Origin of the sequence: Aeromonas sp. 601027 (genome assembly GCF_049174455.1) — a bacterium.
In the GTDB taxonomy this organism is placed as follows: Bacteria; Pseudomonadota; Gammaproteobacteria; order Enterobacterales; family Aeromonadaceae; genus Aeromonas; species Aeromonas veronii_A.
In genome coordinates, this window is record NZ_JAAKTN010000011.1 from 1 (window position 1) to 53,892 (window position 53,892).

A 53,892-nucleotide genomic window follows, 5' to 3' on the forward strand; every position below is an offset into this window, starting at 1 on the left:
GCAGTTGAGGCAGTTGAGGCAGTTGAGGCAGTTGAGGCAGTTGAGGCAGTTGAGGCAGTTGAGGCAGTTGAGGCAGTTGAGGCAGTGTCAGAATGGATTAAAAGAAAAGCCGGGACAAGCCCGGCTTTTTCTTTATCACTCAGCAGCTGCTTCAGCAGCGGCCGGGCGGTCTACCAGCTCAATATAAGCCATAGGGGCGTTGTCGCCAGCACGGAAACCGCATTTCAGAATGCGAGTATAACCGCCGGCGCGCTCCAGGTAGCGCGGGCCCAGTTCATTGAACAGCTTAGCCACGATCGCGTTGTCGCGAGTGCGGGCAAATGCCAGACGACGATTAGCAACGCTATCAGTCTTGGCAAGGGTGATCAGCGGTTCAACTACACGACGCAGCTCTTTTGCCTTAGGCAGAGTCGTCTTGATGATCTCATGACGAACCAGGGAGCTGGCCATGTTGCGGAACATAGCCTGACGATGGCTGCTGTTCCGGTTCAGTTGACGACCACTCAAACGATGGCGCATGACCTTATCCTTCTAACTAAATCTGTGAAACCCGTAATCTGGATTACTCGTCAGCGATGCTGGCGGGCGGCCAGTTCTCAAGGCGCATGCCAAGAGACAGACCACGGGAGGCCAACACGTCCTTGATCTCAGTCAGGGACTTCTTACCGAGGTTAGGAGTCTTAAGCAACTCAACTTCGGTACGCTGTACCAGATCACCAATATAGTGGATAGCTTCTGCCTTCAGACAGTTCGCAGAACGAACTGTCAGCTCCAAATCATCGACAGGACGCAGCAGAATCGGATCAAACTCGGGTTTCTCTTCTTTCTTCTCGGGCACGCTGACATCGCGCAGATCCACGAAGGCTTCCAGTTGCTCAGCCAGAATAGTGGCAGAACGACGGATAGCTTCCTCAGGATCCAGGGTACCATTGGTCTCCATGTCGATGACCAGCTTGTCCAAGTCGGTACGCTGTTCCACACGTGCTGCCTCAACATTGTAGGCAATACGAACGATGGGGCTGAACGCGGAGTCCAGCAGCAGGCGACCGATAGGACGCTCTTCGTCATCGTTGTGAACACGAGCAGAAGCAGGCACATAACCACGACCGCGCTGAACTTTCAGGCGCATGCTGATTTCAGCATTGGCACCAGTCAGGTGGCAGATTACGTGCTCCGGGTTTACGATCTCGACTTCATCACCGTGAGTGATATCACCTGCGGTAACGGGGCCTGTTCCAGACTTGGTCAGGGACAGAGTTACCTCGTCCTTGCCTTCCAGCTTCACAGCGATACCTTTCAGGTTGAGCAGGATTTCAAGAATGTCTTCCTGTACACCTTCTTTGCTGCTGTACTCATGCAGTACCCCGTCAATTTCGACTTCAGTAACTGCACAACCGGGCATAGAAGACAGCAAAATACGACGCAGGGCGTTGCCCAGCGTGTGACCAAAGCCACGCTCAAGTGGCTCAAGAGTCACTTTCGCATGAGTCGGGCTAACTTGCTCGATGTCAACTAGCCGCGGTTTAAGAAAATCTGTTACAGAACCCAGCATTGTGTCCTCTCTTTAGAAGCTAGCTTTACTTGGAGTAAAGCTCGACGATCAGCTGTTCGTTAATGTCGGCAGACAGGTCGGAACGCTCTGGCAGGCGCTTGAAGGCACCTTCCATTTTAGCGGCATCAACCTCTACCCAAGTCGGCTTCTCGCGCTGACCAGCAACCTCAAGGGCAGCTTTGATACGCGCTTGCTTCTTAGCCTTCTCACGAACGCAGATCACGTCCTCAGGGGAAACCTGGAAAGAAGGAATGTTCACAACGCGGCCGTTTACCATGATGGCCTTGTGGCTCACCAGCTGACGAGATTCAGCGCGGGTAGCACCGAAGCCCATGCGGTATACGACGTTGTCCAGACGACCTTCCAGCAGCTGCAACAGGTTTTCACCGGTGTTACCCTTTTGACGGGCAGCGTCGCGGTAGTAGTTGCGGAACTGTTTTTCCAATACGCCGTAGATACGACGAACTTTTTGTTTCTCGCGCAGTTGCACACCGTAATCGGACAGACGGGGCTTGCGAGCGCCGTGCTGACCAGGAGCGGTGTCAATCTTGCACTTAGAATCAATCGCACGAACACCAGACTTCAGGAAGAGGTCTGTGCCCTCACGACGGCTAAGCTTAAGCTTAGGACCGATATATCTTGCCATCTTCTTTCTCCAACAATCCTAGACCAAGTAGCTACAGCGTTACACGCGGCGCTTCTTGGGAGGACGACAACCGTTGTGCGGGATCGGAGTCACATCAGTAATGTTAGTGATGCGGAAACCAGCCGCGTTCAGGGCGCGGATGGAAGACTCACGACCGGGACCCGGACCTTTGACCATGACTTCCAGGTTCTTGACGCCATATTCTTTGGCCATCTCACCAGCGCGCTCGGCAGCTACCTGAGCAGCGAACGGGGTGGACTTACGAGAACCACGGAAACCGGAACCACCAGAAGTAGCCCAAGACAGAGCATTGCCCTGACGGTCAGTAATGGTCACGATTGTGTTGTTGAAAGATGCATGAACGTGCGCAATACCGTCGCTCACTTGCTTTTTAACGCGCTTGCGAGCACGAGTCGGAGTTTTAGCCATTTTCTACCTTCCCGTTACTTCTTGATAGCCTTGCGCGGACCCTTACGGGTACGAGCGTTGGTCTTGGTACGTTGACCACGAACAGGCAGGCTACGACGGTGACGCAAACCACGGTAGCAACCCAGATCCATCAATCGCTTGATGTTCATGGAAATCTGACGACGCAGGTCACCTTCAACGGTGAATTTACCTACTTGTTCACGCAGACTCTCGATCTGAGCTTCGTCCAGGTCTTTAATTTTCACATTCTCAGCGATACCGGCTGCGGCACAAATGGCCTTGGAGCGGGTACGACCGACGCCATAAATCGCAGTCAAAGCAATGACTGCATGCTTATGGTCAGGAATGTTAATGCCAGCGATACGGGCCACTATTCACTCCTACATATAGTAGATTACGACCACCACAAAGCCCGTGAGCGGATACGTGGCGGTCAACCAATACACAACAAAAGTTGGCTGGCTATATTAGCCAGCACAACTATTTGTTGCAAGTACTAACCGTAAAAAATTAGCCTTGGCGCTGTTTATGCTTTGGCTCGCTGCAAATCACACGCACCACACCGTGACGCTTGATGATTTTGCAGTTACGGCAGATTGCCTTAACGGAAGCACGAACTTTCATTGCTTAACTCCGTAACTACGCCGACCTTTAGCGGCCGTAGCCCTTCAGGTTGGCCTTCCTCAGGACGTCACCATATTGATGAGACATCATATGGGTTTGTACCTGAGCCATGAAGTCCATGATAACCACCACAATAATCAGCAGCGAAGTGCCACCGAAGTAGAACTGTACGTTCCAGGCAGTCATCAGGAACTGGGGTACCAGACAGATAAAGGTTATATAGAGCGCACCTGCCAATGTCAGGCGAGTCATAACCTTATCGATATAACGTGCTGTCTGCTCGCCCGGGCGGATCCCCGGGATAAAGGCTCCACTCTTCTTCAGGTTATCTGCTGTCTCGCGGGGGTTGAACACCAGCGCGGTATAGAAGAAACAGAAAAAGATAATGGCTGCTGCATACAGCATCTCGTAAAGCGGCTGACCCGGCTGCAGGACCATAGAGACCTGTTGCAGGATATCAGCGACTTTACCCTCACCCTGACCAAACCAGGAGGTAATGGTACCCGGGAAGAGGATGATACTGGATGCGAAAATCGCAGGAATCACACCAGCCATATTCACTTTCAACGGCAGGTGCGTGCTTTGCGCGGCAAATACCTGGCGGCCTTGTTGACGCTTGGCATAGTTAACGACGATACGACGCTGACCACGCTCCACGAACACCACAAAGTAAGTCACTGCGAAAACAATCAAGCCCAGCAACAACAACAGCAGGATGTGCAATTCCCCTTGACGTGCCTGTTCGGCCGTAGCGCCAATGGCATGCGGCAGACCAGCAACGATACCTGTGAAAATAATCAACGAGATACCATTACCAATCCCACGCTCGGTAATCTGCTCACCCAACCACATCAAGAACATGGTACCGGTGACCAGACTCACAACCGCTGTGAAATAGAAGCCCAAACCCGGATGAGTCACGAGTCCTTGCATCATATTCGGCAGACCGGTTGCAATACCAATGGCCTGGAAAGTTCCCAAAACCAGCGTGCCCCAACGGGTATATTGGCTAATCTTGCGACGGCCGGATTCACCCTCTTTCTTGAGTTCAGCAAGAGCAGGATGAACCACTGTCAGCAGCTGGATAATGATCGACGCCGAAATGTACGGCATGATCCCCAACGCAAGAATAGAAGCACGCGATAGTGCACCACCACTGAACATGTTGAACATCTCAATGATGGTGCCCTTCTGTTGCTGGAACAACTCGGCCAGTACGGCGGCGTCAATACCAGGAATCGGCACATAAGAGCCTGCACGGAAAACGATAATCGCCCCGAGAACGAAGAGCAGACGGCTCTTCAGTTCACTCAGACCACCCTGTGCTTTAACATCCAATCCTGGTTTCTTAGCCATTGTACTGATTATTCCTCGATTTTACCGCCAGCGGCCTCGATGGCTGCACGTGCACCTTTGGTGACGGACAGACCACGAACGGTCACAGCACGGTCAATGTTGCCAGACAGAACAACTTTAGCGAACACGATGTTCTTGGTCAGAACGCCGGCTTGCTTCAGAGTGCTCACGTCGACTACATCACCTTCTACCAGGGCGATTTCGTTCAGGCGCACTTCGGCAGATACCAAAGATTTGCGAGAGAAGAAACCGAACTTCGGCAGACGGATTTTCAAAGGCATCTGGCCGCCTTCGAAACCGTTGCGGACTTTACCGCCACCGGAACGAGAGGTTTGACCTTTAACACCACGACCACCGGTCTTGCCCAGACCAGAACCGATACCACGGCCCGGACGGTGCTTAACGCGCTTGGAACCAGCGGCCGGAGACAGAGTATTCAGACGCATGCTTAGCCCTCCACCTTAACCATGTAATAAACCTGGTTGATCATACCGCGTACGCAAGGAGTATCTTCCAGCTCAACGGTGTGACCAATGCGACGCAGACCCAGACCACGCAGAGTCGCCTTGTGCTTTGGCAGACGGCCGATAGAGCTGCGAGTTTGAGTTACTTTTACAGTGTTAGCCATGTCGCATTACCCCAGAATTTCTTCAACGCGCAGACCACGCTTGGCAGCGATCTGTTCCGGTGACTGACCGTGAACCAGAGCGTCTACAGTTGCGCGAACAACGTTGATTGGGTTGGTGGAACCGTAGGTCTTAGCCAGCACGTTGTGGATACCAGCAACTTCCAGAACGGCACGCATGGCGCCGCCTGCGATGATACCAGTACCTTGAGAGGCCGGCTTCATGAACACGGTGGAACCGGAGTGAACACCTTTCACCGGGTGGTGCAGGGTGCCGTTGTTCAGTTCAACCTTGTTCAGGTTACGCTTGGCCTGTTCCATTGCTTTTTGAATAGCAGCCGGAACTTCACGGGCTTTACCGTAACCGTAACCTACACGGCCGTTACCATCACCCACCACGGTCAACGCGGTGAAGGACATGATACGACCACCTTTAACAGTTTTCGAAACACGGTTTACTGCAATGAGCTTTTCTTGCAGTTCGCCGGCTTGAGATTCGACTTTAGCCATCTTCGACTCCTAGCTTAGAACTGAAGACCAGCGTCACGTGCGGCAGCTGCCAGGGCAGCGATGCGACCGTGATACTTGAAACCGGAACGATCGAAAGATACGTTCTGAACGCCTTTGGCAATAGCACGCTCAGCGATAGCTTTGCCTACAGCGGTAGCCGCATCTGCGTTACCGGTGTATTTCAGAGCTTCACTGATGGCTTTCTCTACTGTGGAAGCAGAGGCCAGAACTTCGGAACCGTTGGCTGCAATAACCTGCGCATAGATATGACGCGGGGTACGGTGAACAACCAGACGGGTAGCTCCCAGTTCCTGCATCTTTTTCCGAGCACGAGTAGCACGACGGAGACGAGCTGCTTTCTTGTCCATAGTGTTACCTTACTTCTTCTTAGCTTCTTTAGTACGCACTTGCTCGTTGGCATAGCGTACACCCTTGCCCTTGTAGGGCTCCGGAGCGCGGTAAGCACGGATATCGGCGGCGACTTGGCCAACCAGCTGCTTGTCGACGCCACGCAGAACGATTTCTGTAGCAGTCGGGCACTCAGCGGTCACACCAGCCGGCAGCGCATGCTCTACCGGGTGAGAGAAGCCCAGAGCCAGCGCAACAGCATTGCCCTTGATGGAGGCTTTATAACCTACACCAACCAGCTGCAGCTTGCGCTCGAAGCCTTGGGTAACACCGATTACCATGTTGTTGACCAATGCACGGGCAGTACCGGCCTGAGCGTCAGCACCAGCGATGCTGCCGCGCGGGGCGAACTTCAGTACATTGTCTTCTTTGGTCACTTCTACACCGGCGTGAATAGAGCGAACCAGAGAACCTTTACCACCTTTGATGGTCAGTTCTTGGCCGTTCAGAGTCACCTCTACGCCAGCAGGAATAGTGACGGGTGCCTTAGCAACACGAGACATTTCCTACCTCCTATTAAGCGACGTAGCAGATGATCTCACCGCCCATGCTTGCTTTGCGAGCAGCACGGTCAGTCATCACACCTTTAGACGTGGACACGATAGCAACACCGAGACCGCCCATAACTTTCGGCAGATCAGTAGTGCGCTTGTAAATACGCAGGCCTGGACGGCTTACGCGTTGGATCAGTTCTACAACTGGCTTGCCCTGGAAATATTTCAGTTCAATTTCCAGTTCCGGCTTCACGTCACCAGCTACGGAGTAGCCAGCGATGTAACCTTCTTCTTTCAGCACTTTGGCGATAGCCACTTTCAGCTTGGAAGAAGGCATGGAAACCGCAACTTTGCTCGCCGCCTGACCGTTACGGATGCGGGTCAGCATATCCGCGATCGGATCTTGCATGCTCATAAGTCTAACTCCCGAGATTCGTTACCAAGAAGCCTTCTTCAGGCCCGGAATTTCGCCCTTCATGGCATGCTCACGCACCTTGATGCGAGACAGGCCAAACTTGCGCAGGAAACCGTGCGGACGACCAGTAATATTGCAACGGTTACGCTGGCGGGACGGACTGGAATCACGGGGCAGCTGTTGCAGTTGCAGTACAGCATCCCAACGCGCTTCTTCAGAAGCGTTCATGTCAACGATGATAGCTTTCAGCTCGGCACGCTTGGTCGCGTACTTGGCTACCAGCTTGGCACGCTTTGCTTCGCGCGCTTTCATGGATGTTTTAGCCATAACCCTAACCTTACTTGCGGAATGGGAAGTTAAAGGCAGCCAGCAGAGCACGGCCTTCTTCATCGGTATTCGCGGAAGTGGTGATGGTGATATCCAGACCACGGACGCGATCGACTTTGTCATAGTCGATTTCCGGGAAGATGATCTGCTCACGCACGCCCATGGAGTAGTTACCACGACCGTCGAACGCTTTAGCGTTCAGGCCACGGAAGTCACGGATACGCGGTACGGAGATGCAGATCAGCCGTTCCAGGAACTCCCACATACGCTCGCCACGCAGGGTTACTTTACAACCTATCGGGTAGCCTTCACGAATCTTGAAGCCCGCAACAGATTTGCGAGCTTTGGTGATCAGCGGCTTCTGACCGGAAATGGCAGCCATATCGGCAGCAGCATTTTCCAGCAATTTCTTGTCAGAGATCGCTTCACCAACACCCATGTTCAGGGTGATTTTCTCGATCCGAGGGACTTGCATGATAGTCTTGTAACCGAACTGCTTGGACAGTTCATTTACTACATCGGATTTGTAGTAATCATGCAGTTTCGCCATCGTTAAACTCCAATTACTTCACAAGTTCGCCGGTGGATTTGAAGAAACGGACTTTTTTGCCGTCTTCAATCCGGAAACCAACGCGGTCAGCTTTGCCAGTGGCAGAGTTGAACAGCGCTACGTTTGATACATCGATGGGGGCTTCTTTGGTGACGATACCGCCAGCCTGACCCAGTGCGGGTACCGGCTTCTGGTGTTTCTTCACCTGGTTGATGCCTTCCACGATTACCTTACCTTTTGCAATCAGGACTTGAGTGACTTTGCCACGCTTGCCCTTGTCTTTGCCGGTAAGAACAATCACTTCGTCTTCGCGACGGATTTTAGCTGCCATCGTTCGACTCCTTACAGTACTTCGGGTGCCAGGGACACAATCTTCATGAACTTCTCATTACGCAGTTCACGGGTCACCGGGCCAAAAATACGAGTACCGATTGGCTGTTGGTTGTTGTTAAGCAACACAGCCGCATTGTTGTCGAAACGGATGACAGAGCCGTCCGGACGACGAACGCCTTTACGGGTGCGTACGACCACCGCGTTATACACATCACCTTTCTTCACTTTACCGCGAGGAATGGCTTCCTTGATGGAAACCTTGATGATGTCGCCGATGCCGGCGTAACGGCGGTGCGAGCCACCCAGAACCTTAATACACATTACACTGCGAGCGCCGGAGTTGTCGGCAACACCCAGCATACTTTGCATCTGGATCATCTTAGTGCTCCGCTTTGTTTACTTCTTATCCCTAATGGGATCTGGCTGCCTTCAAAAGGCGCGAAACTATAACACAGGATTTTCAGAAAAGGTAGCCTAAAAAACAAACGGCCCCTGAAAGGGGCCGCTTGGACTACAAAGTACCGATTAGGCCTTTTCTACAACGGCAACCAGGGTCCAAGACTTGGTCTTGGACAGCGGGCGGCATTCGCGGATTTCCACGAGGTCGCCAGCTTTGCACTCGTTGTTTTCGTCATGCACGTGCAGCTTGGTAGTGCGCTTGATGATCTTACCGTAGATCGGGTGCTTTACCTTGCGCTCGATAGCAACAGTGATGGACTTGTCCATCTTGTCGCTGATTACACGACCTTGCAGAGTACGGATCTTGTCAGTCATTACGCACCTGCCTTCTCAGTCAGTACAGTCTTGATACGTGCGACGTCACGACGCACTTGTTTCAGAGTGTGAGTCTGAGCCAGCTGGCCGGTGGACGCTTGCATGCGCATGTTGAATTGCTCACGCAGCAGGCCCAGCAGCTCCTGGTTCAGTTCTTCGACGCTCTTTTGACGCAGATCTTGGGCTTTCATCACATCACCGTCTTAATTACGAAAGTGGTCTGAACAGACAGCTTAGCTGCGGCCAGGGCAAACGCTTCACGCGCCAGAGCCTCAGGTACACCGTCCATCTCGTACAGAACCTTGCCAGGCTGGATCGGGCAAACCCAGTATTCCACGTTACCCTTACCTTTACCCATACGAACTTCGAGGGGCTTTTCGGTGATGGGCTTGTCCGGGAACACACGGATCCAGATCTTACCTTGACGCTTAACGTGACGGGTCATGGCACGACGGGCTGCTTCGATTTGACGAGCAGTCAGTTGACCACGGGATGTCGCCTTCAGGCCAAAGGTACCGAAGGATACTTCGTTACCAGAGGTGGCCAGACCGCGGTTACGACCCTTGTGGGTCTTGCGGAATTTAGTACGCTTAGGTTGCAACATTTACCGAATCTCCTTACTTAGCAGCGCGGCGCTTGTTGTCACGCTTGGGCTTTGCAGGAGCTTGCTCTTGAGCAGCGGCAGCGTTAACAGCAGCCAGACCGCCCAGAACTTCGCCCTTGAAGATCCAAACTTTAACGCCGATCACACCGTAAGTGGTGTGGGCTTCAGAAGTTGCGTAGTCGATGTCGGCACGCAGGGTGTGCAACGGCACACGACCTTCACGGTACCATTCGGTACGCGCGATTTCAGCGCCGCCCAGACGACCGGAAACTTCCACTTTGATGCCCTTGGCACCCAGGCGCATTGCGTTCTGTACGGCGCGCTTCATAGCACGACGGAACATTACACGACGCTCCAGCTGGGAAGTGATGCTGTCGGCAACGAGTTTGCCATCCAGCTCCGGCTTGCGGACTTCGGAAATGTTGATCTGAGCAGGCACGCCAGCAATAGTGGCTACAGCTTTGCGCAGCTTCTCAACGTCTTCGCCTTTCTTACCGATGACAACACCCGGACGAGCGGTGTGAATGGTCACACGGATGCTCTTGGCCGGACGCTCAATGGTGATCTTGGACAAGGACGCGTTTTTCAGTTCCTTGGTCAGGAACTGGCGTACTTGAAAATCGCTGTACAGGTTGTCAGCGAAGTCTTTGGTGTTCGCGAACCAGGTAGAATTCCAAGGCTTGGTAATACCCAGGCGAATGCCATTAGGATGTACTTTCTGACCCATTGCTTATCTCCCAGCCTTAGCGTCGGATACCACTACAGTGATGTGAGCGGTACGCTTGAGGATACGATCCGCACGACCTTTGGCACGCGGACGGATGCGCTTCATGGAGGGACCTTCGTCGACCATGATAGTAGCAACACGCAGCGCGTCGATATCGGCGCCTTCGTTGTGCTCAGCGTTTGCAATGGCAGATTCCAGCACTTTCTTAACCAGCACTGCAGCCTTTTTCGGGCTGAAGGTCAGGATATTCAGAGCCTTGTCTACGGACAGACCACGTACTTGATCGGCTACCAGACGAGCTTTCTGGGCAGAAGTACGGGCATAACGGTGTTTAGCGATAGCTTCCATCATTTATCCCTTAGCGCTTCTTAGCCTTCTTATCAGCAGCATGGCCGCGATAAGTACGAGTCGGTGCGAATTCACCCAGTTTGTGACCGATCATTTCTTCGGTAACGAAAACCGGAACGTGCTGACGACCATTATGGACAGCGATGGTCAAACCGATCATGTTCGGGATGATCATTGAACGACGGGACCAGGTTTTAACCGGCTTTTTATCCCCGCTTTCCACCGCTTTCTCTACCTTCTTCAGCAAGTGCAGGTCAATAAATGGACCCTTCTTGAGAGAACGTGGCATGGTGATTCCTCTATGTTAACAATTACTTGTTACGACGACGTACGATGTACTTGTCGGTACGCTTGTTCTTACGGGTCTTGAAGCCTTTAGCCTTCTGGCCCCATGGGGACACAGGCTGCATGCCCTTGTTACGACCCTCACCACCACCGTGCGGGTGGTCAACCGGGTTCATCGCCATACCGCGAACGGTCGGACGAATACCACGCCAGCGGTTTGCACCGGCTTTACCCAGTTGACGCAACATGTGCTCGGAGTTACCGACTTCACCGATGGTAGCGCGGCACTCGGCCAGAACTTTACGTACTTCGCCGGAACGCAGACGCAGAGTTACATAGTTACCTTCACGAGCCAGGATCTGGATGAAAGTACCAGCGGAACGAGCCAGCTGGGCACCTTTACCAGGCTTCATCTCTACAGCGTGAACGGTAGAACCAACCGGGATGTTGCGCATCGGCAGGGCGTTACCTACCTTGATGGCTGCATCAGCACCAGAAGCGATCGCGTCACCAGCTTTGAGGCCTTTCGGAGCCAGGATGTAACGACGCTCACCGTCTGCATACAACACCAGAGCGATGTTAGCGGTACGGTTCGGATCGTATTCCAGGCGCTCTACTTTAGCCGGGATACCGTCTTTGTCGCGCTTGAAGTCGACGATACGGTAGTGCTGCTTGTGACCACCACCGATATGACGGGTAGTGATACGGCCGTTGTTGTTACGACCACCGGACTTGCTTTTGCTGTCCAGCAGAGCGGCGAAGGGCTTGCCCTTGTACAGCTCTTGATTGACGATCTTGACGACGTGGCGGCGGCCCGGAGAAGTAGGCTTGCACTTAACGATTGCCATTTTTGAGAACTCCTCTTACTCGGCTGCGCCCATGAAGTCGATGTCCTGACCAGCTTTCAGGGTCACATAAGCCTTTTTCCAATCGGAACGACGGCCTACGCGTGCACCTGCGCGCTTGGTCTTACCCTTCATGTTCAGGGTACGGACGGTCTCAACTTCGACCTCGAACAGTTTCGCAACTGCAGCTTTGACTTCCGCCTTGGTAGCATCAACAGCAACTTTGAACACGATAGTGTTCTGCTTTTCTGCAACCATGGTGCTCTTTTCAGAGATGTGCGGAGCCTTCAGAACTTTCAGCAGACGCTCTTCACGGATCATGCCAGCATCTCCTCGATTTGCTTAACTGCGTCAGCAGTCATCAGAACCTTGTCGAAAGCGATCAGGCTGACCGGGTCGATACCGGCAACGTCACGCACGTCAACTTTGTACAGGTTGCGAGCAGCCAGGAACAGGTTCTCATCGACTTCAGCAGTCACGATCAGAACGTCAGTCAGTTCCATTTCTTTCAGCTTGGCGATCAGTTCTTTGGTCTTCGGAGCTTCGATGCCGAACTTCTCAACAACGATCAGGCGCTCTTGACGTACCAGCTCGGACAGAATGCTACGGATAGCGCCGCGGTACATCTTCTTGTTTACTTTCTGGCTGTGATCTTGCGGCTTAGCAGCAAAAGTCACACCACCGGAACGCCAGATGGGCGAACGGATGGAGCCAGCACGGGCACGACCAGTACCCTTCTGACGCCACGGCTTTTTGCCGCCACCAGACACTTCAGAGCGAGTCAGCTGCGCACGAGTACCCTGACGGGCACCAGCGGCATATGCAACGACGACCTGGTGAACCAGAGCTTCGTTGAATTCGCGCCCGAAGGTAGTCTCGGAAACTTCAAGAGCGCTCTTGGCGTCTTTCATTACCAATTCCATTACTATCTCCTCAGACGTTACGCTTTGACGGCAGGTTTGACGATCACGTTGCCGTTGGTTGCACCCGGTACTGCACCTTTGATGAGCAGCAGGTTGCGTTCAGCGTCAACACGAACCAGTTCCAGGTTCTGAGTCGTTACACGCTCAGCACCCATGTGACCAGCCATCTTTTTGCCCTTGAATACACGACCCGGAGTCTGGTTCTGACCGATAGAACCCGGAACGCGGTGAGACAAGGAGTTACCGTGGGTCATATCCTGGGTGCGGAAGTTGTGGCGCTTAACAGTACCAGCAAAGCCCTTACCTTTGGATGTGCCGGTAACGTCTACCAGCTTAACGTCAGCGAGAAGATCTACTTTCAGCTCGCTACCAACAGTGAAAGTTTCACCGTTGTTCAGGCGGAATTCCCACAGACCGCGACCGGCTTCTACACCAGCTTTGGCGAAGTGGCCAGCTTCCGGCTTGGTCACACGGCTGGCTTTCTTGGCGCCAGTGGTAACCTGAATAGCGTTGTAGCCGTCGGTTTCTACAGATTTGACCTGAGTTACACGGTTAGCTTCAACTTCGATAACAGTCACCGGGATAGAAACGCCATCTTCAGTGAAGATGCGAGTCATACCCACTTTGCGACCTACAAGACCGATTGTCATTGTTATCAACCTCTTTCCGTAATTAACCCAGGCTGATCTGGACGTCTACACCAGCTGCCAGATCCAGACGCATCAGGGCGTCTACGGTCTTGTCAGTCGGCTCAACGATGTCTACCAGACGCTTGTGAGTGCGGATCTCGTACTGATCACGCGCATCTTTGTTGACGTGCGGGGAGATCAGGACGGTGAAGCGCTCTTTGCGAGTCGGCAGCGGAATAGGACCGCGAACCTGCGCGCCAGTGCGCTTAGCAGTTTCAACGATTTCCGCAGTGGATTGATCAATCAGGCGATGATCAAAAGCCTTCAGGCGGATACGGATTCTTTGGTTCTGCATTGACAGAGCTCCAATAGATAAAAGAACATAAACCAACACCGCCCGACCGAGATTTCTCCCGCCAGAGGTGTGATTTTTCACGTTTCCCCCCATATCGGGAGGACTGTATGGCTGGCTCCTGTAAACAGGAAACTCAGCAGCAGACATATCGTCTGGCTTACCTCATGGGTAAGCGGAGGGGATTATACGGATTTTTCAAATTTGCGCAAGGGAGAGCGAACAGATTATGCGCAGTTTTATGTGACAGATGGATCTCTCCTGCGGCAACACACTCTGCTGCCAACACCAAGGTAACGACAATGTTACAAGCAGACTGGTAGACTGTGCGCTTGCCTCTGTCAGTGGAACGACATCCCATGCTCAAAGATCAAAAGAAAGCCTATCAGTATGGCCTTTGCGCCGTTGCCCTCTGGTCGACGGTCGCCACAGCCTTCAAGATCTCCCTCGCCTATTTCGAACCTGTGCAACTGTTGCTTGTGGCCGCCTTCACCTCGACTCTCACGCTGACAGCCGTCGTCGCCAAACAGGGCAAACTGCCGCTGCTGGGGAGCTACATCAAGGCCCGCCCTATCTACTACCTGACTCTGGGCGTGCTGAATCCCTTTCTCTATTACCTGTTGCTGTTCAAAGCCTATGATCTGCTGCCTGCCCAGCAGGCACAGACCCTCAACTACACCTGGGCCATTACCCTCAGTCTGCTGGCCGTCCCCTTCCTCGGCCAGAAGCTGCGTCGGCGTGATTGCGTCGCTATCGTGCTGGGGTATTTTGGCGCGCTGGTGATCGCCACCAGAGGGGATGTATTCGGCCTCCAGTTCGACAGCCCCCTCGGCGTGACGCTGGCGCTGGTCTCGACCCTCATCTGGGCCAGCTACTGGATCCTCAACACCCGCAATCAGGGCGATCCCATTGTCAGCCTGTTGCTCGGCTTTATGATCAGCCTGCCTTTTATCGTCGTGGCGACCTGGTTGCTCTCCGATTTTGCCATGACCGCCTGGCAGGGATGGGCTGGTGCCATCTATGTGGGACTGTTCGAAATGGGCTTCGGTTTCGTGCTCTGGCTGATGGCGCTGCGCCATGCCACCAACACGGCCCCCATCAGCAACCTCATCTTCATCTCGCCGTTTGCCTCACTGGTGCTGCTCAACCTGTTGATCGGCGAAGCCATCCATCCGGCCACCCCCATCGGGTTGGCGCTCATCGTTGCCGCCCTGCTGATCCAGCAGCTCAAGTACGGCAAACGCTATCGTGCATCAGTCGAAACAAAGAGCTGACCATGCAGAAGGGCGTATCCACGGATACGCCCTTCTCTCAATCCATCCACTCCTGTGGCTGATGTTTCGGCAGCCGCATCTCGACCAGCAAGCCGCCGAGATCCGAGCTTCCCAGCCGGATAGTGCCGTGGTGCTGGGCGACTATCTTGGCCACGATAGCCAACCCCAGCCCACTACCGCCGACGGTCCGCGCCACATTCCCCTGAGTAAACGGCTTGAGCACCCGGGAATAGTCCTGCTCCGGAATGCCGGGGCCATCATCGGAGAGGCGCAAGCGCACCCAGTGCCCATCGTCCTTGAGCTCGGCATGCAAGCGGCTCGCCCCATAACGCTGCGAGTTGCTTGAGAGGTTGTTCAACACCCGCCGGATACTGACCGGATTGCAGGCCACCCGCACCGCCTCTTGCGGCAGCGCCAGATCGACCTCCAGCCCCTGCTCCGAGTAGATCAGCAAGGTATCGTGCACCAGCTGGGTCAGATCGATCGGCTCCAGATCCTGACCCTCATCCGGGCGGATGTAATCGATGAACTGATCGATGATGGCATTCGACTCATCGATGTCGGCGTTGATGCTCTCCTTGAGGTACTCGTCACCGGAGGACATCATCTCGGTCGCCAGCCGGATGCGGGTCAGCGGGGTGCGTAGATCGTGGGAAACCCCCGCCATCATCAGGTTACGCTCTTCGATCAGGCTCTTGATGGAGTGCGACATGTGGTTGAAGGTGCGGGTCAGTCGCCGCACTTCCCGTGATCCCAGCTCCCCCAGCGCCTCCGGGAAATGGCCTCTGGCCACCGCAACTGCACCAGCCTCGAGATCCTCGAGCGGGCGTACCAACTGCCGGGCAAAACGCCAGGCCGCAAACAGGGTGATCACCAACAACACGCTCAGATAGATGATGAGGGGTTCGATATCGTCATCTTCAATCTCGGTCAGCGGGATCCGCACCCAGATTTTGCTGGCCTGCGGCGGCTGGATCCAGATGATGTAGTGATCCTGGATCTCGACCCGCACCTTGGCCGGGCCGCCCAGTTCGCGGCTGATGTTCTCCTCCAGATAGGGGTACGGCTTGGCATCGTTGAAGCCATGCTGCACCGCCTCGCTCTGGGTATAGATGTCGGTACCGGTCGTCACATAGACCAGCGCCTCGGCATCTTCGCTCAGCGCCAGTTGTTCAGTGTTGACCGGAAAGATCAGCTTGACCTGATTGGCCAGCAAGTGACTGATCTGCTTGACGGTGGGTGCCAGCAGATAGTTGTAGAAGGTGACGTAGGAGACTGCTTGATAGACCACCAGAACGGCGGCCAGAAACCAGAGCATGCGCGAGAACATGCTGCCGACCTTTTTCATGCACCGTCACCATCTGGCACGAACACATACCCCAGACCCCAGACGGTCTGCAGGTAGCGGGGCTGGGCCGGATCCTGCTCGAGCAGGCGGCGCAGGCGAGAGACCTGCACGTCGATGCTGCGCTCGGTGGCGGTGTATTCGCGGCCACGGGCCAGATTCATCAGCTTGTCGCGGGAGAGCGGCTCGCGCGGATGGCTGACCAGCACTTTGAGCACCGCAAATTCACCGCTGGTGAGCGCCATCGGCTCGCCATCCCGGCTCAGCTCGCGGGTCGCCAGATTGAGCTGGAAGGCACCGAAGTTGACCACCTTCTCTGCAGCCGAGGGAGCCCCCGGCAGCTCGACGGTATGGCGGCGCAGCACGGCACGGATCCGCGCCAGCAGTTCGCGGGGGTTGAACGGTTTGGGCAGATAGTCATCAGCCCCCATCTCGAGCCCGACGATGCGATCCACTTCATCCCCCTTGGCGGTGAGCATCAGCACCGGGATCTGGTTGCCAGCCTCGCGCAGACGGCGGCAGATGGAGAGTCCATCCTCCCCCGGCAGCATCAGGTCGAGCACCATCAGGCTGAAGTTTTCACGAGTCAGCAGGCGATCGGCCTGTTCGCCATTAGCCACGCCGCGCACCACGAATCCCTGCTCGGTGAGATAGCGTTCCAACAGGGAACGTAATTTCAGGTCATCGTCCACGACCAGGACCTTGTATTGCTGCTGACTCATTGCTTTGCCTCTTCATTCTTTCGCTGCCCACCATACTAGGGGGGGATATCGCGGGAGAAAAGCATAAATATGTTACCGGTTATTACCCATGATCAGAGCGTGACGGCCGTCAAGCCCTCCTCCAGACCAGTACCGCTGAATGGCTCCCGCCAAGCTGGCGCAATTTCTCTCGACAGAAGGAGGACAAAAGCTAATATTCCCGAGCAGTTAGCGATGATTACCCCTCTTTGACCAGGTCCGCATCACCATGAAGACAAAGCTGATCACCCGCGAAGGCTACAACAAGCTGAAAGAAGAGCTCGATTTCCTCTGGCGTCAGGAGCGCCCCGAGGTCACCAGAAAGGTGGCATGGGCCGCCAGCCTAGGGGATCGCAGCGAAAATGCCGACTACCAGTACAACAAGAAGCGACTGCGGGAGATCGATCGGCGGGTGCGTTACCTGCGCAAATGTCTCGAAGAGCTGGGGATCGTCGACTATGCCCCCGCGCAGGAGGGCAAAGTCTTCTTCGGTGCCTGGGTCGAGGTGGAAAACGAAGAGGGCGAGACCAAGCGCTTTCGCATCGTCGGCTATGACGAGATCTTCGAGCGCAAGGATTACATCTCCATCGACTCCCCCATGGCCCGCGCCCTGCTCAAGAAAGAGGTCGGTGATGAAGCCATCGTCCGTACGCCAGTTGGTGACGTCTGCTGGTATATCAACGAGATCAGCTACCCCAAATAGCCGGACTACTGGTGAGCTGCTTGCCACAGGCACATCCTGAGTCACAGGTGCAATGGCAAGATATGCGCTCTCCCCTGCGACTTATCAGTCTGACGGGTGCAGACCCCGGCGCAGGGTGGCATCCCGCAACACGACCCCATATAGTGCTCACACTTGGCGCCTGATGGCGCGGACTCGACCACAGAGGCCCTCAACAACATCATGATGCAAACCATAGAGAGACAGATTGCCGGTGAGCTCAATGCTCGCCCGGAGCAGGTGCAGGCCGCAGTGCGCCTGCTGGATGAAGGCTCGACCGTGCCCTTTATCGCCCGTTACCGTAAAGAGGTGACCGGCGGTCTGGACGATAGCCAGTTGCGCACCCTAGAGAGCCGCCTCGGCTATCTGCGTGAACTGGAAGATCGCCGTCAGGTGATCATTCGCTCCATCGAAGAGCAGGGCAAGCTGACCCCCGAGCTGATGCGCGAATTGAATGGTGCCGACAGCAAGACCCGGCTGGAAGATCTCTACCTCCCCTACAAGCCCAAACGCCGCACCAAGGGGCAGATGGCGATCGAAGCCGGGTTGGAGCCGCTGGCCAACCTGCTGCTCAGCGACCCGATGCAGGATCCCGAGCAAGCTGCAGCCACCTTCCTCAATCCCGAACAGGGCATTGCCGACAGCAAGGCTGCCCTCGACGGCGCCCGCTATATTCTGATGGAGCGCTTCGCCGAGCAGGCCGACCTGCTGGAGAAGCTGCGCGACTACCTGTGGCAAAATGCCACCCTGCGCGCCCGCGTGGTGGCAGGCAAGGAGCAGGAAGGGGCCAAGTTCAAGGACTATTTCGAACACGACGAACCCCTGCACAAGGCCCCCTCCCACCGGGTGCTGGCCATGCTGCGCGGCCGCAATGAGGGGATCCTCAATCTGGCGCTGGTCACCGGTGACGACGAGAGTACCAGCCCCTGCGAAGGGATCATTGCCCACCACCTCAAGCTCAATCTGCAGAACCGCCCGGCCGACAAATGGCTGCAGGGGGTAGTGAGCTGGACCTGGAAGATCAAGTTGTCGCTTCAAATGGAGACCGAGCTGATCGGTCGCATCCGCGAGTCGGCAGAGGAGGAGGCGATCAAGGTGTTCGCCATGAACCTCAAGGATCTGCTGATGGCGGCCCCAGCGGGCATGCGCTGCACCATGGGGCTGGATCCGGGCATCCGCACCGGGGTCAAGGTTGCCGTGGTGGATGCCACCGGCAAACTGGTCGATCACGCCACCATCTATCCGTTCGAACCAAAACGCCAGATTGATCAGAGCCTCAAGACCCTGAGCGAGCTGTGCCAGAAACACAAGGTCGAGCTCATCAGCATCGGCAACGGTACCGCTTCGCGGGAGACCGACCGGCTGGTCAGCGACCTGTTCGAGCGCTACCCCGCCGCCAAGGCGCAGAAGATAGTGGTGAGCGAAGCGGGGGCCTCGGTCTACTCCGCCTCCGAGCTCGCCTCTCTGGAGTTCCCGGATCTCGACGTCTCGATCCGTGGCGCCGTCTCCATCGCCCGCCGCCTGCAAGACCCGCTGGCCGAGCTGGTCAAGATCGATCCCAAGAGTATCGGGGTGGGCCAGTATCAGCACGACGTCGGCCAGAGCCAGCTGGCCCGCCGGCTGGATGCCGTGGTCGAGGATTGCGTGAACGCGGTCGGGGTCGATGTGAACACCGCCTCGGTCGCCCTGCTCAACCGGGTTTCCGGCCTCTCCCAAACGCTGGCCCAGAACATCGTCGCCTATCGGGATGAGCACGGCGCTTTCAAGAGCCGTCAGCAGTTGCTGAAAGTGAGCCGACTCGGCCCCAAAGCCTTCGAACAGTGCGCCGGCTTCCTGCGCATTCGAGGCGGCAGCAATCCCCTCGACAGCTCGGCTGTACACCCGGAGTCCTATCCGGTCGTGGAGCGGATCCTCGCCAAGCTGGAGCAGACCGTGGAGAGCCTGCTCGGCAACAGCAGCCTGCTGCGCAGCCTGAAACCGGCCGATTACACCGATGAGCAATTCGGCGTGCCCACCATCACCGACATCATCGGCGAGCTGGACAAGCCGGGCCGCGACCCGCGCCCCGAGTTCAAAACAGCGACCTTCAAGGAAGGGGTGGAGCAGATCAGCGACCTGGTGCCCGAGATGGTGCTGGAAGGGGTGGTCACCAACGTCACCAACTTCGGCGCCTTCGTCGATATCGGTGTTCATCAGGACGGGCTGGTGCACATCTCCTCCCTGACCGACCGTTTCGTCAAGGATCCCCGTGAGGTGGTCAAGGCCGGCGACATTGTGCGGGTCAAGGTGCTGGAGGTGGACGCCCCGCGCAAGCGGATCAGCCTGACCATGCGCCTCGACGAAAAGGCAGGGCAGCCCGCCCGCAAGCCGGCTGAAGCGCGCAACAGCTGTGCTGGCAACACCAAACCAAGAAATGAGCCGCGCCAAAGCCCCCCTATGGGTGGTGCCATGGGCAACGCCTTCGCGGCAGCGCTCTCCAAAGCGAAAAAGTAACGAAACCGTCCGGAACGCCTCTGAATGCAAAAAGCCCCTCAAGGGGCTTTTTTACACGCGAAGCTCAGGATCACTGCGTCAGGGCAGCAAGAATGCTCTCGGGCTCTCCATGCTGGGCCAGCACCTCCCGCAGTCGGTTGAATGCCTTGCAGGCCTCTTGCGGATACTTGCCGTAAGAGACGACGCCGGTGTGGCTCCAGCCTGCCGCCAACATAACTTTCTTCTTGAAACTGGTTCCTTCAGTTCCCCCTCCTCCGAGCTGCATCAGAAACTGCTCCATCTGCAGGTGGGGGGGCGGTACACGGGAGAAGGTGGTGAAATCTTCCGCTTTGACTTCATCGAAATGCATGACAGCTCCTGTGAAATTGGAATGGGCCTGATCTTCAGGTTAGTTGCAAAACAGGCAAAGCAGCTGAAAGTTTGGCGAGGGTGATTCAGATATGCAGACTGAGGGACTGGGTAGAGGCCGGGCTGACAGCCTGTTGATAGTGGCTCGCGATGACGCTGTTGCGCTTGTCCATATAGGCGCTCAGCACACCGCCCGATTTCGCGCTCTGCTCGGCCATCAGCTCTTTGCGCGCCTTGGCCTCACTCGCGGCGGCGCTGCGCGCAACGGCCAAATCCTGCGCAGAAGGCTCGGCAGGCGCCAGCGCTGCAGTGCGGATCTGCTGCATCTTGGCGATGGTAGCGGCAGGGTCACCGGGTACGACACTGGTATCGATCTGGACTTCGCCACCCGTTGCATAACGCTTGCCATCCGGCCCTTGCGTAAACTGATAGGTGGGCGAGCTGGCGTACTCACCACCCGCTGACTGGTGCGCCTGCTCGTGGGTTCGAACCTCCTTGTCACGCTCGACAAGATCCTGAACCTGCTGCTCTTGCCGCTGTTGCTGCTCCTGCTGTTTGGGATCTTGCTGCTTGCGCTGCCCATCCTCGCCGGTGGCCTCAACAAAGCGATTGTCTGGCAGTGTCGTCGGCGCTGGTTGCCCGGTTTCACGGCTGTTCTGGGAGGTCTGATTGCTGGAGGCCTGAGCGGCTTTGGATTTCTCTTTCTGGGAGCCGACTTCAGATTCGGCAACGGAGGCTTGGCCCGCTCGGGCCTGCGGGATCAGTTCTGCCCGGCGATTATCCGTCCTCGCCGCTTCCACTTGGGGTTGCAGCTGTGTCGGGATAAGAGGAGGCAGACTGACATTGATGTTCATCTCACACCCGGATGTCGATCAGGGTTCCCATCATATCGCTGGCAGTCTGCACTACCTTGGCGGAAGCGCCAGCCTGCTGCTCGGCCACCTTGAGATTGACGAGCTCATCGGTCACTTGCACCTGATCCCCGCTGGGGGTGTTGAGGCGGGCGATCTGATTGGATGCCTTGTCGGCAATCTGCTCGGCTCGCTGAAATCCCTGTACCCCGCTGTTGAAAGCAGAATCAATACGCATGATGTTACTCCTCTGGTCACAGCTTAATTATCCGCCAGACCAGAGGATTAATGAAGCTTGCAGGCTGTTTTTTAGCCAACAAAATCTCGAACGATTTCAATGAATTCGTCAGGATGGGAGATAAAAGGTGCGTGTGAGGCCTTATTAAGGGTCACGCTGCGGCTGGCAGGGTAGAGATCATCCAGCAGGGGAATGGCCGCCTTGGGTACCAATGAATCCAGTCGGCCATAGATCCGCAACCAGGGCAGATCCAGCTCCTGAAGCGGTTCGCGCAGATCAATCTCGGCCAACAGCGTCAGTCCAGCCTCGAGTGCGGCAAACGCGGGCGCCGGCCGCTCGGCCAGCCAGTGGCGCAACTGACGGATATCGTCCCGGGCGTGTTCACTGCCCATGGCCTGGATCGCCAGAAAACGCTCTATGGTCTGGCGAAAATCCCCTGCCAGCATCTGGTTGAAGCCGGTCAGTACCTTGGGGGCGATCCCCGGCCACTCATCGCGGGCCATGAAACAGGGAGAGCTGGCTACCGTGATCAGGGAGTGCAGCCGATCGGGATGCGTCAGCGCCAACTGGCTTGCCACCAGACCGCCGAGCGACCAGCCAAGCAGATGACACTTCTGCGGCAAGATGGCAGCCACCTGCTCGGCAAGCCAGGGCAGGCTGTAATCCACCTCGTCTGCCAGCAGGCTGTTGCCAAAACCGGGCAAATCTACCAGATGAACCCGATAGTGGGGCGCCAACTGTTGGGCAATGCCATGCCAGACCGCACCGTTCATCCCCCAACCGTGCAACAGCACCAGATCGGGCCCCTGGCCAAACTGCTCTACCGATATGCTCATCTAGACTCAAGATCCCTGTTCATGCTCTTGGGGTCAGCATGTTAAAGCGACTGCTCGCTAAAGCAAGCCCGCTGCTCGGCAGCCACGGTGACTGGCAAGGGAGTTGCCTGCTCTGCCATCAGCCTTGCGACAACGAGCCCCTGCTCTGCAGCTGGTGTCGGCAGGCGTTGCATCAATCAGAGCCAAGATGCCGCCTCTGCGCCGCACCGCTGGCTGCCTGTATAGAAGAGAGCATACCGGTCTGTGGTCGCTGCCAGCGCAGACCTCCCCCCTGGGAGCGGTTGCAGGTGATTGGCGACTACCGGGCCCCCTACCCCATGCTGATCCCCCGGCTCAAATATTCCGGTCAGATCCTGCTGGCACCGCTACTGGCACGCCTCTTGGCCGATCATCTGGATGGCTGCGAGCCGCCGGAGGCGATCATTCCGGTTCCCCTGCACTGGTGGCGGCAATGGCGGCGTGGGTTCAATCAGGCGGAGGAGATCGCACAAGCCCTTGGCGAGTTCACCGACATTCCCTGCGACAACACCCTACTGCAGCGCATCAAGTCGACCCCGCAACAAACAACCCTGAGCGCCGGGCAGCGGCGGCGCAATCTGCGCGGGGCATTCCGGATCCGCCCCCACCACTATCGCCATGTCGCCCTGCTCGATGACGTCGTGACCACAGGCGCCACCGCCGGTCAGCTCAGCCGTTTGCTCCATGAGAGCGGCATCACAAAGGTGGAAGTGTGGGCAATCTGTCGTACCCTGCGGCACAGCAAGTAGCCATAGGCATGCTACCCAAGCATTAATAACCGCGTTATCATGAATACCCTAGTCGTACACTCAGGTTTATGAGGATAGTGATGATCAGCATTTCCGACGCCGCCCAGGCCCATTTCCGTAAACTGCTGGAAAAACAGCCTGATGGCACCAATATCCGGGTGTTTGTGGTCAATCCGGGAACCCAGAATGCCGAGTGTGGCGTATCGTATTGCCCGCCCGATGCCGTGGACCCGGAAGATCAACACCTGCCCTTCAGCGGCTTCGACTGCATGGTCGATCCCCTGAGCGCCCCCTTCCTGGTGGATGCCACCATCGACTTCGTGACCGATCAGATGGGCTCCCAGCTCACCCTGAAAGCACCGAACGCCAAGATGCGTAAAGTGGCCGACGACGCGCCGCTGATCGAGCGCATCGAGTACGTGTTGATGTCCGAAGTGAACCCTATGCTGGCCGGTCACGGTGGCAAGGTCACCCTAGTCGAGCTGACTGAAGACAAACTGGCCATCCTGCAGTTTGGTGGTGGTTGCAACGGTTGCTCCATGGTCGATTACACCCTTAAAGAGGGGATCGAGAAGCAGCTGCTGGAGAAGTTCCCGGGTGAGCTCAACGGCGTGAAAGACGCCACCGAGCACCAACGCGGCGACCACTCCTACTACTGATTTGCAGCCCTTGCAGCAAAGAAAAGGCCCCGCCATCCGGCGGGGCCTTTTGCATGGGCAATCGGCAGATTACTCGTCCTTCTTGTCTCGCGACAGCAGGGCGATGGCCGCCTCTTTCGGGTTCTTACCCTCGTAGAGCACCTTGAAGATCTGCTCGCAGATGGGCATCTCGACGCCGCAGCGGGCCGCCAGCAGATGCACCTCTTTGGTGTTGCGATACCCCTCCACCACCTGACCGATCTCGGTCATGGCGGTGTTCACATCCTTGCCAGCCCCGAGGGCCAGCCCGAAGCGACGGTTGCGCGACTGGTTGTCGGTACAGGTGAGCACCAGATCCCCGAGCCCCGCCATCCCCATAAAGGTTTTGGCATCGGCACCCAGCGCCGCACCCAGACGCTGCATCTCCACCAGACCCCGGGTGATGAGCGCGGTTCTGGCATTGGCGCCAAACCCGAGCCCGTCGGAGAGACCGGCACCGATGGCGATGACGTTCTTCACCGCCCCACCCAGCTGCAGACCGACGAAGTCCGGATTGGTATAGACCCGGAAGGAGCGGCCACAGTGCAGTAGATGGGAGAGATCGTCGGCAAACTCATCGTGAGTCGAGGCGACAGAGATGGCGGTCGGCAGACCGGCAGCCAGCTCCTTGGCGAAGGTGGGGCCGGAGATCACCGCCAGCGGTATCTCGTCACCCAGCACTTCACGAGCCACATCCTGCAGCAGACGGCCACTGTCCGGCTCCAGACCCTTGGTGGCCCATGCGATACGGGTATCAGGGCGCAGGAAGGGCTTGATCCGGGTCAGCACATCGCCAAATACATGGCTTGGCACGACCAGCAGCAGCACGGGGGCAGCCTGTACCGCACGTTGCAGATCCGCAGTCAGCTGCAGATCGGCGGGAAAAGGGACATCAGGCAAAAATGCCTTGTTGCAGCGGTCTTGTTCCAGCTCGGCGACATGGGTGGGGTCGTGACCCCACAGCAGGGTCGGATGACCGTTGCGCGCCAGAGAAATGGCAAGGGCGGAGCCATAAGACCCCGCCCCCAAGACCGAGATAGCGATCTGGTCAGCCATTATCAGGCTTCCGCAGTCGCCTGCTGGGCCTGAGCTTGCGCCATGTGCTGGGCAAACAGGGCATCGAAGTTGACCGGTGCCAGGTTCAGCTGCGGGAAGGAACCCTTGCTCACCATGTTGGCCACGGCTTCGCGGGCATACGGGAACAGGATGTTCGGGCAGAAGGCAGCCAGGCAGTGAGCCAGTTGCGGCTCCGGCAGGTTACCGATAGTGAAGATACCGGCTTGCTGTACTTCGCACAGGAAGGCAGTTTCGGTTTCCAGTTTGCAAGTCACGGTCAGGGTCAGAACAACCTCGTACACGCTCTCAGCCAGGATGTTGGTCTTGGTATCCATATCCAGCTTGACGTCCGGCTGCCACTCTTTCTGGAAGATGTGCGGGGTGTTCGGCGCTTCGAAAGAGACATCCTTGGTGTAAACACGCTGGATGTGGAATTCCGGTTGTACTTCCTGGTTGTTGATCTCGTCAGCCATTTCGTTTGATTCCTTGTTATATGGATAAGTGGGCTCAGGCCCTGCTTAAATCAGCGTTTCTTGGTTACCGGCAGATTTTCTGCACGCCATTGGGCCATGCCACCGCCGAGCACATAAACCTGCTTGAAGCCAGCTTTGCTCAGCTGACGGCCCGCGCCGCCCGCAGTCATTCCCGACTCGCACACCACTATGATGGGGGCATCTTTATGCTTTTCAACCGGGCCCAGATTATTGCTCTGGATCTGGGTCAGCGGCAGGTGCTGGGCACCGGCCAGATGGCCCTTGGCATACTCTTCCTGACTGCGAATATCCACCACGGTGGCATTCTCGCGGTTGATCAGCAGGGTCGCGGTGTGGTTGTTGACGGTTTTTACCGGGGACAAACGGGCACGCACAGTGGTGTAAACCAGGGTGCCAGCCAGACCCAACCAGGCTGCGGTCAGCAGCGGGTTACGGGCCGCAAAATCCAAATACTCTTGCATCTTCTACTATCCAGGGACCAAGACAAGGGCCCGAGTATACATGGGGGTATTGATAAGATCAGCCATCTTGGCGGCAAAGCGCGAGCAGGCTCCCATCCTCATTGGGCATCGATCATGGCAGGAAGGGCGTGGCTTGCGGGGCAGCAGGAGCGCCCCTTGGCTATCAGGTGACTATTTCGGCAGATGTAGTAATATTACGCTAGTTTCATTTCCCGCATTTTTTCCAATCCGAGAGGACATAGTCTTATGTCAACAGCTAAGAAACCTTTGGTTCTGGTCATCATGGACGGTTGGGGCTACAGCACCAAGCAAGAGCACAACGCCGTCGCTGCCGCCAAGACTCCCAACCTCGATCGTCTGGCCCGTGACTACACCAGCACCCTGATCTCCGGCTCCGGTCTGGACGTCGGTCTGCCGGATGGCCAGATGGGCAACTCCGAAGTGGGCCACGTCAACATCGGTGCCGGTCGCATCGTCTATCAGGAGCTGACCCGCATCTCCAAAGACATCCAGGACGGCGAATTCTTCCAGAACGTCGAGCTGGCCAAGGCTGTTGACGCTGCCGTCACCAACGGCAAAGCCGTTCACATCATGGGCCTGATGTCTCCGGGTGGCGTACACAGCCACGAAGAGCACATCATGGGCATGATCGAAATGGCTGCCAAGCGTGGCGCCGAGAAGATCTACCTGCACGCCTTCCTGGATGGCCGCGACGTTCCGCCGCGCTCCGCCCAGTCCTCCATCGAGCTGTTCGATGCCCTGTTCGCCAAGCTCGGCAAGGGTCGTTTCGCCTCCATGATCGGCCGTTACTTCGCCATGGACCGTGACAACCGCTGGGATCGCGTGCAGCAAGCCTATGACCTGATGACCCAGGGCAAGGGCGAGTTCACCGCCGAGAGCGCCACCGAAGCACTGGCTGCCGCTTATGCTCGCGACGAGAACGACGAGTTCGTCAAAGCCACCCGCATCGGCGAAGCTGCCCCGATGGAAGATGGTGATGCGCTGATTTTCATGAACTTCCGTGCCGACCGTGCCCGTGAAATCACCCGCGCCTTCGTTGACACCGACTTCACCGGCTTCGCCCGTGCAGTCGAGCCGAAGCTGAACTTCGTGATGCTGACCGAATACGCGGCCGACATCAAAACCGCCTGTGCCTACCCGCCGACCGCTCTGGTCAACACCCTGGGTGAGTGGCTGGCCAAGCAGGGCAAGACCCAGCTGCGCATCTCCGAAACCGAGAAGTATGCTCACGTTACCTTCTTCTTCAACGGTGGCGAAGAGTCCTGCTTCACCGGCGAAGATCGCGAGATCGTGGCCAGCCCGAAAGTGGCGACCTATGACCTGCAGCCGGAGATGAGCTCCGAAGAGCTGACTGACAAGCTGGTTGCGGCCATCAAGAGCGGCAAGTACGACGTCATCATCTGTAACTACCCGAATGGCGACATGGTTGGTCACACCGGTGTGTTTGATGCCGCAGTCAAAGCGTGTGAAGCCGTTGACCACTGCATCGGTCGCGTCACCGACGCCCTGGCCGAAGTGGGTGGCGAGTGCCTGATCACTGCCGACCACGGTAACGCCGAGAAGATGCTGGACGAAGAGACAGGTCAGGCCCACACCGCCCACACCAATCTGCCGGTTCCGCTCATCTATTTCGGTCGCAAAGCCGAGGTGGTTGAAGGTGGCAAACTGTCCGATCTGGCCCCCACCATGCTGACCCTGATGGGTCTGCCGGTGCCGCCGGAAATGACTGGCAAGCCCCTGATGATTCTGAAATAATCCTTCCCCATGCGGGGATGCGAAGTTATTTCACAGAAAACCAGTCGCGTCGGCCTGTTGGCCGGCGCGCTGTTTTTTTGCCTGTCGTTTGGCGCCAGCAAACCGGCTTTGGCCGCCAATCAGCAGCTGGGGACCATGCAGTCCCAGATCAAAGAGCAACAGAAGACCATCAAGCTCAGCAAGCAGGAGCTTGCCAAGCTCAATACCCAGCTCAAGGCTGACGAGCAGGCCATCTCGGCCGCCGCCGCCAAACTCAACCAGACCAGGCAGCAGTTGAAGCAGAACCAGCAGACGCTGGCGACCCTGCAAAAAGACAAGCTGGCGCTGGAAGTTCAAGCCAAACATCAAAAGCAGTTGCTGGCCAAACAGGCGGAGAGCGCCTTTCAGGCGGGCAACCACGACTACCTCAAACTGCTGCTCAATCAGCAGGATCCGGCCAAACTGAGCCGCTCCCTCGACTACTACGACTACCTCAACAAGGCCCGCATCGAGGCCATCGACGCCCTGCGCGCCACCCGTGACAAGCTGGCGAAAAACCAGCAGGCCACCAAAGAGACCGAAACCAGACTGCAGACCCTGCTTGCCGAACAGCAGGAACATCACCAGACCCTGCTGGCCAGCCAGCAGAGCCGGGCCAAGGTGCGCAACCAGTTGCAGCAGTCGGTACAGGATGACGAGCAGAAGCTGACCCAGCTGGTCAAGGCGGAGAAGGCGCTGAAAGCCCGGCTGGAAGAGCTGCGCCGCCAGCGGGAAGAGCAGGAGCGCCGCGAACGGGCCGAACGGGAGCGGCTGGCCAAGCTGAAAGCGGAACAGGAGCGTCAGCGCAAGCTGGCCGAGCAGCGCCGCGCCGAGCAACAACGACTTGCCGCCCAGCAGAACAAAACCGTCAAACCGGCAGAACCGGTCGAAGAGATGTCCAGTACCAAACCGGAGCGAGGCTCGGGGATTGGGACCGCAGGTTACTACAGCGGGCTCAAGACCAATGGCAGCCTGCGCTGGCCGGTACAGGGGCCGATCCTCATCGCCTACGGCTCGCCGCGCACCGCCCAGCTCAAGTGGAAAGGCACCCTGATCGGCGCCAGCGAAGGAACCCAGGTCAAGGCGGTCGCGCCGGGCCAGGTGGTTTACGCCGACTGGCTCGATGGCTTCGGTATGCTGCTGGTAATCGATCACGGTAAGGGCTATATGAGCCTCTACGGTCACAATCAGTCGCTGCTGCGTCAGGTTGGCCAGAATGTGGAACAGGGTGAACCGGTGGCGCTGGTCGGTGACAGTGGCGGTCAGGACAGACCGGGCCTCTACTTCGAAATTCGCTATCAGGGCGAGGCGATCAACCCGACCAAATGGCTGGCCAAGGGTTGAGTTAACCCGGCCGACAAACGCGTCACACACTCACTAGCAAAAGCCTGCATCACGCAGGCTTTTGTCGTTTCAGGAGCGCCCTCCCCATTGTCGGTCCCATTTGATGAAAAATTACCTAATTTTCCGCTCGGCTCAGGGGAAGACAACCAGACCGATCTGCTCCAGCAAGGTCTGCTGCTGATCCTCGTTAATTTGCACCCCTTGCAGATCGACCCGGCGCAGATCCAGCCCCGGCAGGTCGCACTGGCGCAGATCGCAGCCCTGCAGCTTGAAGCTGGTCCAGTCGATCTGGCCAAACTCGGAGCCGCTGAGATCGGAACCCGCAAGCGAGGCACCAAACAGGTTGGCCCCCTGCCAACGGTTGCCGGTCAGCTCGCACTTCTCCAGCAGGCAGCCCTCGAAGCTGGCATAGCTGAAGTTGTTGCCGGTCAGATGGGCCTCGCAGAAGTAGCTTTTGGCGGTGATCTGGTTGGCGAAGCTGGCGTGGCCGAAGTTGATACCGACCGCCTGACAGTCGCGCATCTCCAACCCCAGACACTGGCTGCGGCTGCAATCGGCCATGGTGAGATCGCAGCGCAGGAAGCTGGCCTCGCGCAGATCGCAACCCTGCAACAGGCAGCCCCGTTCACTCTCCCGATCGTAGAAGCTGCAGTCGATGAAGCGGCTATCGCTCAGATCCAGCCAGGAGAAATTGCAGCCGATAAAGCGGCACTCCGAGAACTGCTCCCCCTCCACATCCTGTTGTTCGAACCGGACATCCACGAACTGCTTGCCTCTGATCATCGGAAAACTCCTGCAAAAACGGCTTCATATGCTGACTTTATCCGCCAAAAACGGTAATGTTACATGTAACATCCACGCTGGACACCCCTATGAGCCCCACCCGCAAGCGCCGCCCCACCCTGCAAGATATCGCCGACCAGACCGGCGTGACCAAAATGACTGTCAGCCGCTATCTGCGCGACCCGCAGACCGTATCGGAGGGGACCCGCGAGCGGATCGCGGCTGTGGTGGAAGAGCTGGGTTATATCCCCAACCGGGCGCCGGATATTCTCTCCAACGCGACCAGCAAGGCGATCGGCATCCTGATCCCCTCCCTCTCCAACCAGGTCTTCTCGGCGGTGATCCACGGCATCGAGTCGGTGACCCGACCGGCCGGTTACCAGACCCTGCTGGCCCACTACGGCTACAGCCCGGAGCGGGAGGAGGAGCAGGTCGCATCCCTGCTCTCCTATCACGTGGATGGGCTGATCCTCTCCGACAGCCAGCACACCGAACGCACCCGCAAGATGATCGCCACCGCCGGCATTCCGGTGGTGGAGACCATGGATCTGCCGCAAACCCCCATCGACATGGTGGTCGGCATGGATCATAGAGCCGCGGCCCGGGCCATGGTAACAGAGATGCTGCACCGGGGCCGACGCAAGGTGGTCTATCTGGGAGCGCGGCTCGACGTGCGTACCCAGCTGCGGATGGAGGGTTACTATCAGGCGATGACCGACTTCGGCCTCACCGGCCAGCATCTGCTGACCGAACAATCCTCCAGCTTCACCCTGGGGGGTGAGTTGCTGGATCAGGCACTGGTGCGCTATCCCGACCTCGACGGCCTGTTCTGCACCAACGATGACCTGGCGGTGGGCGCCCTGCTGCAGTGTCAGGCCAAGTGGATCCCGGTGCCCCAGCAGATCGCCATCGCCGGTTGCAACGCCCTCGACATTGGCCACGCCATGACCCCCAAGCTGGCCAGTATCGCCACCCCGCGGGAAGCGATCGGTCGGGAGGCGGCCACCATGCTGCTGGCGCGTCTCAGCGGCCAATCCCAACCCGACACCCGCAAGGATATCGGCTTCTCCCTCTATGTCGGGGAGAGTCTGGGTTAATCCCTTCCCTCACCCACTTAAATCACGCCGATAACAAACAGGCCACCCGAGGGTGGCCTGTTTGGTTTTCGGCACAACTGATGCTTAGCGTTTTACCAGCTCAACCGCTTCGCGGGAGAGGCGGGTCACCTCTTCCCAGTTGCCGCTCTTGACCGCATCGGCCGGCAGCATCCAGGAGCCGCCGACGGTGGCCACGCACTTGAGCGCCAGATAGTCGGCCACGTTTTTCGGGCCGATACCGCCGGTCGGGCAGAACTTCACCTGGGGCAGCGGCGCGGCAATGGCAGAGAGCGCCTTGGTGCCGCCGTTCGCTTCGGCCGGGAAGAACTTCAGGTGGTCATAGCCCGCTTCCAGCGCCTGCATCACTTCAGACGGAGTTGCCACACCCGGGATCAGCGGCGCGGTGCTCTTGGCCGCGTGAGCCAGCAGGGCCGGCGTCATCCCCGGGGAGATGACGAAGCGGGCACCGGCGGCAACGGCTGCGTCAAACTGCTCGCAGTTGAGCACGGTACCGGCACCGACCATGGCATCCGGCATTGCCTTGGCAATGAGGGCGATGGCATCAAGCGCCACCGGGGTGCGCAGGGTGATTTCGAAGACAGAGATGCCGCCGTCGAGCAGCGCCTTGGCCATCGGCAGGGCCTGATCCAGCTCGTTGATAACCATCACGGGTACCAGCGGGGAGGCGGCAAACACCTCGGCCGGGGTCACTTTCCAGTTCTGCATAGCTCTTCCTTAGTCAAAGATGGTGGCGCCACACTCGGCGCTCGATACCGCGCGACGCATCACGCTGAACAGTTCACGGCCCCACCCCTCTTGTTCCAGAGTGAGGTCAATCTCGGCCTGGATACGGCCACTCAAATCGGTCAGGCAGTCGAGGCTGCCGTTTACCGCATCAACCCGCAGCAGATCGCCGTCGGCCAGCAGGCCAATGGCCCCGCCGTGCAGCGCTTCCGGGGTGACGTGGATGGCGGCCGGGATCTTGCCGGATGCGCCGGAGAGGCGGCCATCGGTGACCAGCGCCACCTTGTAACCCGCCTTCTGCAGGTTGCCGAGCACCGGCATCAGCTTGTGCAGCTCCGGCATGCCGTTGGCTGCCGGGCCATTGTGGCGCACCACGATCACGGCATCCTGATTAAGATCGCCCGCCTTGTAGGCCGCTTCCACCGCATGCTGGGAGGAGAAGACCCGCGCTGGCGCTTCGATCACCCGATACTCGGGAGCCACGGCGGAGACCTTGACCACGGCGCGGCCCAGATTGCCCGCCAGCAGCTTGGTGCCGCCGGTGGCCTGGAATACGCTGCCGGAAGGCGACAGCACGCTCGCGTCGCCGCTCTCGCCCACCGGCTGCCATACCAGCTGGCCATCGACCAGTGCCGGACGGCTGAGGTAATCCTGCATCTCGCCAAAGACCGGAGTGGCATCCATGTGGATCAGCCCCTCTTGCGCCAGACGGCGCATCAGGCCGGGCACGCCGCCCGCCTGTTCGAAGGCGTTGACGTCAGCCGGGCCGTTCGGGTACATGCGAACCAGCAGCGGCACCACGTCGGATAGATCGCTGATGTCATCCCAGGTCAGTACCAGACCGGCCGCGCGGGCCAGTGCCACCATGTGGATGCTGTGGTTGGTGCTGCCGCCGGAGGCGAGCAGGGCCACCAGACCGTTGACCAGCGAGCGCTCATCCAGCACCTCGCTCAACGGGCGATAGGCCGGGGAACCCGGGATCATGGCGCTGATACGACGGGCCGCTTCGGCGGTCAGGGCGCGGCGCAGCTCGCTATGCGGGTGCACAAAGGCGGAGCCCGGCAACATCAGGCCCATGGCCTCGAACACCAGCTGGTTGGTGTTGGCGGTGCCGTAGAAGGTGCAGGTGCCTGCCGCGTGGTAGGCGCCGCACTCCATCTCCAGCAGGGCATCGCGACCCACTTCACCGGCGGCATACTTCTGACGCACCTTCACCTTCTCGTCATTGCTGATGCCGCTAGCCATGGGACCAGCAGGAACAAATGCAGTCGGCAGGTGAGCGTGGGAGAGGGCCCCCATGATCTGGCCCGGAGCGATCTTGTCGCAGATGCCGAGCAGCAGGGTCGCATCGAAGGTGTTGTGAGAAAGAGAGAGCGCGGTCGCCTGGGCGATCAGGTCGCGGGAGAAGAGGGACATGTCCATCCCCGGTTGACCCTGAGTCACGCCGTCGCACATGGCGGGCACGCCGCCGGCGACCTGGGCGCTGTGGCCCAGCTCGGCCAGCACCGCCTTGATCTGATCCGGATAGCCCTGATAGGGCTGATGGGCGCTCAGCATATCGTTGTAGGCGGTGACGATGCCGACGTTGGCGCGGGTCATATCGAGAATGCGACCCTTCTCGTCACTGCTGCAGGCGGCCACGGCGTGGGCCAGGTTGCCGCAGGCCAGCGCGGCGCGGGTCTTGCCCTGCTCTGCCTGACGCTGGATGCGGGCCAGAAATGCCTGACGACGGGCGACACTGCGCTCGCGGATGCGGGCGGTGACGTCGGAAATTACCTGATGAATCATTGGGCTTGCTCCAATGCTGTGACGGCGCGGTCAACCACCTGTTCGAAGGTGCCGTCTATATCAATGTGGAATACACCAGCTTCGCCATCCGGGCGCTCCAGAGTATCGAACTGACTTTGTACCATGCTTTCACGCATGAAATGGCCTTTGCGGGCACGCATCCGCTCGAGGATCAGCGGCTGGCTGCCATCGAGGAAGATGAAGCTGACCGACTCGTTGCCTTCGCGGATCTGGTCGCGGTACTTCTTTTTGAGGGCGGAACAGACAATGATGCCGGTCTCGTTCTTCTGCTCGAGACTGTAGGCGGCGTCGCGGATCCGCTCCAGCCAGGGGGCACGATCCTCATCGTTGAGGGGGTTGCCGCCAGCCATCTTCTGGATGTTGGCCTTGGGGTGCAGGTCATCACCATCGATGAACTTGGCGCCCAGCGCTTCGGCCACTTTCAGACCCACGCTGGATTTGCCGCTACCACACACACCCATCACGATAATGCACTTACCCGCCATAATTTGACCTCTGTCCCACTTTTCAAAAAACCAGCTGTTGATGGGTTCTAATCTAACACGTTACCGGTAACATGTTACCGGTAACGATTGAAAATGTGAAGTCTGCCACAGACTGAGCAAACCCATAGTCACCTGGGCATATGATGTTGAGCCCTTGCCATAAATCTAAATAAATCATAAAGATATGGTTTGCCGACGGATCGGCAAGGTGTCACGACTGAACTTGGAAAAAGGAACGCATAACAATGTCTGACCTCTCCCTGATCATGACAGCCGCCGGCTCGATTGTGCTGCTGCTCTTTCTGGTGATGAAGGCCCGGCTCCACGCCGTGGTAGCCCTGATCCTGGTCTCCATGGTGGCGGGTCTCGCCGCCGGCATGAACCCGGCCGATATCGCCAACACCATCCAGAAAGGGATGGGTGGCACCCTAGGTTTCGTCGCGGTAGTGGTGGCGCTGGGCGCCATGTTTGGCAAGGTGATGGAAGTGACCGGTGCCCTCGACCGGGTAGCCCACACTCTGCTCGGCAAGTTCGGCGTCAAGCGCGCCAACTGGGCCATGGCCCTGACCGGCTTTGTCTGCGCCCTGCCGCTCTTCTTTGACGTGGCCGTGGTGCTGCTGATCGGCGTCGCCTTCGCCATCGTCCGTCGTGGCGGCGGCAGCGTTGTGAAGATCGGTATCGCCCTGCTGGCCGGTATCGCGACTTGCCAGGCCTTCCTTATTCCGGCGCCGGGCCCGATCCTGGTGGCATCCCAGCTGGGTGCCGACTTCGGCTACATGATCCTGTTCGGCCTGATCGCCGCCGTGCCGGCGCTGATCCTGGCTGGCCCGCTGTTCGGTGACTTCATCAGCAAGATCGTCGATGTGCCGCTGCCTGCCGATGCCCAGAACAGCGTTCACGATGACAGCAAATCCCTGCCCTCTTTCGGGCTGGCCATGGGCCTCATCGGTCTGCCGCTGCTGCTGATCGGCCTCAAGACCATCGTCGGTCGCTTCGTCGAGGCGGGCTCCACCCTGCACAACTGGCTGGAGTTCATCGGTCACCCCTTCACTGCCATCATGGTCGCCTGTCTGGCCGCCTTCTATCTGCTGGGTATTCGCCGTGGCATGTCCCGCGACGAGGTGATGAGCGTCTGCAACAGCGCCATCCAGCCCGCCGGTGTCATCATCCTGGTGACCGGTGCCGGTGGCGTGTTCAAGCAGGTGCTGGTTGATTCCGGTGTGGGCGCCGCGCTGGGCAATATGCTGGCCGACTCCGGTCTGCCCATCGTCGCGCTGGCCTTCATTCTGGCCGCTGCGGTACGGGTGATTCAGGGCTCTGCCACCGTCGCCATGCTGACCGCCTGCGGTCTGGTGCTGCCGATGCTGGAGCCGCTCGGCCTGAACGGTGCCCAGCTGGCGGCCGTCACCATCGCCATCGGCGGCGGTGCCATCGTGCTCTCCCACGTCAACGACTCCGGTTTCTGGCTGGCGAACCGCTACCTCGGCCTGACCGAGAAGCAGACTCTGCAGACCTGGACCGTGATGGAGACCATCATCGGCACCACCGGCGGCGTGATGGCGATGATCATCTACAGCTTCCTCTGACAAGGGCGAAATGCTGACAAAAAGGCCTCACTCGTGAGGCCTTTTTCATCTTTCTGATGATTCTTTCTTTGGCTGAGAGGGCGAGATTGCTAGAATCGCCTATTCATCGCTCCGAGTGGAACGCTTAACCCCGTGATTTCAGGTTTATCTATGCATTCATCGGCCCATTATCGACAACTGCTGGCGCGCCTGCCCCAGATCGCCGTCGCAGCGGATCAGTTTGAAGTGCTCTATAGCGCCCAGGATTTCAAACGCCGCATTCTTGCGCTTATCGCCAGTGCCACCCGGCGCATCTATCTGGTCGCGCTCTATCTGCAGGATGACGAAGCAGGCCGGGAGATCCTCTCCGCCCTCTACGCCGCCAAGCAGCGCAATCCGACCCTCGACATCAAGCTGTTCGTCGACTTCCACCGTGCCCAGCGCGGCCTGATCGGCAAGGGCAAGCAGGGCGGCAACCACCTGATGTATCAGGCCATGGCTGCCGAACACGAGCACCAGATCGAAATCTACGGCGTGCCGGTCAAAGGGCGCGAGCTGCTCGGCGTGCTCCACCTCAAGGGCTTCATCTTTGATGATGTGGTGCTCTACTCCGGTGCCAGCCTCAACGACATCTACCTGCACCAGCAAGATCGCTACCGCTTCGATCGCTATCACCAGATCACCAGCCCGGAGCTGGCCCGCAGCATGGTCAACTATGTGGATGACCTGTTCGTGAAGAGCGACGCGGTGCAGCGACTGGATCACAGCGATATCCCCAGCGCCAAGCAGCTGAAGGGGCCGATCCGCCGCTTCAAGCAGAACCTGCGCCAGAGCCAGTACCGCTTCAGCACCATGCCGGTCAACACTCAAGAGGTGGCCGTCACCCCCATGGTGGGTCTGGGTAAGCGCAACAATCAGCTCAACCTGATGATCCGCAATCTGGTGCGTGCCACCGAGCGGGAGATCTTCATCTGCACCCCTTACTTCAACCCGCCCAAGGAGTTGAGCAAGGATATCGAGGATCTGCTGCAGCGCGGTTGCAAAGTCACCATCGTAGTGGGCGACAAGACCGCCAACGACTTCTTCATTCCGCCGGAAGAGAAGTTCTCCACCATCGGTGGCCTGCCCTATCTCTACGAGACCAACCTGCGCAAGTTTGCCGAGCGCAACCAGCGTCACATCGACGACGGTCGCCTCAACCTGATGCTCTGGTGTTGCGAGCGCAACTCCTACCATCTCAAGGGGATCTTCGTGGATGACGAGTGGGCCCTGCTCACCGGCAACAACCTCAACCCCCGCGCCTGGGCGCTGGATCTGGAGAATGGCCTGCTGGTGCACGATCGTCGCCACCTGCTGCGTCCCCAGTTCAACGCGGAGCGGGAGAACATCCTGACCAACACCAAGCGGATCAGTCACTTCGATCAGGTGGAGCAGATCCAGGACTACCCGGAACAGGTACGCAAGCTGCTGGGACGGATCCACCGGGTCAAGGCCCACCTGCTGCTAAAACGCATCATCTGACCTTGGGCGCCATGCGCCCGCACCTTGCCTGTTGGCAGCCGCACAAAGGCCTCCCGTTTTCGGCAGGCCTTTGTTATATCCGCCGTTTCCCCCACTTTGGCGGCCCTGCCAGCAGCAACTCGGCTTGCATCGGCCCCTCAACAACCCCTATCATCTGGACATATTTACAGTGTTTTCGGGCATCTAATTGATGAAATTGGATAAAATTCCTCTCGATAGCCTCAAGGGTGTCGGCAGCAAGATGCTGGAGAAGCTCGAGCGGCTGGGGCTGGCCACGGTACAGGATCTGCTGTTCCACCTTCCCCTGCGCTACGAGGACCGCACCCAGGTGTGGCCCATAGGCGATCTGCCGCCCGGCCTGCACGGCGCCGTCGAGGGCGAAATCCAGGACACTCAGCTGGTGATGGGGCGCCGCCGCATGATGGTCTGTCGCATCAGCGATGGCACCGGCACCCTCACCCTGCGCTTCTTCAACTTCACCGCCGCCCAGAAAAACAGTCTGGCGGCGGGCCGTCTGATCCGCTGCTTTGGCGAGGTGCGTCCCGGCAAATACGGGCTGGAGATGGCCCACCCCGAGTACAAGCTGCTCGGTGAGGAGCAGGCAGGCCAAACCGAAGAGGCGCTCACCCCCGTCTACCCGACGACCGAAGGGTTGCGCCAGCTCACCCTGCGCAACCTCACCGATCAGGCGCTGGCCCAGCTCGACCTCTACGGCGTCGAGGAGCTGCTGCCCGCCGGCCTCTATCCCCATCAGATTGAACTGGCCGCCGCCCTGCGCCTGTTGCACCGTCCGCCCCCCTCGGTGGCGCTGCCGCTGCTGGAAAGCGGCCAGCATCCGGCCCAGCAGCGGCTGGTGCTGGAGGAGCTGCTGGCGCACAACCTCTCGGTACTCAAGGTGCGTGCTCAGGCACAAACCCAGCTGGCTCGCGCTCTCAAACCGGCGCCCGAGCTGGTCGAACAGCTGCTCGGCGCCCTGCCGTTCAAGCCCACCGGCGCCCAGAGCAGGGTGGTAGCCGAGATAAGCAAGGATCTGCAACAGAGCCACCCCATGATGCGGCTGGTGCAGGGTGACGTAGGTTCCGGCAAGACGCTGGTCGCAGCGCTGGCCGCCCTGCAGGCCATCGGCAACGGCTGTCAGGTGGGCCTGATGGCGCCGACCGAACTGCTGGCGGAACAACACGCCATCAACTTCGCCAAGTGGCTGGAGCCGCTCGGCATCGGAGTCGGCTGGCTGGCGGGCAAACAGAAAGGCAAGGCGCGGGAAGAGTCGCTGGCCGCCATCGCCGATGGTAGCGTCAAAATGGTGGTGGGCACCCACGCCATCTTTCAGGAGCAGGTGGTGTTCCAGCGTCTGGCGCTGGTCATCATCGATGAACAGCACAGATTCGGGGTGCATCAGCGCCTCGCCCTGCGCGAGAAAGGGGAGCGGGAAGGGGTGCATCCCCATCAGCTCATCATGACCGCTACCCCGATCCCCCGCACCCTGGCGATGACCGCCTATGCCGACCTCGACACCTCGGTCATCGACGAGCTGCCGCCGGGCCGAACCCCCATCACCACGGTGGCGCTGCCCGACAGCCGTCGCGGCGATGTGATCGAGCGGGTCAAGCTCGCCTGCACCGAGGGCAAGCAGGCTTACTGGGTCTGCACCCTGATCGAGGAGTCGGAGGTGCTGGAGTGTCAGGCCGCCGAGGATACCGCCGCCGAGCTGCAGAACCTGTTGCCCGGTCTGCATATCGGGCTGGTGCACGGCCGGATGCGGCCGGTGGAGAAACAGCGGGTGATGGAGGAGTTCAAGGCAGGCATACTGCAACTGCTGGTCGCCACCACCGTCATCGAGGTGGGGGTGGATGTGCCCAACGCCAGCCTGATGATCATCGAGAACCCGGAACGGCTCGGGCTGGCGCAGCTGCACCAGCTGCGCGGCCGGGTTGGCCGGGGGGCGGTGGCCTCTCACTGCGTGCTGCTCTATCATGCCCCCTTGTCCAAGACGGCCCAGAGCCGGCTCGGGGTGCTGCGGGAGACCAACGACGGCTTCCTCATCGCCCAGCGCGATCTGGAACTGCGCGGCCCGGGGGAACTGCTCGGCACCCGCCAGACAGGTCTGGCCGATCTCAAGATCGCTGATCTGGTGCGGGATCAGCCGCTTATTCCGCAGGTGCAAAAAATGGCGCGCTTCCTGATGGATAGGCATCCGAGTCATGTCGAACCCTTGATACGGCGCTGGCTCGGCTTACGGGATCACTATTCCAATGCCTGATCGAGGTAGATGCAGAAAATGGACACATGTCCTCATGGATAGGCATCCAAGCCATGTCGAACCCTTGATTCGCCGTTGGCTCGGTCTGCGAGACCACTACTCAAACGCCTGACAACCAATCCCAAAACAGGAGGAAAGCACCCATGAATTCCTGGCTACGCGGCCTGCTCTACACCTTCGCCTTCCTGCTGCTATTTGTCTGGGTTGCCCTCGGCCTGTTCGACGCCGAGCGCGCCAAAGGCCCCATCACCAGCTGGATCAGCCAGCAGACCGGCGTGCCGGTCACCATAGGGCGACTGGTATTCAACCCACTTCACCCCTACACCCTGCTGGCAGAGCAGGTACGCTACGGCGATGCGGTCTCCCTCGACAAGATCTATCTGGAGATCGAGAGCATCGACTGGCTGAGCCGCGACGTGCGCATCGCCCATCTCGATCTCATTCGTCCCGCCATCAAGCTGCCGCTGCCCAACCAGCTGCCAAGCCTGCCGGTGCACTCCCTCACCATCAGTGACAGCACCATAGACCGGCTCAGTCTGGAGAGCCCCGAGCTGACCCTGCGCGGCCTCAATGCCACCCTGAGCGACTGGGAGCTGATCGATCCGAAACGGCAGCCACAGGCCAACCTGAGCCTCAATATCGGCCAGCTGGAGACCCCGCAATTCACCTTCGCCCGCCTCAACCTGCAAGGACGGCTGGAGGGTGAAGTGCTGCGTACCGACAAGCTGGTGACCAACCTGTTCGACGGTCTGCTGGAGACCGGCATGGTGCTGGACTGGCCCGCCCGCACCCTACAACTGCACGACCTCAAGGCGCGCGGCCTGCGGGTCGAGCTGGGGGACCTGACACAACAAGGCTTCCCGCAGCGCTTCCCGTTGCAAAGCGTGTCGCTGGATCGCGGTCAGTTGGACGACGTCAGCCTCAACGACATCAATCAGGAGCTCTCCTTCAACAACTTCAGCGGCCAGCTCACCGCCTTCAACTGGCAGGCGGGCAACCAGCCCACCGGCTATCTGAGCGGCACCCTGGGGGACATGAGGCGCGGCCTGTTCCAGCTGGAGGAGATCAAGGGCAAGCTCGCCTTCTCGCCCCAGCAGATCGACGGCGAACTGCAGGGCAAGGCCTATGAAGGGGAGTTCAATGTCGAGCTCTCCCTCGATAGCCAGCAGCAGAAGCTGACCCTGAAAGACGTGGCGCTCAGCGGCATGGATATCAGCCTGCCGCAGGGTTGGTGGCAGGATTGGCAGAGCTGGCGCCCGCAGCAGGTGGATATCCGCAAGCTGGCGTTCGACAAGCTCAAGGTGCTCTCCTTCGACGATACCCTGCCCCTGTCGCTGACCGGCTGGCAGCTCTATCTGAGCGATCTCGCCCTGCGCGATAACCAACCCGGCCCGCTGCTCGGCCGCGCCCGTATCGAGAGCAAATGGTTCGAGCTGGTGTGGGATGGCCTCAGCGCCCGTAACGGCGAGCTGGATGGGGAGCTGACCCCCAGCTCCTGGCAACTGGGCAAACTCACCAGCTCGCTGCCGGATGAGGGCACCTTCAGCCTGAGTGGCCAGTGGGGCCGCGAGCCGGGCCAGAGCAGCCGCCTGCAACTGCAGGCGACCAAGCTGGACCTGGTGCAGTGGGGCAAGATATTCCACTCCCCGGTCTCCTTTGCCGGCAAGGCGGACGTGAGCGCCGATCTGCAAGCCGAACATGGCAAAACGGCGGGCGAGTGGCGCCAGAGCCTGCAGGGGAGCTTTGCCCTCGATGCCGACGAGCCGTTCTGGGACAAGGTAAAGATAGATCCGCTGCTGGATGAGTGGTTCAAGGGCGCGACCCCGCCCACCCTGACGCCGGAACAGCTGTGGCAGGCGATGCAGGAGGGTGACACCCCCTTCTACCGCATCAAGCTGCAGGGCAAGATCGACAAGGGGCAACTACAAGTCGAGCAGGCTGGCGCCTCCACCATCACCCATCTGCTGGCGCTGCAAGGGGGGATCGATCTGGTCAACGAGCAGTGGCAGCTGGATCTGGGGATCCTCAATGGCAACCGCTGCGCCGAGCTGCTCGGCCAGTGGCGCGGGCCGTTGACGGAACCCACGCTGGCTTGGAGCTTCCCTCAGAAGCAGGACGCCTGCGGCTGGGAAGTGGGAGTACGCTATCCTCCGCAAGGCAACAGTGCCCCGCTCTGGCGACCGGCTCCCGCGCCGAAAGCCCAAAACCAGGCCCAAGTGCAGACCCAAGCCGGGCAGGCAAGCGACAGCCGGCAAGGGTAAAAACAGACAAGGCCTCATAATGAGGCCTTGTTGTTTGATGGGGAAACGACGCGGTTACTGGCCCGGACGGCGGGGCGGCTGCACCACGTAGTGGCCGCAGAACTCCGCCGCCAGTTTACTGCCGCTGAACAGCTGGATCTTGAGGCTGAAGGTGGCAGGCTCCCCCCGTTTGAGCGGCTGCAGCACGGCGGGCATCCCCTCGCGGGCCACTCGCGCCTCGGGCTCCTCATCGACCGGGCCATGATATTTGATGGTGCTCTCGGCCAGCACCGGCTCGCCCACCAGCCCCTCCTCTTTAAGCTGCAGCCAGATCAGCCCCCAGCCCGCCAGCACGCACTGGCTGTAGACACTACCGGCGAACATGCTGCCATGCACGTTGAAGTTGGCCGCCAAATTGGCCTTGAGGTGGAAAGTCTGGCCATCGTAGTGGCTGATATGCATCCCCATCTTCTCGCTGATGGGTACCCCGCGCGACCAGCGGGTGGTGAGATCCTGACACCACTCCGGCCGGTACTGGATAGTCTGCAACGGGCTCAGGGATTTGATCATCTGGCGATGGGGAATCCGACCAAAGGAGACGGGGCCGCCCCCCACTTCGAGAAAACCGCACTTGCGATAGAACTCCACCGCCTCCTGACGGGCGTTCATCACCAGCCGTTTCACCTTCTCGCTGCGGGCCAGCTGCTCGAGATCCTCCACCATTTTGGCGCCCAGCCCCTGGCCGCGATATTCGGGACGCAGCGCCATGAAGCGGATCTGCGCCTCGTCACCGCCGATAAAGAGGCGGCCCACAGCGATGGGAGTACCATCGGGAGCCAGCATCAGCCGGTGAATGGCGACCGTATCGTATTCGTCCCGCTCGGAACCGACCGGCAGATTGAAGGGTTTACGCAGAAGTTCCCAGCGCAACTGGTAGTAGGCATCCAGCTCGGCGACTGTCTGAGGGGTGACTACCCGGTACATAGTTTCATCCTTGAGTTACACTGGTCGGAAACCATCTTGCCGTGCAAATTCATGGACTTCAATCTGCAAGCGTACCAAGCCGATCACTTGTTGCACCTCAGCGTCAAACCCCAGCGCCGCCTCACGGTACAGGAAAATGACCAGCACCGCTGGCTGGAGATAGATGGCGTGGTGCAATCCGCCATGTCGCTCGCCGACCCCGCGACCCTCTGTCTGCCCCATCAGCGGGTCATCGCCTGCCTGCTACCGGAGCGGGCTGAGCAAATCCTCGAACTGGGGCTGGGTGGCGGCGATCTCACCCGCCATCTGAGTCAGCGCTGGCCCGATGCTCGCCACGAGTGCGTTGACCTCGACGAAGAGGTGCTGACCGTTTATCAGCAGTTTTTCCAGCATCAGGCGCACGATGGGCAAGCCGTTCCGACACTCCATCAGGCCGATGCCCTCGCCTTTCTCGAGCAGAGCGAGCAGCAGTACGACCTCATCCTGCTCGATCTCTTCAGTCAGGATGGCAACCCGCTGCTGCTGTTTCAGGAGCGGCTCTACCGGGCGCTGGCTCCCCGCCTCTGCGGCACCCTGGTGATCAACCTGCTGCCGCGAACAGAACTGGAGCTAACCCACGCCCTGACACTGATAGAACAGTGGATTGGCCCCGCTACCCCCTATCCGGTTGCGGGGCTTATCAACGTGATCGTCCACGTCACACCGCGGGACGAGACATCCTCAGACCTGTAGCCAGAAGGTAACCGGGCCGTCGTTGACCAGCGCCACCTTCATGTCGGCGGCAAAACGCCCGGTTGCGGTCGGGATGCCGCTGGCAGCAGCCTTCGCCACGAAGTAGTCATAGAGGCGTTCGGCCTCGCTCGGGTGGGCACCGCAGGAGAAGCTGGGGCGCATCCCGCTCTTGGTATCGGCCGCCAGGGTAAACTGGGAGACCACCAGCAGGCTGCCGCCGACCTGACCGACATTGAGGTTCATCTTGCCATTCTCGTCACTGAAGACCCGATAGCCGCTCACCTTGTGCAGCAGTTTGTCGGCCTTGGCCTCGTCATCCCCCTGCTCTACTCCGAGCAGTACCAGCAATCCCTGACCGATGGCGCCGGTCACCTCCCCCTCGACAGTCACGCTGGCCTCGCTGACCCGCTGAATCAGTGCAATCACATCCCTCTCCTCTCAAAACAGAACGACCGCCCCGGCTCGATTGCAGGGGCGGTCGTCGATGCTACCAATAAACCGGTGGCCAAGGCGATGGCTTAGCCAAGCTCCTCGCTCGCCGGCTTCTCGTACTCACCGAGGCAGGCGGTGGTCTCCGCACCGAGCAGCACCACCAGCCAACTTAAATAGACCCAGACAAACAGAATCGGGATGGTGGCCAGCGCACCGTAGATGGCCTGATAGGAGGGGAAGTTGGTGATATAGATGGCAAAGCCGCGCTTGGCCAGCTCGAACAGGGTCGCCGCTACCAGCGCACCGATAAAGGCGTGGATCAGCCGCACCTTGCAGTTCGGCACCACGGTATAGACCAGCAGGAAGGTGAGCACCGAGAAGAGGAACGGCAAACCGCGCAACAGCAGATAACCGATGCCGAACAGGCTCTCGGCGCCAAACAGCCGCAGCGAGAAGATATAGGAGGAGATGGCGATACTGGCCCCGATAAGCACAGGCCCCAGGGTCAGGATCATCCAGTACATGGCAAAGGCCTGCGCCAGCGGGCGGCCCTGGGTCGAGCGCCAGATGTAGTTGAGGTTCTTGTCGATGGCGGAGATCAGCATCAACGCCACCACCACCAGCGCCCCAATCCCCACAGCAGTGGTGTTGGTGGCATTGGCGACGAAGCCGTCGATGTACTCCTTGAGCATATCGCCCGCGGTCGGCACGAAGTTGTGGTAGACGAACTGCTCCATCGCCTGCTTGAGGCTCTGGAACACCGGGAAGGCGGACATCATGCCAAAGACCACGGCGATCATCGGCACCAGTGAAAGCAGGGTGACATAGGCCAGATAACCGGCGGTAACCGTCAATCTGTCCTGCTGGAAACGGCCCCAGACAAACTGGGCAAAGTGGCGACCATCATGGCGCAAGAAGGAGAGGGCGTGGGCCAAACGGCCGCTGACAGGCTGCTGCATCTTGATTCTCGTTAGCGTCATAGTGGCAATATTGTGTCAGAGGAGAGCGCTGTTTGACCACCTTTGAACCCGATTTGCCTCCATATGCCCCAACCTGTTACCCGGGTTACGCCTCCGACTGTCGCCAGAAGCAGAGATAAAAACGGCCCCGATAAAGGGGCCGTTTGCAATGCCGGATTACAGCATGTAGTCCGCAGGCAGCTCGATGCGGGCGACGCCGGAGGCCACCGCCGCCAGCGCCACGGCGCGGGCAACCCGCGGCAGCAGACGGGCATCCATCGGCTTGGGAATGACGTAATCCTTGCCGAAGGCGAGCTCGCTAACCCCGGCGGCGGTCAGCACCTCGGCTGGCACCGGCTCCTTGGCCAGCGCGCGGATCGCCTCGACCGCAGCAATCTTCATGGCATCGTTGATGCGGCTGGCACGGGCGTCGAGGGCACCGCGGAAGATGAAGGGGAAGCAGAGCACGTTGTTGATCTGGTTCGGGTAGTCGGAGCGACCGGTGCCCATGATGAGGTCGCTGCGCACCCCGTGGGCCAGCGCCGGCTTGATCTCCGGGTCCGGGTTGGAGCAGGCGAAGATCACCGGATTGGGCGCCATCAGGGCGACCGCCTCGGCGGGCAGCACATCGGGGCCGGAAACACCGACAAACACATCCGCCCCTTCGATGACATCCATCAAGGTGCGCAGCGGGGTCTCGTTGGCGAAGCGCTGCTTGTACTTGTTGAGATCGCTGCGGCCGGTATGGATGACACCCTGACGATCCAGCATGAAGATGTTGTGCGCCCTGGCGCCACACTTGATCAGCAGATCCATGCAGGCGGTGGCGGCAGCCCCCGCTCCCATGCAGACGATGCGGCTGTCGCTGATCTGCTTGCCCTGCACTTCCAGCGCGTTGAGCAGCCCGGCGGCGGTGACGATGGCGGTGCCGTGCTGGTCATCATGGAACACCGGAATATCGCAGCGCTCGATCAACGCCTGCTCGATCTCGAAGCACTCAGGTGCCTTGATATCTTCCAGATTGATGCCGCCGAAGGTATCGGCGATAGCCGCCACCGTGTCGATGAACTGCTGGCTGGTCTCGTGCTTCACCTCGATGTCGATGGCGTCGATACCGGCGAAGCGCTTGAACAACAGGGCCTTGCCCTCCATCACCGGCTTGGAGGCCAGCGGCCCCAGATTACCCAGCCCCAGAATAGCGGTGCCGTTGGAGATGACGGCCACCAGATTGCCCTTGCCGGTATAGCGATAGGCATCGGCCGGGTTGGCGGCGATCTCGCGCACCGGCTCGGCAACACCCGGGCTGTAGGCCAGCGCCAGATCACGGGCGGTTTCGGCAGGCTTGGTCAGGGCGATGGCAATTTTGCCCGGTACGGGCTGGGCGTGGTAATCGAGTGCTTCTTGACGCAGATCGGACATGGGGGACCCCGATGTGGTTGGTGCAAATGAGGTGCCGACAGGGGGCACGCAGAAGGGCGGGGATCATAAAAGAAAGCGGTGGGCATGCCCAGCAGATCATGCTGCCATCAGCCAGATCAGACCAGTTATTTCAGCACCTTACCCCACCCACACATACCACTTTAGTTATAGATTCTGCCGCATGGGATGAAAATGGAGCAAAAAGGGCGGCAAGTTGGCCTTGCCGCCCTTTCTGTCAGTGCTGTAGACCTGACTCAGTTGCCCAGATAGACCGGCAACAGATTTGCCATCGACAGGAAGTGGAACAGCGCGGTCGCCAATCCGAACAGGATCAGCAGCCAGGCCATCAGCTTGCCGCCGGGGGTGACGAAGTGGGGTGTCACTTCGCCCCGCTCGGCCCGCGCCCGGGTGCGCAGCACCAGCAATGCCGGGATGATGCAGGTCCAGATGGTGGCGGCGGCACCGGCATAGCCGATGGCCAGCAGGAAGCCGAACGGGAAGAGCAGGGAGAGCACCAACGGCGGCAGGAAGGTGACCGCCCAGGTCTTGCAGCGACCGGCGCGGCTGTTGTCGAACTTGAACAGATCAGCCAGATAGTCGAACACCCCGAGCCCCACCCCGATAAAGGAGGAGAGAATGGCCGCCATGGAGAAGCCGTTGATGGCGCTGGCCACCTTCTCCGATTCGATCACCCCTGAAAGCGCGGATAGCAGCACACTCACGTCACCCCCCTTGGCAATCACGGGAGCAAAATCCTGACGGGGCAGGTTGCCGAAGATCCCCAACAGCCAGAGTACGTAGAGCGCCAGCGCGATCAGGGTTCCCCCCAGAATGGCCCATCTGGCCTGCTGCTCGTTCTGGTAGTAGGCACGCAGGGAGGCCACCGAGTGGTGATAACCAAACGAGGTGAGCGCCACCGGCAGCATCGCCATGGCATAGGGGGCGTAGCGACTCTCGCTGCCCGCCAGATCGAGCAGGGTCGGCAGCTTGATACTACCGAGCAGCCCGGCCACCCCGAGGGCGAAACTGAGGATCATGAAGGCGATCAGTACCACCGAAATACGGTCAACAGCGCGAGTCGAGTGCCACACCACCGCAGAGAAGAGCGCCACGAACAGCACGGACGCGAGCTTGCTGTCGATCCCCAGTATCCCCTGCAGGATGGCACCGGAGGAGGTGATATAGGCGTAGAGCAGAATGCCGCCAACAAAGTAGACCGAGAGGTTGTTGAGGAGATTGAGCTTCTCCCCCAGCAGCTCGCGAGTCACGGTATTGAAGGAGACCCGCATGTCGTGGTGCTGGAAGGATTCCAGCAGCATCCAGCCGGAGAGGGTCATCATCACCATGGTGACGGTCAGCGCCAGCACCGACCAGAGGGTCCAGGCCCCCGCCCCCGAACTCGGCAGACCGAGCATGCCGGCTCCCACGCAGACGCTGGCAATGATGCAGGCGCCCCCCAAAATTGACGGTTTTTTCTTCATAATCCCTTCTTTTTCTGACTGATTATCTATCCGCGGTAAACAAGACCGCGGCATGATGCCAGCCTTTGCCATGAGACGCCTACCACTATCTGCCATAACCGGGCATGGCCGCGGCATAAAAAGTGCCCCGAACGGGGCACTCTATCAGCGGGAATGGTGTGAAGAGGGGTTAATCCATCACCGGGATACCCGCTCTCGCTTCGGCCTGACGGGCGATGGCTTCGGTCATCCCCTGAAAAATGAAGAGGTGAAACGGCAGCATGGCGAGCCAGTAGGCCAGCCCCCAGGCGCCCTGCGGGTGCCAGTGAGCGGTGACCCGGATGCGGGTCAACCCGGACTCCTCCGGCAGGATATTGAACTCCAACCGCCCGACGCCCGGGGCCTTCATGTTGAACAAGAGATCGAGCCTGCGCCCCTCATCCACCCCGAGGATCTGCCAGGAGTCGAGCATATCCCCCTTCACGAAACGATCCGGATTGGTGCGTCCACGGGGGCGGGCCGGACCGCCGATCAGGTGATCCATCCATTCGCGCACCACCCACAGCTCGTTCATGTAGAAGTAGCGCTGCTCCCCCCCCAGCTGCTGCAACACCTGCCACACCACCTCGGGGGAGGCGAGGCAGATGGCCTCGCCGCTGGCGGTACGGTCATAGAAACCATATTCGGGATGGCGCCAGCGCAGGCCGAGGGGGGTCTCCTGCCCCTGCTGCTCGGCACCCAGCTTCTGCTCCAGCGCCAGACTCTCCGCCAGCGCCTCGTCGAAGCTGAGCAGGGTCTGCGGCAGCAAGGCGCGCAGCGGGCCGTCATCGGCCGGGATGTCGTGCTTGAGACCGCCCACCAGCGCCTTGGCTACCGGTTGCGGCACCGAGGTAACAAACTGCAGCCACCAGGCGGAGAGGCGCGGGCTCAGAAACGGGATGGGAATGATGGGGCAGCGCTTGCCGATATGGGCGGCGAACTTCTGCAACTGCTGCTGATAGCTGAGCAGCTCGGGGCCGACCGCGTTGAAGATGCGCCCATCCACCTCGTCTGCCTCTACCAGCCCGCCCAGATAGTGCAACAGGTTGGACAGCGCAATCGGCGGCGTGCGCGAGCGCACCCATTTGGGCGTCACCATCATCGGCAGGTTGAACACCAGATCCCGCATCACCTCGAACGCCGCCGAACCGGGCCCGATGATGATGCCGGCGCGCAGCTCCACCGTCGGTACGCCAGATTCGCGAAACAACTCGCCACAGTAGCGGCGGGAGTTGAGATGGCGGCTGTTGCACTGTTCAGGCTGGATTGCCCCGAGATAGATGATACGGCGCACCCCGGCAGCACGGGCGGCGGCAGCAAAATTCTTTACCCCCTGCTGCTCCAGCCGGTGAAAATCGGCCCCCGCCCCCATGGCATGCACCAGATAGAAGACTGTGTCTATGTTCGCCAGCGCAGGCAGCAGTGTGATCGGCTTGAGGCTGTCGGCGAGGCGAAACTCGACCCCCTCAGGCAAGCGGCAGGGACGGCGCGCCCCGGCAATCACCTTGTAGCCTAGGGTTTGCAGGTGGGGCACCAGATAGGAGCCTATATAGCCCGCCGCCCCCATCACCAGACAGTTTCTCATCCTCTCTCCCCTTTCCATTGTCGTCCCGGCCACCGGGCTGGCAACCTGAATGCCCATCATCCAGCCTCACCGTCACTTTGCAACATGGAACTAACAATTCTGCCTGTTAGTCCGATTTAGTGTTAATCCCGGTTTATTTATCGGTCGATAACTGACCAGATGTATAGCGCCGAGGGCGAACGTATGCGCATCGACCACTACGACCTCCAGGGGGAGGTGCAATACCGGCAACAACAGGCCCAGAGCCGCAAGGTGCGCAATCTTGGGCCAGTGCCACCCGTAGTTAATCCACCGGAAGGCAACAATACGGCAGCGGCCGGCGAACGCAGCAGCACCCTGACCCTCGCCAGCGCCCTGACGCTGCAAACCCCGAGGCAATCCGCCGCCAGTCAGCAAGCTTCAACGCCTCCCACACCGCCCGCAGCGGAAGTCGGCAAAGAGCAGGATGGCATTCCCGACGATGGACTGGATAACCGCCAGCGGCTGATCAAGCTGATGATCGAGGCGATGCTGGGCCACGAAATCGAGCTGCCCAAGCCGATCAACCCCTCCGAAGAGGGAGGCGATGGAGTGACCCAAGGAGATGCCGCAGCTCAGGCCGCCGAGCCGGATCAACTGGTGGAGGTGACTGACACCCTGCTGCAACAGGAGCAGCTCAACGTGGTGGCATCGGCCAGCGTAGCGACTCGGGATGGTCAGACTATTCAGCTCGATCTCGGCTTTGTGCTCGACTGGCGCCAGCTGGAGGTGAGCCAGCGGCGCACCACCCTCAATGCCCTCAAAGATCCGCTGGTGCTGAGTCTGGATGGCAAGATTGCCGATCTGACCGAGGCACGGGTCACTTTCGATATTGATCAGGATGGCAAGGAGGATAGCCTGCCGGGCTTGAGTGAAGGCAGCGGCTTTGTGGCGCTGGATCGCAATGGCAACGGCACCATAGACGATGGGGGCGAGCTGTTTGGTGCTCGCTCCGGCAATGGCTTCGGCGAGCTGGCCACCCTGGATGAGGATGGCAACGGGGTGCTGGATGAGGGGGATAGCCAGTTTTCAGCCCTGCAGTTCTGGCATCCGGATCACGCCCCCATCGCTCTGGTGGAGCTGGGGATCGGCGCCATCCTGCTGCGCCCCCTCGACACCCCCTTCAACCATCTGGGGGAGAGCGGCAATCAGGGGGTGCTGCGCCAATCCGGCCTCTATCTCACCGAACAGGGTAAAGGAGGCTGGGTGCAGCAGATCGATCTGCGGGTCTGAGCCTTGAAATGAAATCACCCATCGGTCGCTGACGATAACTGCCAGCGACCGGCTCCGGTGCCACCATCAACTCAGCTCGGTGGGGTCGATATCCAGACTCCAGCGCACCTTTTTGGTCTCGGGCCAGCCTTCCAGCTCCTTCACCACCCAGTCCAGCAGTTGGGCCAGCGGTGCCCGGCTCGGCCCCTGCACCAGCAACTGCATGCGAAATTTGCCCGCCTTGCGCTCCATAAAGCCGCTGATGGGCCCCAGCACCTGAACGTTGGGATAGCGGGCGCTGCGCAGGGTATCGGCGAGGCGGGCGAGGAACAGCTGCACCTCGTCGCGGCCGTTGGCCTCGGCGCGGAACAGCCCCTGATAGCTGAAGGGTGGCAGCCCCAGCAGGCGGCGCTCTTTCAACGCCGTATCGGCGAAGTGGCCGTAGCCATTCTGGGTCAGATCCTGCAGCAGGGCGTGCTCCGGATGGTGGCTCTGCAGCACTACCAACCCGGGTTTGCTGGCGCGACCGGCACGGCCCGCCACCTGGGTGTAGAGCTGGGCCAGTTTCTCGGCGGCGCGAAAATCGGCGCTGAACAGGGCACCATCCACATCCAGCAGACCCACCAGCGTCACATCCGGGAAGTGGTGGCCCTTGGCCAGCATCTGGGTGCCGATCAGGATCTTGTACTTGCCCGCCTTGATGTCGCCGAGATGGGTCTCCAGCTCCCCCTTGCGACGGGTGTTGTCCCGATCGATGCGCACCACCGGATATTGTGGGAAAACCGTGGTAAGCAGCTGTTCCAGCTGCTCGGTGCCCACTCCCGATCCGATCAGTTCGTTGCTGCCACACTCGGGGCAGTGGTGGGGCAGCGGGCGCACGCTGTCGCAGTGGTGGCAGTGCAGCCGCCGCCCGGCCTGGTGCCAGGTGTACCAAGCATCGCAGCGCTCGCAGGCGGCGCTCCAGCCACACTGGTGGCAGATGAGGGCCGGGGCATAGCCACGGCGGTTGAGAAACAGCATCACCTGGTTGCCCGCCGCCAGATGCTCCGCCATCAACTGCTCCAGCTGGGGAGAGAGTCCGGCCTGCAGCCGCACGTTCTTGATGTCCAGGATCACCTGGCGTGCAGTCTGGGCGTTACCGGCGCGACGGGTCAGGGTGAGATGGTGATACTTGCCGGTGCGGGCGTTGTGCAATGTCTCCAGGGACGGGGTAGCAGAGCCAAGCAAAATGGGAATACCGGCACGATGGGCCCGCATCACCGCCAGATCCCGCGCGTGGTAGCGAAAACCGTCCTGCTGCTTGAAGGAGCCGTCGTGCTCTTCGTCGATGATGATGATGCCGATGTTGTGAAACGGGGTGAACACCGCGGAGCGGGTACCGATCAGGATGGCGGCGCCGCCGTCGCGACAGGCGAGCCAGGCGTCGAGCCGCTCCCTGTCGTTCATGGCGGAGTTCATCGCTACCACTGGCACGTTGAAGCGGCGGCGGAATCGATTGATGGTTTGCGGGGTGAGGCCGATCTCCGGCACCATCACCAGCGCCTGCTTGCCCGCCTTGAGCAGGGGTTCGAGGATGCTCAGATAGACCTCGGTCTTGCCGGAACCTGTGATGCCATCCAGCAGGAAGGCGCCGAACTTGTCGCTCTGGCTGGTAACGGCGGAGACGGCCAGAGCCTGCTCGCCGTTGAGGCGCAGCCCCTCCCCCGGCTCGAAGCGGGCAGCCCAATCGCCATCGTGGCTCGGCTCCAGCGAACGCTTCTCCAGTAGCCCCTTCTTCTCCAGCGCGGTGAGAGCTGCGCTCTGGATCTCCTCCTGCTTGAGAGCGGAGGGGGTCTGCGGCCCCTTGCGCAGCAAGGCGAGCGCTTGCTGCTGCTTGGCCGCCCGCTTGAGCTCGTTAAGGTCGATGGCCATCCCTGCCTCGGTAGCAAACCAGAACTCCAGTTCACGATAAGCGGCAGGCTCCCCCTTGCGCACCAGCACCGGCAGGGCGTGGGGCAGCACTTCCCCCAGCGGATGCTGGTAGTAGCTGGCGCTCCAGTTCATCAGCGCCAGAATATCCGGCCCCAGCACCGGCGTCGCATCGAGTACGCGCTTGATGGGCTTGAGCTTGTTGCGGGGCACCTGGCTGTCGGCCGGATGATCCACCACCAGCCCGACCAGGGTCTGGGGACCGAAAGGGATCTCGACCCGGCAACCGGGGGCAGGTAACGGCAGGGGAGAGAGATAGTCGAAGTGACGGCGTAACGGTACCGGGACAGCGACACGAACCAGATCCAGCGTTTGGGAAGAATTCACCAGGGGTTGCCTATTTTTTCTGCGAAGCCACTTGCCTGATCTCAGGCATTTCCTATATTATTCGCAGCCTTTGAAACTGTGTTCAACAATCGTGTGGTGTCCGACAAGAGATCGGATGGCGACACGGCCTATTAATTGAGGTTGTCCATGAAAGCTGGTATCCATCCTGACTACGTAGCCATCACCGCCAAGTGCTCTTGCGGTAACGTCATCAACACTTTCTCTACCATCGGTAAAGATCTGAACCTGGACGTGTGCTCCGAGTGCCACCCGTTCTACACCGGCAAGCAGAAAGAAGTTTCTAGCGGCGGCCGCGTAGACAAGTTCAACAAGCGTTTCGGTGCGATGACCACCAAGAAGTAATTTTACTTCTGAAGAATTCTGAAAAAGGCGCCCAATGGGCGCCTTTTTTACGATTCCTGTTTTTCATCCTTCATGTTCCCGCAGCCAGACGCATTCGCCCCTACTGGCCAAATCCTTTGGAACGACGCAAATAGACATACCCCTCACCCGGGCTGCCCCAGCGCGGACTCCCGGCATTGTCATAGGCGCGATCCAGCAATCTGACACTGTCGGGGCCAATCCAGATATGCTGCACCAGCGTAGTGGCACCACCAAAATCGGTGGAGCAATGGCCCACCCGGGTGTGGCCGGCATATTCGCCGGAGGGAGTGCGTGTCAGCCAGATCTCGCAACCGTGGCGCAAGGAGAGCTGCTGTGGGGTCAGACTGTCGAGCAGGGCGGGATCATGCCAGGCACCGGCAAAATCGGTGGCTCGGGGCATAGTCAGCTCTGCCATCAGGATCCGCCCGTCAGGGGCGGGTGAGAAGCGATAGATGCGCTGGCGGAAGGGACGGACGGAGCGCAGACTCAGGTACTGCTCGGCATAGACCCAGCGATAGCCCTGATAGCCAGGCCAGATCTCCATCAGGCGCAGCTCAGCACTGGTAAAGCGGCTGTCGTAACTGGCCTGCTCCCGGCTCGTAAATGCCCCATTGAACCAGCTGAGTAGCGGCTCCATGCGGGGCTTTAGTGGGGTAGCCTGAGGCGCCGAACCT

At 59.4% G+C, this 53,892-nt stretch carries 64 protein-coding genes (1 of these 64 only partly in view); 15 read left to right on the top strand and 49 right to left on the bottom strand.

Going from position 1 to position 53,892, the window contains the following annotated elements; genetic code table 11:
- Nucleotides 1-135: 135 nt before the first annotated feature.
- From rplQ to rpsJ, 28 genes are all read right to left on the bottom strand, one after another.
- The gene (rplQ, locus tag G5193_RS14400; protein ID WP_005307999.1) at nucleotides 136-519 is read right to left on the bottom strand and encodes a 50S ribosomal protein L17; all 384 of its coding nucleotides are present in this window, start codon (nucleotides 517-519) and stop codon (nucleotides 136-138) included.
- Nucleotides 520-562: 43 nt separating this feature from the next.
- Nucleotides 563-1,552, bottom strand: coding sequence for a DNA-directed RNA polymerase subunit alpha (locus G5193_RS14405; RefSeq protein ID WP_005307997.1), 990 nt, complete (start codon nucleotides 1,550-1,552; stop codon nucleotides 563-565).
- 25 nt (nucleotides 1,553-1,577) lie between these two features.
- Complete coding sequence (gene rpsD / locus G5193_RS14410) at nucleotides 1,578-2,198, bottom strand: 30S ribosomal protein S4 (protein ID WP_005342696.1); 621 nt, start codon at nucleotides 2,196-2,198, stop codon at nucleotides 1,578-1,580.
- A 39-nt stretch (nucleotides 2,199-2,237) separates the two neighbouring features.
- Nucleotides 2,238-2,627 carry a 30S ribosomal protein S11 gene (gene rpsK, locus G5193_RS14415; protein WP_005307993.1) on the bottom strand — a complete coding sequence of 130 codons (390 nt, stop codon included), beginning with the start codon at nucleotides 2,625-2,627 and terminating at the stop codon, nucleotides 2,238-2,240.
- A gap of 14 nt (nucleotides 2,628-2,641) precedes the next feature.
- Nucleotides 2,642-2,998: a 30S ribosomal protein S13 gene (rpsM, locus tag G5193_RS14420; RefSeq protein WP_005307991.1), complete on the bottom strand. Its 357-nt coding sequence runs from the start codon at nucleotides 2,996-2,998 to the stop codon at nucleotides 2,642-2,644.
- A 139-nt stretch (nucleotides 2,999-3,137) separates the two neighbouring features.
- Entirely contained in the window at nucleotides 3,138-3,251 is a 114-nt protein-coding gene (rpmJ, locus tag G5193_RS14425) for a 50S ribosomal protein L36 (protein ID WP_005319705.1), read from the bottom strand.
- A 27-nt stretch (nucleotides 3,252-3,278) separates the two neighbouring features.
- Nucleotides 3,279-4,607, bottom strand: coding sequence for a preprotein translocase subunit SecY (secY, locus tag G5193_RS14430; protein WP_005307989.1), 1,329 nt, complete (start codon nucleotides 4,605-4,607; stop codon nucleotides 3,279-3,281).
- Nucleotides 4,608-4,615: 8 nt separating this feature from the next.
- On the bottom strand, nucleotides 4,616-5,053 hold the full coding sequence (gene rplO / locus G5193_RS14435) for a 50S ribosomal protein L15 (RefSeq protein WP_005342691.1): 438 nt from the start codon (nucleotides 5,051-5,053) through the stop codon (nucleotides 4,616-4,618).
- A gap of 2 nt (nucleotides 5,054-5,055) precedes the next feature.
- Nucleotides 5,056-5,235, bottom strand: a complete 180-nt coding sequence (rpmD, locus tag G5193_RS14440) for a 50S ribosomal protein L30 (RefSeq protein WP_005307985.1) — start codon at nucleotides 5,233-5,235, stop codon at nucleotides 5,056-5,058.
- A gap of 6 nt (nucleotides 5,236-5,241) precedes the next feature.
- Nucleotides 5,242-5,742 (bottom strand): 30S ribosomal protein S5, encoded by a 501-nt coding sequence (gene rpsE, locus G5193_RS14445; RefSeq protein WP_005342686.1) that lies wholly within the window; start codon nucleotides 5,740-5,742, stop codon nucleotides 5,242-5,244.
- Nucleotides 5,743-5,756: 14 nt separating this feature from the next.
- The gene (rplR, locus tag G5193_RS14450) at nucleotides 5,757-6,110 is read right to left on the bottom strand and encodes a 50S ribosomal protein L18 (RefSeq protein WP_005340606.1); all 354 of its coding nucleotides are present in this window, start codon (nucleotides 6,108-6,110) and stop codon (nucleotides 5,757-5,759) included.
- 9 nt (nucleotides 6,111-6,119) lie between these two features.
- Complete coding sequence (gene rplF / locus G5193_RS14455; protein WP_005340607.1) at nucleotides 6,120-6,653, bottom strand: 50S ribosomal protein L6; 534 nt, start codon at nucleotides 6,651-6,653, stop codon at nucleotides 6,120-6,122.
- Nucleotides 6,654-6,666: 13 nt separating this feature from the next.
- Entirely contained in the window at nucleotides 6,667-7,059 is a 393-nt protein-coding gene (gene rpsH, locus G5193_RS14460) for a 30S ribosomal protein S8 (protein WP_005307980.1), read from the bottom strand.
- A 21-nt stretch (nucleotides 7,060-7,080) separates the two neighbouring features.
- On the bottom strand, nucleotides 7,081-7,386 hold the full coding sequence (rpsN, locus tag G5193_RS14465; RefSeq protein ID WP_005340609.1) for a 30S ribosomal protein S14: 306 nt from the start codon (nucleotides 7,384-7,386) through the stop codon (nucleotides 7,081-7,083).
- 10 nt (nucleotides 7,387-7,396) lie between these two features.
- Nucleotides 7,397-7,936: a 50S ribosomal protein L5 gene (gene rplE / locus G5193_RS14470; RefSeq protein ID WP_005331162.1), complete on the bottom strand. Its 540-nt coding sequence runs from the start codon at nucleotides 7,934-7,936 to the stop codon at nucleotides 7,397-7,399.
- A gap of 13 nt (nucleotides 7,937-7,949) precedes the next feature.
- Nucleotides 7,950-8,267 (bottom strand): 50S ribosomal protein L24, encoded by a 318-nt coding sequence (gene rplX, locus G5193_RS14475; RefSeq protein WP_005307977.1) that lies wholly within the window; start codon nucleotides 8,265-8,267, stop codon nucleotides 7,950-7,952.
- An 11-nt stretch (nucleotides 8,268-8,278) separates the two neighbouring features.
- Nucleotides 8,279-8,647, bottom strand: a complete 369-nt coding sequence (rplN, locus tag G5193_RS14480) for a 50S ribosomal protein L14 (protein WP_005307975.1) — start codon at nucleotides 8,645-8,647, stop codon at nucleotides 8,279-8,281.
- Nucleotides 8,648-8,794: 147 nt separating this feature from the next.
- On the bottom strand, nucleotides 8,795-9,043 hold the full coding sequence (rpsQ, locus tag G5193_RS14485; protein ID WP_005307966.1) for a 30S ribosomal protein S17: 249 nt from the start codon (nucleotides 9,041-9,043) through the stop codon (nucleotides 8,795-8,797).
- Nucleotides 9,043-9,234, bottom strand: coding sequence for a 50S ribosomal protein L29 (gene rpmC / locus G5193_RS14490; protein WP_005307965.1), 192 nt, complete (start codon nucleotides 9,232-9,234; stop codon nucleotides 9,043-9,045). The genes rpsQ and rpmC overlap by 1 nt, the downstream gene beginning before the upstream one ends.
- Nucleotides 9,234-9,647, bottom strand: coding sequence for a 50S ribosomal protein L16 (gene rplP / locus G5193_RS14495; RefSeq protein WP_005340612.1), 414 nt, complete (start codon nucleotides 9,645-9,647; stop codon nucleotides 9,234-9,236). The genes rpmC and rplP overlap by 1 nt, the downstream gene beginning before the upstream one ends.
- A gap of 13 nt (nucleotides 9,648-9,660) precedes the next feature.
- Nucleotides 9,661-10,374, bottom strand: a complete 714-nt coding sequence (gene rpsC / locus G5193_RS14500; protein WP_005307962.1) for a 30S ribosomal protein S3 — start codon at nucleotides 10,372-10,374, stop codon at nucleotides 9,661-9,663.
- 3 nt (nucleotides 10,375-10,377) lie between these two features.
- Nucleotides 10,378-10,722: a 50S ribosomal protein L22 gene (rplV, locus tag G5193_RS14505; protein ID WP_005319741.1), complete on the bottom strand. Its 345-nt coding sequence runs from the start codon at nucleotides 10,720-10,722 to the stop codon at nucleotides 10,378-10,380.
- A 10-nt stretch (nucleotides 10,723-10,732) separates the two neighbouring features.
- Entirely contained in the window at nucleotides 10,733-11,011 is a 279-nt protein-coding gene (gene rpsS, locus G5193_RS14510; RefSeq protein ID WP_005307960.1) for a 30S ribosomal protein S19, read from the bottom strand.
- A gap of 22 nt (nucleotides 11,012-11,033) precedes the next feature.
- Entirely contained in the window at nucleotides 11,034-11,855 is an 822-nt protein-coding gene (rplB, locus tag G5193_RS14515; protein WP_005340614.1) for a 50S ribosomal protein L2, read from the bottom strand.
- Nucleotides 11,856-11,870: 15 nt separating this feature from the next.
- Complete coding sequence (gene rplW / locus G5193_RS14520; RefSeq protein WP_005307955.1) at nucleotides 11,871-12,173, bottom strand: 50S ribosomal protein L23; 303 nt, start codon at nucleotides 12,171-12,173, stop codon at nucleotides 11,871-11,873.
- A complete protein-coding gene (gene rplD / locus G5193_RS14525) occupies nucleotides 12,170-12,775 on the bottom strand; it encodes a 50S ribosomal protein L4 (protein WP_005340616.1) in 606 nt (201 codons plus the stop codon). The genes rplW and rplD overlap by 4 nt, the downstream gene beginning before the upstream one ends.
- Nucleotides 12,776-12,792: 17 nt before the next feature.
- A complete protein-coding gene (gene rplC / locus G5193_RS14530; protein ID WP_005340620.1) occupies nucleotides 12,793-13,425 on the bottom strand; it encodes a 50S ribosomal protein L3 in 633 nt (210 codons plus the stop codon).
- Between the two features lie 22 nt (nucleotides 13,426-13,447).
- Nucleotides 13,448-13,759, bottom strand: coding sequence for a 30S ribosomal protein S10 (gene rpsJ / locus G5193_RS14535; RefSeq protein WP_005307944.1), 312 nt, complete (start codon nucleotides 13,757-13,759; stop codon nucleotides 13,448-13,450).
- Nucleotides 13,760-14,115: 356 nt separating this feature from the next.
- Between rpsJ and G5193_RS14540 the strand changes: the two genes are divergently transcribed.
- The gene (locus tag G5193_RS14540; RefSeq protein ID WP_124928236.1) at nucleotides 14,116-15,030 is read left to right on the top strand and encodes a DMT family transporter; all 915 of its coding nucleotides are present in this window, start codon (nucleotides 14,116-14,118) and stop codon (nucleotides 15,028-15,030) included.
- Nucleotides 15,031-15,067: 37 nt separating this feature from the next.
- Here the strand turns inward: G5193_RS14540 and envZ are convergent, their stop codons facing one another.
- Both envZ and ompR read right to left on the bottom strand, forming a co-directional pair.
- Entirely contained in the window at nucleotides 15,068-16,378 is a 1,311-nt protein-coding gene (gene envZ / locus G5193_RS14545; protein ID WP_005340624.1) for a two-component system sensor histidine kinase EnvZ, read from the bottom strand.
- On the bottom strand, nucleotides 16,375-17,097 hold the full coding sequence (ompR, locus tag G5193_RS14550) for a two-component system response regulator OmpR (protein ID WP_005340625.1): 723 nt from the start codon (nucleotides 17,095-17,097) through the stop codon (nucleotides 16,375-16,377). Before ompR ends, envZ begins: the two co-directional genes overlap by 4 nt.
- Nucleotides 17,098-17,344: 247 nt before the next feature.
- Here ompR and greB point away from each other — a divergent pair, with 247 nt between their 5' ends.
- Entirely contained in the window at nucleotides 17,345-17,818 is a 474-nt protein-coding gene (greB, locus tag G5193_RS14555; protein ID WP_005355349.1) for a transcription elongation factor GreB, read from the top strand.
- Between the two features lie 201 nt (nucleotides 17,819-18,019).
- Complete coding sequence (locus tag G5193_RS14560) at nucleotides 18,020-20,329, top strand: Tex family protein (protein WP_421206241.1); 2,310 nt, start codon at nucleotides 18,020-18,022, stop codon at nucleotides 20,327-20,329.
- 70 nt (nucleotides 20,330-20,399) lie between these two features.
- Here G5193_RS14560 and G5193_RS14565 read toward each other — a convergent pair whose 3' ends face one another.
- The 4 genes from G5193_RS14565 to bioH form a co-directional block, all read right to left on the bottom strand.
- Complete coding sequence (locus tag G5193_RS14565) at nucleotides 20,400-20,678, bottom strand: hypothetical protein (RefSeq protein ID WP_005355353.1); 279 nt, start codon at nucleotides 20,676-20,678, stop codon at nucleotides 20,400-20,402.
- 85 nt (nucleotides 20,679-20,763) lie between these two features.
- Nucleotides 20,764-21,531, bottom strand: a complete 768-nt coding sequence (locus G5193_RS14570; RefSeq protein WP_421206242.1) for a putative metalloprotease CJM1_0395 family protein — start codon at nucleotides 21,529-21,531, stop codon at nucleotides 20,764-20,766.
- A 1-nt stretch (nucleotide 21,532) separates the two neighbouring features.
- Nucleotides 21,533-21,766 carry a flagellar basal body rod C-terminal domain-containing protein gene (locus G5193_RS14575; RefSeq protein ID WP_005340632.1) on the bottom strand — a complete coding sequence of 78 codons (234 nt, stop codon included), beginning with the start codon at nucleotides 21,764-21,766 and terminating at the stop codon, nucleotides 21,533-21,535.
- 71 nt (nucleotides 21,767-21,837) lie between these two features.
- A complete protein-coding gene (gene bioH / locus G5193_RS14580; protein ID WP_100652342.1) occupies nucleotides 21,838-22,602 on the bottom strand; it encodes a pimeloyl-ACP methyl ester esterase BioH in 765 nt (254 codons plus the stop codon).
- Between the two features lie 38 nt (nucleotides 22,603-22,640).
- Between bioH and G5193_RS14585 the strand changes: the two genes are divergently transcribed.
- Together G5193_RS14585 and nfuA are read left to right on the top strand one after the other, a co-directional pair.
- A complete protein-coding gene (locus G5193_RS14585) occupies nucleotides 22,641-23,369 on the top strand; it encodes a ComF family protein (RefSeq protein WP_421206243.1) in 729 nt (242 codons plus the stop codon).
- Nucleotides 23,370-23,449: 80 nt separating this feature from the next.
- Nucleotides 23,450-24,028, top strand: a complete 579-nt coding sequence (nfuA, locus tag G5193_RS14590) for a Fe-S biogenesis protein NfuA (RefSeq protein ID WP_005340636.1) — start codon at nucleotides 23,450-23,452, stop codon at nucleotides 24,026-24,028.
- A gap of 69 nt (nucleotides 24,029-24,097) precedes the next feature.
- Here the strand turns inward: nfuA and gpsA are convergent, their stop codons facing one another.
- The 3 genes from gpsA to G5193_RS14605 are packed head-to-tail and all read right to left on the bottom strand — an operon-like array spanning nucleotide 24,098 to nucleotide 26,057.
- Nucleotides 24,098-25,102, bottom strand: a complete 1,005-nt coding sequence (gene gpsA, locus G5193_RS14595) for an NAD(P)H-dependent glycerol-3-phosphate dehydrogenase (RefSeq protein WP_236767761.1) — start codon at nucleotides 25,100-25,102, stop codon at nucleotides 24,098-24,100.
- A 2-nt stretch (nucleotides 25,103-25,104) separates the two neighbouring features.
- Nucleotides 25,105-25,575, bottom strand: a complete 471-nt coding sequence (gene secB, locus G5193_RS14600; protein WP_042054222.1) for a protein-export chaperone SecB — start codon at nucleotides 25,573-25,575, stop codon at nucleotides 25,105-25,107.
- Nucleotides 25,576-25,625: 50 nt separating this feature from the next.
- Nucleotides 25,626-26,057: a rhodanese-like domain-containing protein gene (locus G5193_RS14605; protein WP_005340640.1), complete on the bottom strand. Its 432-nt coding sequence runs from the start codon at nucleotides 26,055-26,057 to the stop codon at nucleotides 25,626-25,628.
- 246 nt (nucleotides 26,058-26,303) lie between these two features.
- Here G5193_RS14605 and gpmM point away from each other — a divergent pair, with 246 nt between their 5' ends.
- The gene (gpmM, locus tag G5193_RS14610; RefSeq protein WP_005356867.1) at nucleotides 26,304-27,833 is read left to right on the top strand and encodes a 2,3-bisphosphoglycerate-independent phosphoglycerate mutase; all 1,530 of its coding nucleotides are present in this window, start codon (nucleotides 26,304-26,306) and stop codon (nucleotides 27,831-27,833) included.
- A 9-nt stretch (nucleotides 27,834-27,842) separates the two neighbouring features.
- A complete protein-coding gene (gene envC / locus G5193_RS14615) occupies nucleotides 27,843-29,195 on the top strand; it encodes a murein hydrolase activator EnvC (RefSeq protein WP_421206244.1) in 1,353 nt (450 codons plus the stop codon).
- 132 nt (nucleotides 29,196-29,327) lie between these two features.
- Here the strand turns inward: envC and G5193_RS14620 are convergent, their stop codons facing one another.
- Nucleotides 29,328-29,978, bottom strand: a complete 651-nt coding sequence (locus G5193_RS14620) for a Qnr family pentapeptide repeat protein (protein WP_042059194.1) — start codon at nucleotides 29,976-29,978, stop codon at nucleotides 29,328-29,330.
- Between the two features lie 89 nt (nucleotides 29,979-30,067).
- On the opposite strand from G5193_RS14620, the gene G5193_RS14625 reads away from it, so the two are divergent.
- Nucleotides 30,068-31,075, top strand: a complete 1,008-nt coding sequence (locus tag G5193_RS14625; protein WP_421206245.1) for a substrate-binding domain-containing protein — start codon at nucleotides 30,068-30,070, stop codon at nucleotides 31,073-31,075.
- An 84-nt stretch (nucleotides 31,076-31,159) separates the two neighbouring features.
- On the opposite strand, the gene G5193_RS14630 is transcribed toward G5193_RS14625, so the two are convergent.
- Genes G5193_RS14630 through G5193_RS14640 form a run of 3 tightly spaced genes read right to left on the bottom strand, consistent with a single transcriptional unit; the run spans nucleotide 31,160 to nucleotide 34,113 of the window.
- Nucleotides 31,160-31,801, bottom strand: coding sequence for a bifunctional 4-hydroxy-2-oxoglutarate aldolase/2-dehydro-3-deoxy-phosphogluconate aldolase (locus G5193_RS14630; RefSeq protein ID WP_005342660.1), 642 nt, complete (start codon nucleotides 31,799-31,801; stop codon nucleotides 31,160-31,162).
- Nucleotides 31,802-31,810: 9 nt separating this feature from the next.
- On the bottom strand, nucleotides 31,811-33,607 hold the full coding sequence (edd, locus tag G5193_RS14635) for a phosphogluconate dehydratase (RefSeq protein ID WP_421206246.1): 1,797 nt from the start codon (nucleotides 33,605-33,607) through the stop codon (nucleotides 31,811-31,813).
- Nucleotides 33,604-34,113 (bottom strand): gluconokinase, encoded by a 510-nt coding sequence (locus tag G5193_RS14640; RefSeq protein WP_005340649.1) that lies wholly within the window; start codon nucleotides 34,111-34,113, stop codon nucleotides 33,604-33,606. Before G5193_RS14640 ends, edd begins: the two co-directional genes overlap by 4 nt.
- Nucleotides 34,114-34,358: 245 nt before the next feature.
- On the opposite strand from G5193_RS14640, the gene gntU reads away from it, so the two are divergent.
- From gntU to G5193_RS14660, 4 genes are all read left to right on the top strand, one after another.
- On the top strand, nucleotides 34,359-35,699 hold the full coding sequence (gntU, locus tag G5193_RS14645; RefSeq protein WP_005355418.1) for a gluconate transporter: 1,341 nt from the start codon (nucleotides 34,359-34,361) through the stop codon (nucleotides 35,697-35,699).
- A 150-nt stretch (nucleotides 35,700-35,849) separates the two neighbouring features.
- Complete coding sequence (gene pssA / locus G5193_RS14650; RefSeq protein ID WP_181363602.1) at nucleotides 35,850-37,199, top strand: CDP-diacylglycerol--serine O-phosphatidyltransferase; 1,350 nt, start codon at nucleotides 35,850-35,852, stop codon at nucleotides 37,197-37,199.
- Between the two features lie 190 nt (nucleotides 37,200-37,389).
- Entirely contained in the window at nucleotides 37,390-39,459 is a 2,070-nt protein-coding gene (gene recG, locus G5193_RS14655) for an ATP-dependent DNA helicase RecG (RefSeq protein WP_236368477.1), read from the top strand.
- Between the two features lie 143 nt (nucleotides 39,460-39,602).
- The gene (locus G5193_RS14660; RefSeq protein WP_421206247.1) at nucleotides 39,603-41,720 is read left to right on the top strand and encodes an AsmA-like C-terminal region-containing protein; all 2,118 of its coding nucleotides are present in this window, start codon (nucleotides 39,603-39,605) and stop codon (nucleotides 41,718-41,720) included.
- A gap of 54 nt (nucleotides 41,721-41,774) precedes the next feature.
- On the opposite strand, the gene G5193_RS14665 is transcribed toward G5193_RS14660, so the two are convergent.
- The gene (locus tag G5193_RS14665) at nucleotides 41,775-42,683 is read right to left on the bottom strand and encodes a bifunctional GNAT family N-acetyltransferase/hotdog fold thioesterase (RefSeq protein WP_069527624.1); all 909 of its coding nucleotides are present in this window, start codon (nucleotides 42,681-42,683) and stop codon (nucleotides 41,775-41,777) included.
- A gap of 51 nt (nucleotides 42,684-42,734) precedes the next feature.
- On the opposite strand from G5193_RS14665, the gene G5193_RS14670 reads away from it, so the two are divergent.
- Nucleotides 42,735-43,415, top strand: a complete 681-nt coding sequence (locus G5193_RS14670) for a spermidine synthase (RefSeq protein ID WP_162628440.1) — start codon at nucleotides 42,735-42,737, stop codon at nucleotides 43,413-43,415.
- Here G5193_RS14670 and dtd read toward each other — a convergent pair.
- The 5 genes from dtd to G5193_RS14695 form a co-directional block, all read right to left on the bottom strand.
- Entirely contained in the window at nucleotides 43,404-43,841 is a 438-nt protein-coding gene (dtd, locus tag G5193_RS14675; RefSeq protein ID WP_113740154.1) for a D-aminoacyl-tRNA deacylase, read from the bottom strand. The two genes, G5193_RS14670 and dtd, sit on opposite strands and share 12 nt — an antisense overlap.
- A 92-nt stretch (nucleotides 43,842-43,933) precedes the next feature.
- A complete protein-coding gene (locus G5193_RS14680; protein ID WP_005340664.1) occupies nucleotides 43,934-44,806 on the bottom strand; it encodes a virulence factor BrkB family protein in 873 nt (290 codons plus the stop codon).
- A 177-nt stretch (nucleotides 44,807-44,983) separates the two neighbouring features.
- Complete coding sequence (locus tag G5193_RS14685; RefSeq protein WP_113740155.1) at nucleotides 44,984-46,225, bottom strand: malic enzyme-like NAD(P)-binding protein; 1,242 nt, start codon at nucleotides 46,223-46,225, stop codon at nucleotides 44,984-44,986.
- A gap of 254 nt (nucleotides 46,226-46,479) precedes the next feature.
- Nucleotides 46,480-47,706, bottom strand: a complete 1,227-nt coding sequence (locus G5193_RS14690) for an aromatic amino acid transporter (protein ID WP_005355439.1) — start codon at nucleotides 47,704-47,706, stop codon at nucleotides 46,480-46,482.
- Nucleotides 47,707-47,875: 169 nt separating this feature from the next.
- Entirely contained in the window at nucleotides 47,876-49,309 is a 1,434-nt protein-coding gene (locus tag G5193_RS14695; protein ID WP_421206248.1) for a DUF2867 domain-containing protein, read from the bottom strand.
- Between the two features lie 159 nt (nucleotides 49,310-49,468).
- Between G5193_RS14695 and G5193_RS14700 the strand changes: the two genes are divergently transcribed.
- Nucleotides 49,469-50,560: a hypothetical protein gene (locus tag G5193_RS14700; protein WP_421206249.1), complete on the top strand. Its 1,092-nt coding sequence runs from the start codon at nucleotides 49,469-49,471 to the stop codon at nucleotides 50,558-50,560.
- Nucleotides 50,561-50,626: 66 nt separating this feature from the next.
- On the opposite strand, the gene priA is transcribed toward G5193_RS14700, so the two are convergent.
- The gene (priA, locus tag G5193_RS14705; RefSeq protein WP_421206250.1) at nucleotides 50,627-52,834 is read right to left on the bottom strand and encodes a primosomal protein N'; all 2,208 of its coding nucleotides are present in this window, start codon (nucleotides 52,832-52,834) and stop codon (nucleotides 50,627-50,629) included.
- A gap of 147 nt (nucleotides 52,835-52,981) precedes the next feature.
- Here priA and rpmE point away from each other — a divergent pair, with 147 nt between their 5' ends.
- Nucleotides 52,982-53,197 (top strand): 50S ribosomal protein L31, encoded by a 216-nt coding sequence (gene rpmE / locus G5193_RS14710; RefSeq protein ID WP_005340673.1) that lies wholly within the window; start codon nucleotides 52,982-52,984, stop codon nucleotides 53,195-53,197.
- A gap of 100 nt (nucleotides 53,198-53,297) precedes the next feature.
- Here rpmE and G5193_RS14715 read toward each other — a convergent pair whose 3' ends face one another.
- Nucleotides 53,298-53,892: the 3' portion of a chromophore lyase CpcT/CpeT gene (locus tag G5193_RS14715; RefSeq protein ID WP_270905942.1), read on the bottom strand. Its footprint extends 56 nt past the window's final position; 595 of the gene's 651 nt are visible here — the last part of the coding sequence; its start codon lies beyond the right edge, outside the window; it ends in the stop codon at nucleotides 53,298-53,300.

Bases quoted from the DNA above. Each gene is read 5' to 3' on its own strand.
- G5193_RS14565 (WP_005355353.1), bottom strand. From the start codon at position 20,678: ATGCATTTCGATGAAGTCAAAGCGGAAGATTTCACCACCTTCTCCCGT.
- G5193_RS14575 (WP_005340632.1), bottom strand. From the start codon at position 21,766: ATGCGTATTGATTCTGCTTTCAACAGCGGGGTACAGGGATTTCAGCGA.
- G5193_RS14695 (WP_421206248.1), bottom strand. From the start codon at position 49,309: ATGAGAAACTGTCTGGTGATGGGGGCGGCGGGCTATATAGGCTCCTAT.
- G5193_RS14540 (WP_124928236.1), top strand. From the start codon at position 14,116: ATGCTCAAAGATCAAAAGAAAGCCTATCAGTATGGCCTTTGCGCCGTT.
- G5193_RS14685 (WP_113740155.1), bottom strand. From the start codon at position 46,225: ATGTCCGATCTGCGTCAAGAAGCACTCGATTACCACGCCCAGCCCGTA.
- greB (WP_005355349.1), top strand. From the start codon at position 17,345: ATGAAGACAAAGCTGATCACCCGCGAAGGCTACAACAAGCTGAAAGAA.
- rplX (WP_005307977.1), bottom strand. From the start codon at position 8,267: ATGGCAGCTAAAATCCGTCGCGAAGACGAAGTGATTGTTCTTACCGGC.
- bioH (WP_100652342.1), bottom strand. From the start codon at position 22,602: ATGAGCATATCGGTAGAGCAGTTTGGCCAGGGGCCCGATCTGGTGCTG.
- rpmJ (WP_005319705.1), bottom strand. From the start codon at position 3,251: ATGAAAGTTCGTGCTTCCGTTAAGGCAATCTGCCGTAACTGCAAAATC.
- rplR (WP_005340606.1), bottom strand. From the start codon at position 6,110: ATGGACAAGAAAGCAGCTCGTCTCCGTCGTGCTACTCGTGCTCGGAAA.
- nfuA (WP_005340636.1), top strand. From the start codon at position 23,450: ATGATCAGCATTTCCGACGCCGCCCAGGCCCATTTCCGTAAACTGCTG.
- secY (WP_005307989.1), bottom strand. From the start codon at position 4,607: ATGGCTAAGAAACCAGGATTGGATGTTAAAGCACAGGGTGGTCTGAGT.
- rplQ (WP_005307999.1), bottom strand. From the start codon at position 519: ATGCGCCATCGTTTGAGTGGTCGTCAACTGAACCGGAACAGCAGCCAT.
- gpmM (WP_005356867.1), top strand. From the start codon at position 26,304: ATGTCAACAGCTAAGAAACCTTTGGTTCTGGTCATCATGGACGGTTGG.
- G5193_RS14665 (WP_069527624.1), bottom strand. From the start codon at position 42,683: ATGTACCGGGTAGTCACCCCTCAGACAGTCGCCGAGCTGGATGCCTAC.
- rplB (WP_005340614.1), bottom strand. From the start codon at position 11,855: ATGGCAATCGTTAAGTGCAAGCCTACTTCTCCGGGCCGCCGCCACGTC.
- rplW (WP_005307955.1), bottom strand. From the start codon at position 12,173: ATGATCCGTGAAGAGCGTCTGCTGAAAGTTCTGAAGGCTCCGCACATC.
- rplC (WP_005340620.1), bottom strand. From the start codon at position 13,425: ATGACAATCGGTCTTGTAGGTCGCAAAGTGGGTATGACTCGCATCTTC.
- rpmC (WP_005307965.1), bottom strand. From the start codon at position 9,234: ATGAAAGCCCAAGATCTGCGTCAAAAGAGCGTCGAAGAACTGAACCAG.
- pssA (WP_181363602.1), top strand. From the start codon at position 35,850: ATGCATTCATCGGCCCATTATCGACAACTGCTGGCGCGCCTGCCCCAG.
- rpsQ (WP_005307966.1), bottom strand. From the start codon at position 9,043: ATGACTGACAAGATCCGTACTCTGCAAGGTCGTGTAATCAGCGACAAG.
- G5193_RS14625 (WP_421206245.1), top strand. From the start codon at position 30,068: ATGAGCCCCACCCGCAAGCGCCGCCCCACCCTGCAAGATATCGCCGAC.
- rpsE (WP_005342686.1), bottom strand. From the start codon at position 5,742: ATGGCTAAAGTCGAATCTCAAGCCGGCGAACTGCAAGAAAAGCTCATT.
- G5193_RS14640 (WP_005340649.1), bottom strand. From the start codon at position 34,113: ATGGCGGGTAAGTGCATTATCGTGATGGGTGTGTGTGGTAGCGGCAAA.
- G5193_RS14620 (WP_042059194.1), bottom strand. From the start codon at position 29,978: ATGATCAGAGGCAAGCAGTTCGTGGATGTCCGGTTCGAACAACAGGAT.
- G5193_RS14585 (WP_421206243.1), top strand. From the start codon at position 22,641: ATGTTAAAGCGACTGCTCGCTAAAGCAAGCCCGCTGCTCGGCAGCCAC.
- G5193_RS14660 (WP_421206247.1), top strand. From the start codon at position 39,603: ATGAATTCCTGGCTACGCGGCCTGCTCTACACCTTCGCCTTCCTGCTG.
- rplN (WP_005307975.1), bottom strand. From the start codon at position 8,647: ATGATCCAGATGCAAAGTATGCTGGGTGTTGCCGACAACTCCGGCGCT.
- G5193_RS14630 (WP_005342660.1), bottom strand. From the start codon at position 31,801: ATGCAGAACTGGAAAGTGACCCCGGCCGAGGTGTTTGCCGCCTCCCCG.
- rpsS (WP_005307960.1), bottom strand. From the start codon at position 11,011: ATGCCACGTTCTCTCAAGAAGGGTCCATTTATTGACCTGCACTTGCTG.
- rplD (WP_005340616.1), bottom strand. From the start codon at position 12,775: ATGGAATTGGTAATGAAAGACGCCAAGAGCGCTCTTGAAGTTTCCGAG.
- rpsD (WP_005342696.1), bottom strand. From the start codon at position 2,198: ATGGCAAGATATATCGGTCCTAAGCTTAAGCTTAGCCGTCGTGAGGGC.
- ompR (WP_005340625.1), bottom strand. From the start codon at position 17,097: ATGAGTCAGCAGCAATACAAGGTCCTGGTCGTGGACGATGACCTGAAA.
- rpmD (WP_005307985.1), bottom strand. From the start codon at position 5,235: ATGGCTAACACTGTAAAAGTAACTCAAACTCGCAGCTCTATCGGCCGT.
- secB (WP_042054222.1), bottom strand. From the start codon at position 25,575: ATGGCTGACGAGATCAACAACCAGGAAGTACAACCGGAATTCCACATC.
- G5193_RS14670 (WP_162628440.1), top strand. From the start codon at position 42,735: ATGGACTTCAATCTGCAAGCGTACCAAGCCGATCACTTGTTGCACCTC.
- G5193_RS14690 (WP_005355439.1), bottom strand. From the start codon at position 47,706: ATGAAGAAAAAACCGTCAATTTTGGGGGGCGCCTGCATCATTGCCAGC.
- recG (WP_236368477.1), top strand. From the start codon at position 37,390: ATGAAATTGGATAAAATTCCTCTCGATAGCCTCAAGGGTGTCGGCAGC.
- G5193_RS14570 (WP_421206242.1), bottom strand. From the start codon at position 21,531: ATGAACATCAATGTCAGTCTGCCTCCTCTTATCCCGACACAGCTGCAA.
- rpsH (WP_005307980.1), bottom strand. From the start codon at position 7,059: ATGAGCATGCAAGATCCGATCGCGGATATGCTGACCCGCATCCGTAAC.
- envC (WP_421206244.1), top strand. From the start codon at position 27,843: ATGCGGGGATGCGAAGTTATTTCACAGAAAACCAGTCGCGTCGGCCTG.
- G5193_RS14605 (WP_005340640.1), bottom strand. From the start codon at position 26,057: ATGCAAGAGTATTTGGATTTTGCGGCCCGTAACCCGCTGCTGACCGCA.
- rplE (WP_005331162.1), bottom strand. From the start codon at position 7,936: ATGGCGAAACTGCATGATTACTACAAATCCGATGTAGTAAATGAACTG.
- G5193_RS14700 (WP_421206249.1), top strand. From the start codon at position 49,469: ATGTATAGCGCCGAGGGCGAACGTATGCGCATCGACCACTACGACCTC.
- rplP (WP_005340612.1), bottom strand. From the start codon at position 9,647: ATGTTGCAACCTAAGCGTACTAAATTCCGCAAGACCCACAAGGGTCGT.
- rpmE (WP_005340673.1), top strand. From the start codon at position 52,982: ATGAAAGCTGGTATCCATCCTGACTACGTAGCCATCACCGCCAAGTGC.
- rplV (WP_005319741.1), bottom strand. From the start codon at position 10,722: ATGGAAGCTATCGCTAAACACCGTTATGCCCGTACTTCTGCCCAGAAA.
- edd (WP_421206246.1), bottom strand. From the start codon at position 33,607: ATGATTCATCAGGTAATTTCCGACGTCACCGCCCGCATCCGCGAGCGC.
- envZ (WP_005340624.1), bottom strand. From the start codon at position 16,378: ATGAAAAAGGTCGGCAGCATGTTCTCGCGCATGCTCTGGTTTCTGGCC.
- G5193_RS14560 (WP_421206241.1), top strand. From the start codon at position 18,020: ATGATGCAAACCATAGAGAGACAGATTGCCGGTGAGCTCAATGCTCGC.
- G5193_RS14680 (WP_005340664.1), bottom strand. From the start codon at position 44,806: ATGCAGCAGCCTGTCAGCGGCCGTTTGGCCCACGCCCTCTCCTTCTTG.
- rpsC (WP_005307962.1), bottom strand. From the start codon at position 10,374: ATGGGTCAGAAAGTACATCCTAATGGCATTCGCCTGGGTATTACCAAG.
- rpsN (WP_005340609.1), bottom strand. From the start codon at position 7,386: ATGGCTAAAACATCCATGAAAGCGCGCGAAGCAAAGCGTGCCAAGCTG.
- gntU (WP_005355418.1), top strand. From the start codon at position 34,359: ATGTCTGACCTCTCCCTGATCATGACAGCCGCCGGCTCGATTGTGCTG.
- G5193_RS14405 (WP_005307997.1), bottom strand. From the start codon at position 1,552: ATGCTGGGTTCTGTAACAGATTTTCTTAAACCGCGGCTAGTTGACATC.
- gpsA (WP_236767761.1), bottom strand. From the start codon at position 25,102: ATGGCTGACCAGATCGCTATCTCGGTCTTGGGGGCGGGGTCTTATGGC.
- rpsJ (WP_005307944.1), bottom strand. From the start codon at position 13,759: ATGCAGAACCAAAGAATCCGTATCCGCCTGAAGGCTTTTGATCATCGC.
- rplO (WP_005342691.1), bottom strand. From the start codon at position 5,053: ATGCGTCTGAATACTCTGTCTCCGGCCGCTGGTTCCAAGCGCGTTAAG.
- rplF (WP_005340607.1), bottom strand. From the start codon at position 6,653: ATGTCTCGTGTTGCTAAGGCACCCGTCACTATTCCTGCTGGCGTAGAG.
- rpsK (WP_005307993.1), bottom strand. From the start codon at position 2,627: ATGGCTAAAACTCCGACTCGTGCTCGCAAGCGCGTTAAAAAGCAAGTG.